This window comes from Nonomuraea sp. NPDC050383 (assembly GCF_044459125.1).
Classification (GTDB): domain Bacteria; phylum Actinomycetota; class Actinomycetes; order Streptosporangiales; family Streptosporangiaceae; genus Nonomuraea.
Window position 1 is genome coordinate 55,770 of the sequence record NZ_JBITIP010000009.1, and the last position, 55,335, is coordinate 111,104.

The window sequence follows — 55,335 nt, forward strand, 5'->3', positions numbered from 1 at the left end:
GGGGCCCGTCGTCGAGACGGCCGTCGTGGCGCCGTACCTGCTGCCCGGGGTGCCCAAGCTCGCCTCCGGGGCGGTGCGCGTGAGCGTCGTGCCGCCCGGCGGCGTCGGCGCGCCGGACGCGGACCTCGCCGACCTCATCGTGGTCGCCGGGACCTCGCCCGGCGCGGGGACCGGTGCGGTCGTGCCGAGACTGGTGGCGCGGGAGTCGGCGCGGCTGCGGCCGGTGCCGGGCCCCGACCCGTGCCGCCGCCTGTCCGAGGTGTCGTTCACGGAGTCCACGCCGGTGGAACGGCCGTTCGCGCCGGCGCTGCGGGCGGCCACCGTGGCGACGGCCGCCCAGCTCATCGGGGTCGCCCGGCGGCTGCTGGACGTCTCCGTCGCCTACGCGGGGGCGCGGCGGCAGTTCGGCGCGCCCATCGGGTCGTTCCAGGCGGTCAAGCACCGGCTCGCCGACGTGGCGGTCGGGATCGCGTTCGCCGCGCCGCTCGTCCACCGGGCCGCCCTGTCGGTGGACGCTCGGTCCGGAGGAGATGTGGACGCTCAGCCCGGAGGAGACGTGGAGCGGGACGTGAGCGCCGCCAAGGCCGCCGCCGGTGAGGCCGCCGACCTCGCCGCCCGCGCCGCCCTCCAGACGCACGGCGCCATCGGGTACACCGAGGAGCTGGACCTGCGGTTCTGGCTGGCCCGCGCCTGGTCGCTGTCGGCCGCGTACGGCGGCGCGGCCGAGCATCGGGCCAGGGTCCGCGAGAGCCTGACCGGCGGCGTCACCCGGCGGTACCCGTGAAGTACGGCGTGCCTCTGGGCCTCGTCCACCCGGCCGCGTGGAAGGACGTCGCGGTGGCGGCCGACCGGCTCGGGTTCGAGTCGGTGTGGCTGCCCGAGCACCTGGTGTTCACCACCGACCTGTCGTCGGCCGCGTACCCGGGCACCACGGAGCCGGGCATCAAGCCGTCCACGCCGCTGTTCGACGCCCCGGCGTACCTGTGCTGGCTGGCCGCGCTCACCACCCGCGTCCGGCTCGGCACGGCCGTGCACCTGCTCGCGCTGCGGCACCCGTTCGTGTCGGCCCGCGCCTTCGCCACGCTCGACGTGGTGTCCTCGGGCCGGGCGATCTGCGGGGTCGGGGCAGGGTGGTACCAGGGCGAATGGGACGCGGCCGGGGTGCCGTTCGCGGACCGGGGCGCCCGGCTGGACGAGGCCGTCGAGGTGACGCGACGGCTCTGGAGCGAGCCCGTGGTGGCGCACTCCGGGAGGTTCTACAGCTTTCCCGAGGTGGCGTTCGAGCCGAAGCCCGTACAGCACCGGCTGCCGATCCTGTGCGGCGGCGAGTCGCCCGCCGCGCTGCGCCGGGCCGCGCGGCTGTGCGACGGGTGGATCAGCATGCCGCACACGCTGGAGTCGATCCGGCCGCAGCTCGACCGCCTCGCCGCGCTCGGCGGGACGAGATCGGTCACGGTCCACGCGTACGAGCTGGGATCGCCGGACGAGGTGCCGTCCTGGGCCGCGCTGGGGGTGGACCGGCTCATCGTCCGCCCGTGGACCCGGAGCAGGGACGCGGTGTCGAGCCTGGAGTCGTTCGCGTCCCGGTACGGGGTGGCGCCCGGCGCCCGGGAGACGAGGGTGGGGTGAGCGCCGGGTCCTGATCCTGGTCCGGCTCGTTGTCACGCCGGCCGGGTCAGGCGCGGTGGCGGCCCCTCCGGGTTCCGGTGCGGCGGCCCTCGCGGGTGCCCGTGGAGGACCGTTCCGGGGTGGGGGAGACGGGCGGGGACATGGCCGGTGTCCTCTGCGTGGCGGGGGACGCGGCGGGTTGCGCGGGGCCGGTGGTCGCCGGGGTGGCGTGGGTGGGGGCGGCCGGGGCCGGGGCGCGGCGCGGTTCGGGGGAGCCGTCCGCGGCGGTGTGGACGGGGGAGCGGTGGCGACGGCCCCGGAGCGGCGTGTCCTGGGGGAACTGGTCGGACCAGCGGGGCTCCAGCTGGCGGACGTCCCAGCGCCCGCCGGCCCGCTGGGCGTCGGCTCCGTGCCCGCCGGCACGATGGGTGTCGGCTGCGTGCCCGTCGCCTCGGTGGGACGTGGGCTGGGCCCAGTAGGGGTCGATCCGGCGGGCGTCCATGTGGTGCGGCTGCTCGGGGCGGTGCTGGGTGGTACCACGGTGCCGGCGACCGCGCGGGGCCGCGTCGGGCGAGAACGCGACGGGCTCCTCGACCGGGTGCCCGCTCCGGCGCCGGCGCCCCCGGTAGCCGCCGGAGGAGCCGTCCTGCCGCGAGAACCGTCCCTGATCGGCGTGCGGGGCGTCCCCGTGCGCGGCGTGCGGGGCGTTCCCGTGCGGGGCGTTCCCGGCGTGCGCGGTGGTGGAGGACCGGCGGCCGAAGGCGTCCCAGGGCTCCTGCTCGCGGGGCGGCAGGCCCTGGGCGTCCCGCAGCAGGCTCCGGGCGTCCCGTACCAGGTGCGCGACCTCCTGCGGCAGCGCCTCGGCGGCAGGCCACGGCTCCGTGGGCGCGTACCGCGACGCCGGGCCCTCCGCCCGGCGCGACCCCTCCGCCTGGTGCGGCGTGTACGCCACCGGCCGGGAATCGTGGCGCCGGACCGGTTCGGACGTGTGGGTGGACGAGCGCGCGCCGGCGGCCGCCATCGCTCGCGGGCCGAACGCGTCGAACGCGCTCGTCGCCTCCGGGATCGTGAAGGTGCCGAACGGCAGCGCCAGCCGGGCCGCGACCGTCTCCAGCGGGACCCCCTGCCGTACGGCGGCCGGGTCCAGCGGTGCGAACCGGTCCAGGCGCGCCGGGTCCATGGGGGTCAGGCGGCCGTCCGCGTCCGACGTGAGGGGGGTGGGGCGGCGGTGGCGGCGCTCCGTCGTGGCGTCGGCGGGGACGATACGGCGGGCGCCGAGCGCCTCCAGCGGGGCGCTCTGGTGGATGGCCGTGGGCTCCAGCGGGGTGGTGGCCCCCCGATCCGGGTGCCGGTCCGGGAACAGCTCGGCGAGGATGTCCGGGTGGAGCGGGAGGGGGCCCGTGGCGGCGGGGTCCGTCGGGAAGAAGTCCGCGGCCGAGGGAGAGCCGGTGCTGGGCGTGGCCGGCGCCGAGGGAGGGGCCGAGGAGGTGAGCGCGGCCGAGCGCGGTGCGGCGACCGGCTCCACCGTGTCCAGGAGGGCGTCGGCGGCCGTCGCCGTGGACCTGCGGCCGGAGCGGTGCCCGCCCGTGGCGCCGGAGCGGGCCCCGCCCGTGGCGCCGCTCGCCAGGGCCGGCCGGGCGTGGGCCGGGGTTCCGGCGACCAGGGTGGCGCCGGCCGTCGCCGTGGCGCCGGCGGCGAGGGCCGCTCCGGCCGTGGCGCGGGCCGTGGCTGTGGCGAGGGTCGAGGCGGCCGTCGCCGTGGAGCGCGTCATCAGAGGCGCGCCGGCAGCGGCGGGGGCGGTGGCCGGGCGGCGGGTACGGCGGTGGCGGCGGCGGGCCGGGGAGGCCGGGACCGGGGCCGGGGTGGCGAGGGCGGGCCGGGCGCGCAGGTGCCGTGTCTTGGCCACCGCCAGCAGCGCGAGGGCGGCGACCAGCGCGGAGCCCACCAGCGCCGGCGACTCCAGCGCCGGGGACGGGTGCGGGGCGGCGGCGTCCACGGGCGGCGGCGACAGCGGCTCGCTGGTGACCGCCTTGGTGCCGGCCGTGACGGGCTTGGCGTGCTTGCCCTTCTTGGCGGCCTTGTCGGCGTTCGCGGTGGACCCGGTGGTCGGGGCGACGGCCTGGGGCTTGGCCTGTGCCTGGGCGGTGGGCGCCGGGGTGGGGGCCGCGGCCTGCTGGGCCCCGTTGGTGGGCTTCGCGGTGGGCTTGGCGCGGGCGGCCAGCGGGGGAGCCACGATGTTGACCTCGGAGTACGGGATCAACGCCCCGAGCGTGCTGTCCGGCGCCTGGAGCTGCGTGGGGTCGCTGCCGGGGGGGACGATGGGCTCGACCGAGTCCCGCCGGAACGCCTCCTCGCGGGCCTTCTTGTCCAGGCGCTCCTTGATCCGCCACGGGTAGCCGTAGCCGACCACCTTGCTCGTGTCACGTTCCTTGCGCTTGGCGACGCCGCCGTCGATGTTGCCCTCGATCGTGTAGATCGTGTCGCCCTCGACGCGGGTGACGATGCCCACATGGTCGATCTTGTCGATGCTCCGGGAGCCGCTCCAGTCGTAGAAGACGAAGGCTCCCGGCTGGGGCTTGTGCCCCCATGCGTCGTGCTTGCGGAACCACTTGGCGTGACTGACGGTCCAGGCGAACTGGCCCATCCAGTCCTCGTAGCCGAGCTTGTGCGCGGCCCACGAGAGCATCATGTCGCACCACGGCGCGGAGGTGTAGTCGGCGTCGAACTCGACGTTCTTGCCGTACCAGTCGCCGAACTTGGTGTAGGCACCGCCCCTCTCCGAGTAGCCCAGCTGGCCCTCGAGGAGGTCGATGAACTTCCGCATCTCTGGCGTCATCTAGTGCAGAGAAACCTTTCGGGCAAGGCCGGGTTAATCACCGCAGCCTGGGGTACTCGGGGTATCCCGGGACGCATGTGACTGTCCGGAGGCCTGTAGTCATCCGTGATGTCGGAGGCTACCGTGACAAAAAGGCAGGTCAAGCACGCGTCAAGCGCGCGTCGCGCGCTCGGCGGTGGGAAGGTGCTGGTCAAGAGCTTGCCAGGTTTGTCCAAAGAACGTGTCGTTTATAGGTAAAAGATCTAGCTCTAGCGCCAAAGATCCCGATTTGATAGAACGTGTTCTAAGATGCGGTCCATGACGATCGACGTCGCCGCCCAGGACGCCCGGCTCGAAGCCCTCTGCGCCCTCGCCCGCGGGACCAGGGACTTCATGGACGCCGTGACCCTCACCGAGGTGGGCGAGGACGAGATCGCCGCCGTCGCCGCCGAGCTGACCGCCCTGACCGCACGCCTGCGCGCCGCCTCGCGGGAGACCCCGCAGCCGCTGGAGATCGGCGCGGACGGCACCGTACGGCACCTCGGCAACGCCGTCACCGGCGCCGCCAACCCGCACGCGCTGCCCCTGGTGGTGGAGCGCGACCCCGAGGGAGGCGTACGGGCCGACATCGCCTTCCGGGCGCTGCACGAGGGGCCGCCCTCGGCCGTCCACGGCGGCATCAGCGCGATGATCCTCGACCATCTGCTCGGTCAGGCGGTCGCCGCCGCCGGGATGGGCGGCCTCACCGGCACGCTGACCGTCCGCTACCGGGCGACCGTCCCGTACGGCCGGCCGCTGGTGGCCACGGCCGAGCACAGCCGGAGCGAGGGGCGCAAGTCGTGGGCCGACGGGCGCATCGCACTGCCCGACGGCACCGTCCTGGTGGAGGCGACCGGCCTGTTCATCACCCCGAGCGCCTGGATCGGCCGCCGGCTCCCCTGAAGCCGGCCAGGCGCCCGGTCAGTGCCCGGCGCCGGCCGTCAGTACCCCGCGCCGGTCGTCAGGCCGCCGTCCACGGTGAACTCGCCGCCCGTGCAGTAGCTGGCCCGGTCCGAGGCCAGGAACGCCACCACGTGGGACACCTCCACCGGCTTGGCGAACCGCTTGATCACCATGGACCTGACGAACGCGTCGGCGTCGACCTCGCCCATCATGTCGGGGTTCATGGCCATGGAGGTGTTGATGGCCCCGGGGTGGACGGAGTTGACGCGGATCTTGAAGCGGGCCAGCTCCCGCGCCGCCGACTTGGTCACGCCGCGCACCGCGAACTTCGAGGCCGCGTACGCCGACAGCCCCTCGGCGCCGACGAAGCCCTCGATCGAGGAGATGTTCACGATCGAGCCGCGCCCGGCGGCCTTCATCGGCTCGATGACCGACTTGACGCCGAGCCAGGTGCCCTTGAGGTTCACGCTGATCACTCGGTCGAACTCGTCCGGCTCCATGTCCGCGATACGCCGAAATTTCAGTATCCCGGCGTTGTTGACCAGGATGTTGAGCCTGCCGTGCAGCGAGACGGCGGTCTCCACGGCCCGGCCCCACTCCTCCGGGCTCGTCACGTCGTGATGCACGAACGTCGACCCCGTCTCCTCCGCCAGCGCCTTGCCCTCCTCCTCCAGCACGTCGCCGAAGACCACCTCGGCGCCCTCCTCCCGGAACAGCCGCACGTGCGCCTGGCCCATGCCGCGCGCCCCGCCGGTGATCAGCGCCACCTTGCCGTCAAGCAGTCCCACCACGACCTCCCGCCGCGACCGCCACCGCGGCCGCCTCCATGGACCGGTACACCGGGACGCCGGCCCGCGCGGCGATCCCCCTCACCTCGTCCTCCACGCCCGCGGGCGCGCACTCGCCGTTCCGCGTGACCAGGGTGAACCTGGTACCGGACAGCTCGTCCTGCGCCCGGCCGAGCGCGCGGGCGTACTCCAGCAGCGGCTCGGCCGCGGTGCCGTACGTGAAGAAGCTCTGCACGTTGACGTGCGCGACGACGTCCCGGTACGGCCGGCGGCGCAGGATCGCGGCGACGGCCGAGGGCACCAGGTCCGGCCGGGCGCGCGGCCCGACGGGCACCTCCAGCGGGTTGGCCAGGGAGCTGCCCGCTCCCAGGCCGAGCCCGCGCAGGTCGGCGAGGGCCTCGCCGGGCAGCGGGTCCAGCCGAGTCCCGGCCCGGTCGAACGCGTCGGCCGCGAGGACGCTCGCCCCGCCGCTCGGCCCGATCACCAGCACCCCGTCGCCGGACACGGACCGCGTGCCGTGCGCCTGGAAGAACGACAGCACGCCGATCAGGTCGTCCTGGCTGCCCACCAGCGTGGCGCCGGTCTGCTCGGCCAGCGCCCGCCAGATCCGCCCGTCGCCGACGAGCCCGCCGGTGTGGGAGGCCGCGGCCCGCCGCCCCTGGGCGCTGCGCCCGCCGACCAGCAGCGCGACGGGCAGCGTGGTCGCGGCCAGCGCCTCGTACAGGGCCCGTCCCTCGCGCGGATCCTCCAGATACAGGCCCACGGCCCGCGTCTCGGGGTCGTGCGACAGCCAGCGCAGCAGCTCGGCGGGCGTGACGTCGGCCGCGTTGCCGACCGTGGCGACGCGGCTGAACGCCAGCCCGCGCCGCTCCCCGACCTTGATCACCTCTCCGGCGAGGCCGCCGCTCTGCGAGATCAGCGCGACGCTCCCGGGCGGTCCGAGCCCGCCGCCGGTGAACGTCTGCCGCCCGCGCGGGCAGTACACGCCCATGCAGTTGGGCCCGAGCAGCCGGGTGCCGGCCGCGCGCGCCGCCGCCACCAGCTCGGCCTCCAGCTCGGGCCGTCCCGCCTCGCCGAACCCGCCGCTCATGACCTGCGTGTACGGCACGCCGGACGCCTGCCGTACGACGTCGGCGCATCTGTCGGCGGGCACCGCGACGAGCGCGTAGTCCACGCGGGCCTCCGCCAGCGACGGCACGGCGGGCACCCCGGCCACCTCGGCGGCCTCGGGATGGACGGCGACCACGGGCATCCCCGCGGCCCGGTAGAAGTCGAGGAACATGTTGCCGAAGTTCGGGCGGGTGGTGGAGGCGCCGACCACGGCCACGGCGCGCGGCTCGAACAGCGGCCGGAAGTCCGTCCCCCCGGCGTTCCGCGCGCGTTCGGCCGAGGGGGCGGCCGAGGGGGCGGCCGAGCGGGCGGCGGGCAGGTAGCGGGCGTCCACGGCCACCACGCCCGACGGCGACGCGATCACCGGGTTGGCCTCGAACTCGCCCAGCTCCAGCCGCTCCCACAGCCCTCCCGGGCCGCCCAGCGTCATGAGCAGCTTGACCACCGCGCCGACGTCCACCCCCGGCCGGCCCCGGTGCCCGTGCAGCAGCGCCGAGCCCCGCAGCGACGCCAGCATGCGGCGGGCGTCGTCCTCGGAGACCGGGCACAGGCCCAGGGCGGTGTCCCGCAGCGCCTCGGCCCATATCCCGCCCAGCCCGGCCAGCAGCACCGGCCCGAACCCGGGATCGCGCACCAGCCCGGCGATCAGCTCCACCCCAGCCCCGGCCTGCTCCTCCACGAGGAACCCGGCCGGGGTGATCCCGCGCGCCGACAGCGCCTCGCGCATCCGCCGGGCCGCGTCCTCCACCTCGCGGAGCCGCAGGCCGAGCCGCACCGCGCCGGCGTCCGACTTGTGGACGAGCCCCGGCCCGAACGCCTTGAGCACCACGGGTTCGGCCAGCCCCGCCACCGCATCGACATCAGGGGCGGCCGTGATCACGACGCCGCGCGGCACCGGCACCCCGGCCTCCCGCAGCAGCGCCTTGGCCTCGTGCTCGGGCACCGGCTGGGGCACGTCCTCGACGGCGGCCATCGCGTCAGCGCTCCAGCAGGCGGTGGAGCTCGCGCCGCAGCAGCTTGCCGGGCCCGCCCGACGCGTCCTGGAAGTGCGGCAGCTCGTCCACCACCAGGATGCGGTCCGGCCGCTGGTGCGCCGGCAACGTGTCGGCCAGGGCCGCCGCCAGCTTGGCGGAGTCCAGCGTGTGGCCGGCGCGGGGCACCACGGCCAGCAGGATCTCCTGCTCCACGGCCTCCCGGCCCTCGACGTGCGCGGGGACGCCCGCCGCGCCCGCCTCGGCGACGCCGTCCAGCGCCGCGGCCGCCTCCTCGACGGCCACCGGCTGGCTCCAGAGTCCGCCCTTGAGTATCGCGTCCTCGCGCCGCCCGAGGACCCGCAGCACCCCGTCGTCGGAGACGGCGCCGAGGTCACCGCCCACGTACCAGCCGTCGCGCAGCACCTCCGCCGTCCGGCCGGGCAGGCCGTCGTAACCGGCCATCACGTGCGGGCCCGCGAGGTTGATCTCGCCGATCCCGCCGACCACGCGTTCGCCGGTGGGCCCGGTCACGCGGACCGCGTTGCCGGTGCGGGCCCGTCCGGACGACCCGAGGGGGGTGGAGCCGTCGTCGACGCGGCCCATGCAGGTGTACGGCGCCTCGGTCTGGCCGTAGTAGGAGTAGACGGCGGCGCCGGGCAGGCGGCTCTTGACGCGGTCGAGCATGGTGGCGGTCAGGGGCTCGCCGCCCAGCATGATGACCTCGACGGACGACAGGTCCACGCCCTCGTGCTCGGCCGAGCCGAGCAGCGCCGCGTAGAACGACGGTATCTGGGACACGTGGGTGACCCGCTCGCGCGGCACGACCCGCAGGAAGTTCGCCGGCCCCCAGTCCTGCTCCAGCACCAGCCGCATGCCCGCGTACAGCGCCGGGCCGGCGATGGCCGGGAACCCGATGCCCCAGATGATCGCGCCCGTGCCGAACACCGCATCGGGACCGCGCGGCACGTCCAGCCAGATCTGGGCCGTGGCCAGCGACGAGGCGTGCGTGTGGACGACCGCCTTCGGCAGGCCGGTCGTGCCCGAGGTGTAGTAGAGGGCGAGCGGGTCGTCGTATGCGCCCCCGATCGGCGGCTCCTCCTCGGACGCCTCCGCGGCCAGCGCGTCGAGATCCACCGTGTCCGGGTCCACCGTGTCCGGGTCCACCCCGCCGTCGCCGGGCCCGCCGACCTTCATCCAGGTGGTCACGCCCGGGAGCGCGGGCCTGATCTCGGCCACGGCCCGCTCCACCGTCGAGTCGTACACGAAGGCCGTGCAGCCCGACTGCTCGACGACCGCGCGCAGCGTGTCGGCGGGCCAGTACGGGTTCAGGGCGGCGGTGACCACGCCCGTCTTGGCCTGCGCCAGGTAGGTCTCGGCGACGTGCAGGGTCTCGTTCAGCAGCGCCCCGACCCGCTGACCGGGGGTGATCCCGGCGGCGAGGAGCGCGTGGGCGCGGCGGTTGACGAGCCGGTTGAGCTGGTCGTAGGTGAAACGGCGCTCGCCGCAGTAGGTGAGCGCCTCCCGGTCCGGGGTTCGCAGGGCCCCGGCGGTCAGGATCGCGTGGCCGTAGTTGCCGTAGGGGGATCGCGCCATGGGAGCCTCCGGATCAGCGGTCGAGCTGGAAAAGGAGTGCCGGCAATCGGTCAGAGGGGTCGCCGCGTACCCGGACGCGGCGAGGGACGGTCAGAGAGGGGCGTAGAGCACGAAGACGTTGCCCGACGGGTCGCGCAGCACGGCACGCGTCTCGTGCGGCCCCTCCTCGGGCGCGCGCACCACCTCACCGCCACGGGCGGACAGCTCCCGTACGGCCAGCGCCACGTCGTCCACCCGGTACGAGGGCGCGGCCGTGTCGGCGACCTGCTCGGCGGGCCCGGCCAGCGCCACGGTCACGCCGCCGCCGTCCAGCGCCGCGAACCGGTCGCCGTCGCGGAACTTCACCGGCAACCCGTAGAAGGCGATCGCCTGGTCGAGGTCGGCGACGGGGATGAGCACGTTGCCGAGCTTCCCGAGCACGCTCACAGGGGTCTCCAATGCGGTAGGTCGTCCAGGAACGTCACCCGCACCGGCATCCCGATGCGGACCTCATCCGGCGCGCAGCCGACGACCTGCCCGAACACGCGGGCCCCTTCCGGCAGGTCCACCCAGGCCAGCACGTACGGCTCCCGTCCCCGGTAGCCGGGCGCGAACGACCGGTGCACGACCGTGTACGTGTGCACCACGCCGTCGCCGGAGACCGGCTCGAAGACGAGCCCGTCACCGCCGCACCACGGGCAGTCCGCCTCGGGGAGGTGGACACGCCGTCCGCAGTCCGTACAGCGCTGGACGACCAGCTCGCCGCGCCTGCAGGCGGCCCAGTAGGCGGAGGTGTCACCGGTCATCGCTTGCCAAGCTAGCGCACGCTTGGTTGCCCGACAAGGGCGCGGCGGCAGCCCCGGTGCCCGGCCGCCGGCGCGCCCGGATCGGCGACCGCCGGATCAGTGGTTTCCGGCGGTCCCGAGGGCATCGGACGGCGGCACCCCGTCGCCAGGGGGCACCCGCGGGTCCGGAGGAGAGACCGCGGGGTCTCCTCGGGACTCGGAGAGGGGGACGGGGTCGCCGGGCCGGGGGCCGGGCGGGGCGACGGCCCGGCCGGGCGTCGGCGCGGGGCTCGCCGTGGGGGAGGGGGTGGGCGTGGGCGGCGGGCAGGGACCGCCGTCCACCTCGACCTCGCTGATCTGCGGCCCGTTGTCCGCCGCGGGCTCCGTCAGCACCATGAGGCCGAAGTGCGCCCGCGTGCCGCAGGGCACGTCGCCGAGGTCGCGCAGCACCCCGCTCGTGTACACGGTCTCGCCGGTCAGGGTGCGCGTCTCCCGGGCGACCGTACGGGCCGGTCCGTCGCCGTCGCGCCGCGTGTACGCGATGCGCAGCCGTACCGGGCCGGTCCCCTCGGCGGACACCCGTACCGAGCCCGCCGAGCCGCTCCATCCGACGATGCCGGCGGAGCGGACGACCGGCGCGGTGGCCGGGGAGATCGGCGAGGGCACGCCCGGCGTGGGCCTCGCGGACGTGACGGGCCCAGGAGAGGCGGGGGCGGTGGTGGCGGGGCCCACGGGAGCCGGTGTGACCGGACGTGACGCGACCGGACGTGACGGGGCGGGACGTGAGGACGGTGGGCGCGAGGAGGCGGGCGCGGACGGGCGGTCCGTGCCGGCGGCCCTCCGGCGGGCCGGGTCTGTGACGTCGCCGGACGTGGACCGTTCGGGCGCCTCGGGCTGCGGCATCAGCACCGTGCCCGGGTCGCGCGCCAACCGGCCGCCCGACGCCGCGACCGCGATGGCCATGACCGTCACGGCCGCCCCCGCGATCCACAGGTGGGGCGGCAGCTTCGGCACCCTCAGCAGCCGGTCGCGCAGCGGCCGGTCCCGCCGGGAGGCGCGGCCGGTCGTCGCCGAGCCGGACGGGGCCAGCGGGAAGCGCAGCGCGAGCAGCGTGGCCAGCTCCGCCAGCTGACGACGGCCCCGTTTCTCCCAGTCGGGCCCGTAGCCCGCGACCGCGTCCTCCTCCAGCTCCGCCGCGAACCGCCGCGCCGAGGCGTACCGCTCCGCCGGGTCCTTGGCCAGGCCGCGCCGCAGCAGGTCACGCAGCGTGTCGGGCACCACCTCCAGCGGCACGGGCTCCGCCAGGTGCAGGTCGCGCAGCTCCGGCACGCCGCCGGCCCGGAACGGAGGCCGTCCCTTCACGGTCTCGAACAGCAGGCACGCCGCCGCGTACAGGTCGGCGGGCGGCCCGGCGGCGCCCCGCGTCCACAGCTCCGGCGCCATGTACGGCGGGCTCCCGGCGGGCACCCCAGGCTCCTCGGCGTGGACCACGACGCCGAAGTCGCCCAGCTTGGCCGTGCCGTCGGCCTGGACGAGGACGTTCTCGGGCTTGACGTCCCGGTGCGCCACCCCGCGCTCGTGGGCCGCGGCGAGCGCCAGCAGGGTGGCCTTCAGCACGGCGAGCGCCGCCTCCGGGCTCGCGTGGCCGTGCTCCGACAGCAGGGCGCGCAGCGAGACGCCGTCGACCAGCTCCATCACCACGGCCGCCCGGGCCGGTGTCTCGACGTACTCGTGCAGCTTGACCACGTGCGGGTCGTCGATCTCGACGAGGGCCGGGGCGTCCACCCGGAAGCGCTCCATGAACTCGGCGTCCCGGCGCAGGGTGGCGTTCAGGTACTTGATCGCCACGTAGGCGCCCGTGGTCTCGTAGGTGGCGAGGAACACGCGGCCGGTGTGACCGCCGCCGAGCTGGCGCACTTCCCGGTACCCAGGGACCAAGTCCAACCCCCATCACGCGAGCCGTCTCCGGTTCGACGGTCTCACCCGGGGCGCGGGTTGTCACGACTGGCGATATTTCGCCCATGGTTGTGCTGGCGTCACTCGGGGTGGCGGGTGGGGCTCGTGTACGCTGCTCCCAAGCAAGCGCTCGGCTAAATGGAGGCCAGGGTGGACCGCGAGGCTGTGCTGGTGATGGAGATGCAGAGGGGCGTCATCGGCGATCTCACGAAATTTCCGGATCTGGTGACGGCGTGCCGGCTCCGTGACGTCGTCCCCAACGCGGCGGCGGTCCTGGACGCGGCCCGGGCGGCCGGGCTCCCCGTCGTCCACTGCACCGCCGCCTTCCGGGCCGACCGGGCGGGCTCCCACACCGGCAACTGCCCGTTCATCGTCTCCCTGCTCGACGACCCCGCCCACATGCTGGAGGGCACACCGGCCGTCGAGGTGCTGCCGGAGCTGCGCGAGCCCGGCGACCTGGAGAGCCGCCGGTACCACGGCTTCTCGCCGTTCACCGGCACGTCCCTGGACATGACGCTGCGGTCGCTGGGCGTCTCGTCGGTGGTCGCCGTCGGCGTGTCGCTGAACCTGGGCATCCCGGGCCTGGCCCTGGAGGCGGTGAACCTCGGCTACCGGGTCACGGTGGTCACGGACGCGGTCGCCGGGATACCGGAGGAGTACGCGAGGGCCGTGCTGAAGCACACGGTCAGCCTTCTCGCGACCCGAGTGACGGCGGACCGGCTGGTGGAGCGCTGGAAGGCCGACGACGGGACGGCCGGGGAGGGGCGGCGATGACGGAGGAGGGCAAGCCGGACGGGGCCGAGGCGCAGGGGGCGGTGACGGACGGGGCCGAGGCGCAGGGGGCGGTGACGGACGGGACGGTGGCGGACGGGACGGTGGCGGGAAGCGGGCTGATGGAGGGGCTGCGGCTCGACGGGCGGACGGCGGTGGTGACCGGGGGAGCGGGGGCCATCGGCGCGGCCGTCGCCGGCGACCTGACCGCCCTGGGCGCCCGCGTCGTGGTGGCGGACGTGGACCTGGAGGGCGCGGGCAGGGTCGCCGCCGGGCTGGCCCGGGCCGTCCCCCTGGGCGTGGACCTCGCCGTGCCGGAGTCGGTGGAGCGGTTCTGCGTCGCGGTCGGCGACCTGGGCCTGGACGTGGACATCCTCGTCCACAACGCGGGCGTGTCCATCGTGGAGCCGTTCACCGAGAGCGACCCGGCGGCCTGGGAGCTCATGTGGCGGGTGAACCTGCGCGGCCCGATGCTGATGACCAAGCTGCTCCTGCCGGGGATGCTGGCGCGGGGCTGGGGGCGGCTGGTGTTCGTCTCCTCCGACGGGGCGCGGGCCGGCTCGGGCGGCGAGGGCGCGTACGCGGCGACGAAGGCGGGGCTGTTCGGGCTGGCCAAGACCCTCGCCCGGGAGGCGGCACGGGCGAACGTCACCTCCAACGTGGTCTGCCCGGGCCCCACCGACACGCCGATGCTGCGCCGCGTGGCGGCCGCCGAGCCGGGCCTGGTCGAGAAGATCTCCAGGGCCGTCCCGCTGCGCCGCCTCGGGACGCCCGCCGACGTGGCGGGCCTCGTCGCGTACCTGTGCACGGACCGCGCCGCCTACATCACCGGGCAGACCCTGTCGGTGAGCGGCGGCGTGACCATGCACTGAGGACGCACAGGGGGGACGGCACAGGGGGCGGCACAGTGAGGACGGCGGCGTGGTCACAGGGACCGGTAGACGGCCTCCGTGAGCCGGTACGCGCGCAGGCTGCCGGAGACGGCGTCGGCCATCCGGTTCATGACGTAGGCGGCGGCCAGGCCGTGCTCGGGGTCGCCGAACCCGACGAAACCGCCGAGGCCGGTGTGGCCGAACGCGGTCGCCGACGGGACGAAGAACGTCGACGCCGGGCGCATGTAGCCGAGGCCGAAGGAGCTGTCCAGGTGCAGGACCCGGTCCGGACCGCCGACCCGGGGGCGGAGGGCGTCCCGGAGCGTCTCGGGGCGCAGGAGGTCGCCGGCGAGCAGGGAGCGGTAGAAGCCGGCCAGGGCACGGGCCGTGGTGACGAGCCCGGCGGCGGGCCAGCCGGCGCGCATGATGACGGGATGGTTGGCGCCGCCCTTGAGCCGCTGCATGGACGGGTTGCCGAGCGCCCGGTTCATGAGGCTCTGCGGATCGCCCACGGCCCTGGCCATCCGGCCGAAGGCCCCACCGTCGCCGGACGCCCCGGCCAGATCGCTGAGGGCGCTCGCGGAGGGCGCGTCTCCCGTCGCCGGGCTGCCGGGCGCCGGGCTGAGGGGGGCGCGGCGGCCGTCGCCGCCGGCCGTCAGACGGGCGGCCCGGGCCAGCACCGGGTCGGGGGCGCCCATCCACAGGTCCAGCCCGAGCGGGCCGGCGATCTCCGCCGCGACCAGCTCGCCCACCGACTTGCCGGTCACCCGCCGCACCACCTCGCCCACCAGGAACCCGTACGACAGCGCGTGGTAGCCGTGCGCCGACCCCGGCTCCCACAGCGGCCGCTGCCCGGCCAGGCGGGCGGCGATGGCCGGATGGTCGCCGAACTCCTCCACGGGCACCGGGTCCTCCACCACCGGCAGCCCCGCCGCGTGCGTGAGGAGATGCTCGACGGTGACGCGCTCCTTGCCCTCCGCCGCGAACTCCGGCCACACCTCCGCCACCGGCGCGCCCACGTCCACCAGCCCCCGCTCGGCGAGCTGGAGCAGGACGGTGGCGGTGACCGCCTTGGTGCAGGAGTACGCGTACACCGGGGTGTCCTCCTGCCAGGCGCGCCCGGTGTGACGGTCGGCGACGCCGCCCCACAGGTCCACCACCGGCTCGCCGTCCAGGTACACGGCGAACGCGGCACCCTCCTCCTCGCCGTCGGCGAAGTGCCGCTCGAACACCTCACGCACGCGCGAGAACCGGGGATCGCAGCGCATCGGACCTCCTCGTCACGTCATCCCGAACGGGCACGCCTCTCCGGACGCGTCCACGCCCCTCCTGAAAGGAAGCGCTTACTTGGTTGCCGAGCCTAACAACTGGGGTCGTTTCGGCCCAGCGGACCAGCGTGGGACCCTCAACCTCCTCACCCCCGGCGCCGTCCTGGACGCCCTCCGCTCGGCCACGACGGGTGAGGTGCTCAGCCTGGCCCTGCCGATCAGGGGCTCCACCTCCTCGCCCGCCCCCGGCACCGTCCCGCACCTGAGGGGGCGGCCGTTGCCGCAGCACTTCATGTCCGTGGACGGCGGCGACTACGCGGCGGGGGCGCGGCCGGTCGGCGCGGGGCTGCGGGTGGCCGACGACGCGCTGATCGTCTCCCACCACGGCACGACCACCCACATGGACGCGCTGTGCCACATGTGGTCGGGCGACGAGCTGTACAACGGCCACCCGGCCGCCCGGGTGCGCTCCTACGGGGCCACGCGCTGCGGCATCGAGCAGGTGGGCGGGGTGGTGGGGCGGGGTGTCCTGTTCGACGTGGCCCGGCACCTGGGCCTGGACCACCTGCCGGCCGGGCACCGGATCACGCCGGAGGAGCTGGAGGCGGCCGGGCCGGAGCTCCGGCCGGGGGACGTCGCGGTGATCCGTACCGGCTGGCCCGCGGTGTGGGAGCGGTCGCGGGAGGAGTACTGGTCGGGCCAGCCGGGCCTGTCGGCCGCCGCCGGGCGGTGGCTGGCGGCGCGGGACGTCGCGGTGGTGGCCTCGGACAACGCGGCGATCGGCGGCCTGGACGAACGCCAGCTCGCGGGGGAGGGCCTGGCGGACGACCTCCACCTCATCCTGCTGCACCGGCACGGCGTCCACCTGGTGGAGATGCTGTGGCTGGAGGAGCTGAGCGCCAGGTGCCGCGCGGACTTCGTCTTCGTCGCGGCCCCGCTCCGGATCGAGGGCGGCACCGGCAGCCCCCTCAACCCCCTCGCCGTCCTCTGACGCCCGCCCGCCCGCCCGTCCGTCCGGCGGTTGCCGGTCGCGGGCGGCTCAGGGTGGTGGGGGCGGTGCGGGCGCCGGGTGCGGGCGGGTCAGGTGCCGGGGTAGTTGCCGCCGCCGTGGGTCCGGTCCAGGGCGTCGTAGTCCGGGGTGAAGCCGCGCTTGGGGATCGCGTCGGCGAACACCACGTCGCGGGGCTTCTTGTACGAGGCCAGCAGGCCCTTGACGTGCGCCACCAGCTCCTCTGCCGTCACCGTGGCGTCCGGGGCCAGGACCACCACGGCCCGGACCGCCTGGTGCCAGCGCTCGTCCGGGACGCCGATGACCGCCGCGTCCGCCACCGCCGGGTGCTTCTTGAGGGCCCGTTCGACCTCGGCCGGGTAGACGTTCTCGGCGCCGGACTTGATCATGCGGAGCCGGGGGCCGATGAAGGTGATCGAGCCGTCGGGCTCGCGGCGGCCGAGGTCACCGGTGTGATGCCACCCATGAGCGAACTTCGCCGCATTTAATTCCGGGCGGGCGAAATATCCGGAAAAGAGGGACTTGCCGCGCGCACAGATCTCGCCCACCTCCCCCACCGGCACCTCGCCGCCGTCCGGCGCCAGGATCCGCACCTGGACGAGCGGCGACGGCCGCCCCGCGAACCCCGCCGCCCCGGGAGCCAGCCCCAGGAACGTGAGCATGCCGCCCACCTCCGTCTGCCCGTACCCGCCCATCCCGGACCGGCACCACGGCGAGTCGTCCACGGTGATCAGCTCGTCCCACTCCGCCGAGTGCGCGACGAACCGCAGCGACGACAGGTCGTACTTGCCCTGCGGCCGGACCGCCAGCACGGCGTCGATCATCTGGCCGAACAGGAACGCCTGCGTGACCCGCTCGGCGTCGATCAGCCGGCACACCTCCTCGGGATCGAACGCGGGCGTGAACACGTTCGTCCCCCCGATCTGCAGCGTGGCCAGGCAGAACATCATCGTGCCCACGTGGAACAGCGGCCCGCTGTTGAGGAAGGTGAACCCCGGCTCCATCTGGCGGACCACGAGCAGCGCGGCGCTGTGGGCGACCAGGGCGGCGCTGCTGAGCAGGGCGGCGTTCGGGCGGCCGTCGAAAGCGGCGGTGTAGAGGGCGAGCGCCGGCTCGGTGTCGGCCACCTGCGGGAAGTCGCGGACCAGGCCCTCGGCCACGAGCTCCTCGTACGCCTGGCCGGCCCGCACCCACACGGCCCCGGACGGGGCCGTCGCCTCCTGGACGGCCGTCGTCGCCTCCGACGGCTCCCAGACCACCACGCGCGGCGTCAGGTCCTCGACCACGAAGCGCAGCTCGTCGGCCGACTGCCGCCAGTTCGCCGGGCAGAGGACCGCCCCGATGCGGGAGCAGGCCAGCAGGAGCTCCAGCACGGCGTGGGAGTTCTGCCCGAGCCAGAGGACGCGCTCGCCGGGCGTGACGCCGCGCGCCGCCAGGGCGTCCGCCAGGCGCGTGACCCGCTCGTCCAGGGCGGGGTAGGTGAGCCGGACCTCGCCGTCCACGACCGCCGTCGTCCCGGGACGGCTGCGGGCGTGCTCGGCGAGGACGTCCGAGAGGGTCAGGCTGTGGATCATCGCGCCTCCTGGGGGTGGTCGCCCGCCGCCGGGCCGGCGCGCGGGCCGTACGGACTGGTGTGCGGGACCGGTCAGGCGAAGGCGGGCATGACCTCGGAGGCGAAGAAGCGCATGACCTTCTTCATCTCCTCCAGCGGCATGGGCCGGGTGCTGCCGAAGTCGCACAGCAGGTTGGCGAAGCCGGCGTCGCGCAGCAGCGTGATCTGCTCCACCACCCGCGCCGGGTCGCCGATCACCTCCAGCTGCTCCCACCGGAAGTCGGCCGACACGCTGCCGCCCTTGAGGTAGCGGTCCTGGTAGTACTCGAAGCCCTGCGCGGCCCTGCCCGTCCTCGGGTCGATGGGGGCGCTGCCCTCGTTGAAGATGCGCGAGCGGTCGAAGGCCGCCTCGAACCTGGCCTGGTCCTCGCGCGCCTGCTCGGCGGTCGGGGCCACGTACACGCTGCGCGCCACGACCAGCTCGGCGTCCGCCCCGCGCCCGGCGCGGGCGGCGGTGTCCCGCCACGTCTCCGCCGCCTTGACGACCTTGCGGAACGGCGCGGCCGGGTCGGCCAGGATGGGCAGCCCGCGCTCGGCGTACATGGTGACGGTCTCCGGCGACACGGCGGCCACGTGCAGCGGCGGGTGCGGGTCCTGGAGGGGACGCGGCGTGAGCGACACCTCCGAGCCGGTCCGGTAGAACTTGCCCTCGTGCCGGAACGACTCCCGCGTCCAGAGGCCCAGGATGACCTCCAGCGCCTCGTTGAACCGGTCGCGCGCCTCGGCCAGGTCCACCCCGAAGCCCTCGAACTCGAAGCTCTGGTACCCACGGCCGATGCCCAGGTCCAGGCGCCCGCCGGAGAGCACGTCCACCTGGGCGGCCTCCTCGGCCACGTGGACGGGGTTGTGCAGCGGCAGCACCACGATCCCGGTGCCCAGGCGCAGGCGGGAGGTGCGGGCGGCGGCGTGGGCGAGCACGGTGAAGAGGTTGGGCGCCACGCCGTAGTCGCGGAAGTGGTGCTCGGCCAGCCTCACCCCGTCGAATCCCAGCTCCTCGGCCAGCTCGATGAGCTCCAGATGGTAGTCGTAGACGTCCTTGAAGCTCTGCCCGTCGAACCGGTGGAAGAGGTGGAAGGTTGAGAACTTCATGCGGCGGCCTCTCGGAGGGATAAACCAAGCGCTCGCTTGGGAGCGTACCAGGTCCGTTCCCGCTTGAGACCCCGCCGTGTGCAGGTTTCCTCAGCCGAGGGCGGTGATCAGGCCCATCGCCAGCGCCGTCCGCTCCGGGATGTGCCCGACGAGCACGTGCTCGGCGCGCGCGTGCGCGCCACCGCCGACCGCGCCCATGCCGTCCAGCACCGGCCGGCCCAGTGCCGAGACGAAGTTGCCGTCGCTGGCGCCGCCCACCGAGATCTCCTCCAGCGCGAACCCGAGGCCCGCCGCCACCGACTGCGCCTCCTTGAACAGCCGCTGCGAGGCCGGGTTCTGGGTCATCGGCGGCCGGTTCCAGGCGCCGGAGACCGAGACCGTGATCCGCGGGTCGGCCGCCCGCACCGCGGCGAACGCCTCCTCGACGCGGCGCATCTCCGCCGGCTCGCTGACCCGCACGTCGACGCCCGCCGTGGCACGACCGGCCGCGACGTTGCGGCCGGTGCCGCCGCTGACCAGGCCGACGTTGACCGTGGTGCCGCGCTCGGGCGCGGCCGCCGCCGTGACCTGTGCGATGACCTCGGCCAGCGCGTGGACGGCGCTCGCGCCCGCTTCGGGGTCGAGGCCCGCGTGCGCCTCGATCCCGGTGATGCTCACGTCGAACAGCCCGACGCCCTTGCGCGCCGTCTTCAGCGCGCCGCCTCCCGACGCCTCGAACACCAGCGTCGCCAGGGCGTCCTCGCCGGCCGCCTCGATGGAGGAGCGGGAGAACGGGCTGCCGATCTCCTCGTCGCCGTTGAACAGCAGCCGCACCGACGGATGCGGCAGGCCCAGCTCGCGCAGCCCGCGCAGCGCCCAGACCGACTGCACCAGCCCCGTCTTCATGTCGAACACGCCCGGCCCCGTCGCCCTGCCGTCCGCCACGGTGAACGGCCACCCGGCGAGCGTGCCCGTCGGCCACACGGTGTCGTAGTGGCTGAGCATGAGCACGGTGCCCGGGGCGGTGCCCTCGTAGGTCAGCTCCAGCACGTCGCCGTGCTCCCCGCCGTCGTGCTGGGCGACCCGGTCCGGCGTGCCGAGCCGCTCGGCCGCCAGTGCCCGCACGCCTCCGAGGCCGGCGGTCAGCATGGCCTTGTCGTAGCTGTGGGTCTCCAGCTCGACGACCATGCGCAGGTCGTCGAGCATGGCGGGCAGAGCCTGCCGGGTCCACTCGGAGATCGACACTGGAGTCCTCTCTGCGGCTGAGCCGCCCTCCGGAGGTCAGGACGCGGCGGTGGCCGGCTCCCGCAGCGGCAGGCGCACCTCGAACCACGTCTCGCCGGGCACCGACCGCACCTTGATCTCGCCGCCGTGGCGCCCGGCGACGATCCGGTACGAGATGTCCAGCCCGAGCCCGGTGCCCTGGCCGACGTTCTTCGTGGTGAAGAACGGCTCGAAGATCCGGTCCTTGATCGCGTCCGGGACGCCGGGGCCGGTGTCGCCGATCTCCACGATCGCCTCGTCCTCGTCGTGCGCGGTGCGGATCGTCAGCGTGCCCTCCTCGCCCATGGCGTCGAGGGCGTTGTGGATGAGGTTGGTCCACACCTGGTTCAGCTCGCCGCCGTAGGCCGGGATCGGCGGCAGCGTCCGGTCGTAGTCGGTGACCACGCTGATGCCCGGCGCGATCTTCCCGCGGAAGATCGCGACCGTGCTGTCCAGCAGGTCGTGCACGTCGCAGATCTGGAACGGCGCCCGGTCCATCTGGGAGTACTGCTTGGCCGAGCGGATCAGCGAGGCGATGCGCTCGGTGGCCTCGGTCACCTCGCCCAGCATCTGCGAGATCTCCACCGCCTCCGACAGCCAGCGCAGCGCGGCCGGCGCGTGCTCGTCGCCCACCTTCCTGCGGATCTTGTCCAGGTGCTGCGGGCCGAACCCGGCCTGGACCAGCGCTGGGGCCAGGTCCCAGGCGCCCTCCAGACCCAGCTCCTCCAGCGCCTCGCCGAGCGTGTCCTCGGCGTCGGAGATCTCCAGGGGGCTGCGCGGCGGCAGCTTGCCCAGGGCCTCGGTGCAGCTCTCCTGCATTTCGATGAGCGCGCGCAGCCGCTCCGGCGGTATGCCGTTCTCGGCGAGCTGCGCCAGCTCCACCCGGGACGACCTGATCAGCGAGCGCAGCTCGCCGACCGCGCGGACGGCCGCGGCGGCCGGGTTGTTCAGCTCGTGCGTGAGCCCGGCGGTGATCGTGCCGAGGGCCGTCAGCCGCTGCCGCCGGTCGATGACCTCCCGCTGCATCCGGCCGCCCGACACCATGCCGTCGAGCAGGTGCATCGCCATCGGGAACCACTCGGTCACGATGTGCGCGAACTTCTTGGCCGGCAGCAGGAACATCCGCGTCGGCGCCGTGGCCCGCAGCGAGTTCTGGTAGTACTGCGGCGCCCGGTCACCCAGGTAGGCCGACGTCGCCCCGCCGTACACGCCGGGCTGGGAGGTGCGCGGCATCGCGACCGTGCCGGCGCTCACGGTCTCCTGGAGCATCTGGATCTCGCCCTCGATGAGCACCGCGAAGCACTCGGCGGGCTCGCCCTGCCGGATGATCAGATCGTCGGTCGCGTACGAGAGGACCTGGCCGCTCATGGCCAGCTTGGTGAGCTGCTCGTCGCTGAGCCGCTCGAACAGGAACAGCTTGCGCAGCTCGTCTATGTCGATCGTGGTGGTGGTGGTCACTGCTTCTCCAGGTAGCGGTGCACGAGCGCGACGGCCATCGCGCCCTCCCCGACGGCCGAGGCGACCCGCTTGATCGACTCGGCGCGCACGTCGCCGGCGGCCAGCACGCCGGGCACGTTGGTCTCCAGGAAGTACGGCTCGCGCCGCAGCGTCCAGTTGCGCGGGCGCCGGCCGCCCTGCACCAGGTCGGGGCCCGTCAGCACGAAGCCCTTGGCGTCGCGCTCGATGGTGTCGCCCAGCCAGGAGGTGTACGGCTCGGCGCCGATGAACACGAACAGCCACTGCGTGTCGACGGTGTGCTCCTCGCCCTTCGTGCTGAGCGTGAGCTGCTCCAGGTGCCCGTCGCCCCGGCCGGAGACGACATGGGTCTGGGTGTGGACCTCGATGTTGGGGATGGCGTCGATCTGCTCGATGAGGTAGTGGGACATGGACCTCTCCAATCCATCACCTCTCACCAACAAATGGACCTTGCTCGCGAATCCCGAGAGGTAGACGGCGGCCTGACCGGCCGAGTTGGCCGCGCCGACGATACAGACCTCCAGGTCCTTGCACGAGGGCGCCTCGGTGAGCGCGGCGCCGTAGAAGACGCCCCTGCCGACGAACTCGTCCAGGCCCGGGGCCTCCAGACGGCGGTAGGTCACGCCGGTGGCCAGGATCACCGCGTGCGCCGCGATCTCGCCGCCGTCCTTGAAGCCCACCACGCGGGCCTGGCCGCGCGGCTCCAGGTGGGTGACCTTGCGCGCGGTCAGCAGCTCCGCGCCGAACTTCAGCGCCTGCCGGCGGGCCCGGTCGGCGAGCTGCTGGCCGGAGACGCCGTCGGGGAAGCCGAGGTAGTTCTCGATCCGGGAGCTCTGGCCCGCCTGCCCGCCGGAGGCCTGTGCCTCGACCAGCACCGTGTTGAGCCCCTCGGAGGCGCCGTAGACCGCCGCGCCCAGCCCGGCCGGCCCGCCGCCGACCACGATGAGGTCGTAGAAGTCGGTGGCCGGGGTGGTCGACAGCCCCACGGCCGTGGCCAGCGTGGACTGATCGGGCGCCTGGAGCGACACGCCGTCGGCCGTGACCACCAGCGGCAGGTGGCACTGCTCGCCGACCGCCGCGACGAGCTGCGCGCCCTCCGGGTCCTCGGCCAGCAGCCACTGGTACGGGACGTGGTTGCGGGCCAGGAAGTCGCGCACCCGGTAGGACGGGGCGGACCAGCGGTCGCCCACCACCCGCAGCTCCGCCACCTCCACCCGGTCGGTGCGGTGCCAGGCGTCGAGCTGGCCGTCGATCACCGGGTAGAACTTCTCCTCCGGCGGGTCCCACGGCTTGAGCAGGTAGTGGTCGAGGTCCACCACGTTGATCGCCTGGATGGCCGCGTCGGTGTCGGCGTAGGCGGTCAGCAGCACCCGGCGCGCGTACGGGTACATGTCCATGGCCGCTTCGAGGAACTGCACCCCGTTCATCTGCGGCATGCGGTAGTCGGCGAGGATCGCCGCCACCTCGTCGCCGCGCAGGCGCATCTCCTTGACGGCCTCGATGCCCTGGTCCGCCGCCTCGGCGCGGACGATCCGGTAGCTCTGGCCGTAGCGGCGGCGCAGGTCACGGGCGACCGCCCGCGACACGCCCGGATCGTCGTCCACCGTCACGATGACCGGCTTGTCCATGGCCCTGCCTTCCCCACGAAAGTTCTCAAAAGAAGCATGTCATGCGAAACCGGCCCACCGGCAAGTCGGCGCCGGTGGACCTCCGAGGGCCGCAGTCAGGCGATGACCCGGCTCTCGCCGCCGTCCACCAGCAGCGAGACGCCGTTGACGAACGAGGCCCGCTCGCTGGCGAGGAACGCCACCACGTCGCCCACCTCCTCCGGCCGGCCGATGCGGCCCACCGGCACCTGCGCGGCCCGCCCCGCCAGGGCCTCGTCGCCGCCCGCCAGCTCGCGCAGCCGGTCGGTGGCGATCGGGCCCGGCATCACGTTGGTGACCAGCACGCCGTCGCCGCCGACCTCGCGGGCCAGCGTGCGGACGATGCCGGCGACGGCCGAGCGGGTGGCGTTGGACAGGGCCAGGCCGTCGAGCGCCTCGCGCGCCGACCGGCTGGTGACCGTGACGATCCGCCCCCAGCCGCGCGAGCGCATGTCGGGCAGCACCGCGTGGATCAGGCGGACCGTGCCCAGCAGGTTCCGCTGGATCGCCACCTCCCACTCGTCCAGGCCCTTCTCGGTGAACCGGCCGGCGGGCGGCCCGCCCGCGTTGGCCACCAGGATGTCCACCGGCCCCAGCACGTCACGCGTCTCGGCCGCCACGCGGGCGGCGGCGGCCGGGTCCTCCACGTCGGCGAGCACGGCGTGCACCACGCCGCCGAACTCCTGGAGCGCCACCACGGCGTCGGCCAGCCGCTCGGGGTCGCGGGCCGCCACGCAGACGTCGCATCCCTCCCGCGCCAGGCTCCTGGCGGCGGCCAGGCCGATGCCCGCGCTGCCGCCCGTGACGAGTGCGACCTTGCCCTCGATACCGAGATCCATGAGGCCGACTATAGGAGCTCGGGCGGCCGGGACCGCGGCAGGTCATGCCGGTCGCACGTGCCCGGACGGGCCGGCGAGCCCCGATGTGACGGTTTCGGGCGAGCAGGACGGGTGGAAAAGGTGGGGCAGAAGTGATGGGCTTGGGTGATGGCGAGAAATCTGATCCTGTCAGGAGGCCCGTTCCACGACTTCGACGCCACCTCGGCCGCCATCGCCGAGACGCTCGCGGAGGTCGGGATCGAGTCGGAGATCACCGAGGACATCGCCGGCGCGCTCAGTGAGCCCTCCGAGACGCAGCTCATCACCGTCAACGCGCTGCGCTGGCGGATGGACCAGGACCGCTTCGCCGACCTGCGCGACCAGTGGCGCTTCGAGCTGCCCGCGCAGGCCCGCACGACGCTGCTGGACCACCTGGAGCGCGGCGGCGGTCTGCTCGGCATGCACGCCGCGTCCATCTGCTTCGACGACTGGCAGGGTTGGCCGCGCGTGCTGGGCGGCTGCTGGACCTGGCCCAAGTCGCACCACCCGCCGCTCGGCTGGACCGGGGTGCGGGTGAGCGGTGAGCATCCGATCGTGGAGGGGCTGCGCGACTTCGACGTGGTGGACGAGGTCTACAGCGACCTGGAGGTGCTGCCCGACGTGCGGCCGCTGGCCTCCGCCGACGGGCAGCCCCTCGTGTGGGCGCGGCCGGTACGGCGGGGCCGCGTGGTCTACGACGCGCTCGGCCACGACACCCGCTCCTACGACAACGAGATCCACCGCACGCTGCTGCGGCGGGCCGCGCTGTGGCTGCTGAAACGGCCGGTCACGGTCAGCGAGTAGGGCGCAGGAAGTCCCCGATCTCGCGGGCCAGCTCGCCGGGGATCTCCTCCGCCATGTGGTGGCCGCTGTCCACGGGGTGCCCGCGCACGTCGTCGGCCCACGACCGCCAGACCGCGAGCGGGTCACCGTACAGGTCCTCCATGTCGTCCTTGGAGCCCCACAGGAACAGCATCGGGCAGCGCACCCGCCGCCCGGCCGCCCGCGCCGCGTCGTCGGCGTCACGGTCGACGCCCAGGCCCGCCCGGTAGTCCTCGCACATCGCGTGCACCACCTCCGGGTCGTGCAGCGCCCTGCGCAGGTCCTCGTACGCCTCGGGGCCCATGTGCTCGGCCGTGTACCGGTACCAGGCGTCCGGGTCGGCGTTGATGACCCGTTCGGCGGGCTTGTCGGTCTGGCCGAGGAAGAACCAGTGCCACCAGCTCGCGGCGAACCCGGCGTCGCAGCGGGCCAGCGCCTCGCCGATCGGCACCGCGTCCAGGACGATGAGCCGGCTGACGGCGTCGGGATGGTCCACGGCCAGCCGGTGGGCGACGTACGCGCCCCGGTCGTGGCCCGCGACGGCGAACCGCTCGTGGCCCAGCTCCCGCATGAGGGCGATCATGTCGCGGGCCATCGCCCGCTTGGAGTACGGCTCGTGGTCGGCGGTGGTGGGGGGCTTGGAGGAGCGGCCGTAACCCCGCAGGTCGGGGCAGACCACGGTGTGGTGGGGGGCGAGCTCGGCCGCCACCCGGTGCCAGGTGGCGTGGGTGCGGGGGTGGCCGTGGAGCAGCAGCACCGGGCTGCCGGCGCCGCCGTGCCGGACGAACAGCTCGGCCTCGCCCACGTCGATCCTGCCTGTCGTGAAGTCATCGAACATGGGGGCGCTCCTACCCCTGCGCCGGGCCTCGATCCGTCTCGCCGGCCTCCTCGGAGGCATCGTGATCCGGGCCGGTGCCGAAACGGCGGGCGGACTCCGACTCGTGGGCCATGCGGCGCAGCGTGTCGAGCGCCCTGCCGTACAGGACCGTGCCCAGCACCAGCGCCTCCACGGCGCTCTCCCGGGGGCCGTCGAACGGGATCGTGTCCATGTCGTCCCCGGCGATGCGCCCCGCCGCGTCGGCGAAGCGCTTCAGGTCGGTGGACATGCCGAGCCGGCGCAGCGTGACGAGCGTCTGGGCCAGCTCGGCGCGGGTGGGGGCGTACGGCGTGAGCGTCCAGCCCTGCTCGGCGACGAGCCGGTCGCTCTCGGCCAGGGCGGCCTCCCACAACTCGCCGGGCTCGGGCTCGACGGCCGGGCCGAGCGCGTAGTGGGCGGTGCCGAGCACCTGGTGCACGGGCAGCGTCTCGTCCTCCACGGCCTCGACCACCTGCTTGATGGCGGCCACGGGCAGCCTGCCGATCTCCAGCAGGGCCCGGATCAGCCGCAGCCGGCGCAGGTGGGAGTCGTCGTACTCGGCGCGGGTGGCGGCGAGCTGCTCGCCCTGGTGCAGCAGGCCCTCACGCAGGTAGTACTTGATCGTCGCGATGGCCACGCCGGAACGGGCGCTCAGCTCCGAGATGCGCATCCTTGGACAATAGCGCTATCCAGTTCGGGCGAGGGTCCGTGCCGCGTGCGCCAGGTCGTCCGCGTCGGCCTGGCATGGGCCTGGCATCGGCCCGCATGGCAGGCCGAGATTGCCGAGCAAGCGCTTGTCTAAAGAACGGTGGCGCGTTAGCGTGTCGGCGAGCACCGCAGACGTCGCCCGCCGGGCCGGATCGCGCCCCGTCCCGGCGGGCGACCGCACCACCCGCGACCCGCATCCGCCGTGTCTGGGAGGACGTCCATGCAGCCGTTCGCCGGACGCGCGGCGGTGGCGGGAGTGGGGATGACCGCGCTGACGCGCGAGTCCGGCCGCACCGTGCTGGACCAGGCGGTCGAGGCGTGCCGCGCCGCCTGCGCCGACGCCGGCGTCGCGCCCGCCGAGGTGGACGCCGTCCTCAGCTACCACATGAACGACTCGGCGCCGGTCGTCCAGGTCGCCCGCGCGCTCCGGATCGAGCGCCTGGGCTGGCACAACGACATCGCCGGCGGCGGCACGCAGGCCGCCTCGATCCTCGGGGACGCCGCGATGCTCGTCCACGCCGGGCTGGCCCGCAACGTCCTCGTCTACCGGGCGCTCAACGGCCGCTCCGGCAGGCGCATGAACACCGTCTCCACCGGTCCGCAGGAGCGCTTCACGTACGGCATGGCCGGGCCGATCCCGCTGTTCGCCCTGGCCGCCACCCGCTACCTGCACGACACCGGTCTCACCGAGGAGCACCTGCACGCGGTCGTCGCCCAGTCGCGCGACAACGCCGCGGCCAACCCCCGGGCGCTGCGCCGGGAGCCGCTGGACCTCGGCGGCTACCTGGCCAAGCCGTACGTCTGCACGCCGCTGCGCGCCGCCGACTGCTGCCAGGAGACCGACGGCGCGTGCGCGCTGCTGGTCAGCGGGGTGCTCGGCGGGCCGCGCGTGCGGGCCGTGGTGCGCGGGGGAGGACCGGGCTGCTCGGCGATGGACCGCGCGCCCGACGTCACGGCGATCTTCTCGGCGTACGTGGCGCCCATGCTGTGGGAGGCGTCGGGCATGCGGCCCTCGGACGTGGACGCGGCGCTGCCCTACGACGCCTACTCGTGGCTGGTGCCCCGGCAACTGGAGGACTTCGGCCTGGTCGAGCGGGCCGACCTCGGCGCGTACCTGCTGGAGCGCCGGCACGCGTGGGTGAACCCGCACGGCGGGCTGCTGTCGGAGGGGTACGTGCACGGCCTCAACAACGTGGCGCAGGCCGTGCGGGAGCTGCGCGCCGGCCGCCAGGCGGCGCTGGTGACGGGCTTCGGCGGCGGCTACGGCAGCGCCGCGATCCTGACTTCATGAAAAATCCTGAAATGCTCGGGGATCTCCCGACATGAAGGGGATGTTCCATCATCCCCTGACACAGGAGGCCGACCATGGGGACCGCCCGTGGATGACGACCGGAAAACCCGGTTCGAGGCCGTATATGAGCAGACATATGAGCAGATCCTCGGATACGCCGTGCGCCGCTGCGACTCGCCGGAGGACGCCGCCGACGTGGTGTCCGAGACGTTCGCCGTCGCATGGCGCCGCGTCGACGCGCTGCCGCCCGGTGACGAGGCCCGGCTGTGGCTGTACGGCGTGGCCCGCAACGTGCTGGCCAACCACCGCCGCGGCGCGGCCCGGTGGCGCCTCGTCGCGCTCGACGACGACGTGGCCGACCTCTACGGCCACTCGCCGGAGGCGCGGGCCGAGCTGAGTGTGATCACCCGGGCCTTCGCGGAGCTGTCCGAGGACGACCGGGAGCTGCTGTCCCTGGTCGCCTGGGAGGGGCTCGGCAGCAAGGAGATCGCCCAGGTCCTCGACTGCTCCCGCAACGCCGTCCGCATCCGCCTGCACCGGGCGCGCAAGCGCTTCTCCAAGGCGCTCGCCGTCGCCGGTGTCAACGCCCACCGTTTCGCCGTGGAGGCTGTATGAACGAGCTCAGCGACCTGGCCCGGGTCCGCGACGAGGAGCTGGCCGGCCGGGCGTCCGGCGCGGGGGCGCGGGCGCTGCTGGCCTCCGTCACGGCCACCGATCCGGCCGACCTCCCTGACCCGGCCACCGTGCCCGGCGCCGGGAGGAGGCGGCTGCGCACCAGGCGCATGGTCATGGGCATGGCGGCGACCGCCGCACTCGCCGCCGCGATCGTGATCGGCCCCAGCTTCGTGGACATCGGCTCCGGCCCCGCCACCTCCTACGCCAACTCCGCCATCGAGATCGAGCAGCGCGGCGGCTGGTGGATCGCCAAGGTCCGCGACCCGTTCGCCGACCACGCCCTGTACGGGGAGGCGTTCCGGGCGGTGGGCGTGGACCTCGACATGGAGCTCGTGCCCGTCACACCCGACCGCGTCGGCGAGATCGTCCAGTTCGGCGGCCAGGACACGAACGACAAGGCCATCGGCGGCGGCGCCGAGCCCGAGGGGTGCACGATCGGCCAGGAGGGCTGCTTCATGGTCGTCAGCGTGGAGGAGGGCTTCACCGGCCACGGCACGCTCAAGTTCGGCCGCCCGGCCAGGCCCGGCGAGGTGTACCAGTCGCACGGCACGGCCACGAGGAAGGGCGGGATGCTGGCCGGATTCCGCGTGGACGAGCGCCCGGTGCGCGAGGTGCTCGCGGAGGTGCGCAGGCGCGGGCTCAAGGCGGTGTTCCAGATCATCGAGCCGAACCCCGGCGGCGACGGCTACGGCATGAACCCGGCCAGGCAGTCGGAGAAGGTCGGCGGCGACTGGATCGTCTGGGAGGCCGAGGCGCACCAGGAGGGCGTCGTGCGCCTGCTCGTGTCGGAGAAGCGGGTGGCGAAGAACCCGGTCTACGGCGGTCCCAAGCCCCGGCAGGACACGAGCGAGTGACTCAGGCGACGGCGGAGGGCGCGGCGGTGAAGAGCGGGTGCAGCTCGCGGGCCCGCTCCGGCGGCAGCAGGTCGCGGGCCGCGAGCCAGGCCGCCGCGCCCGCCGCGTCGCGCGCCGTCGCCACGTCCCGGTCCGCCAGCAGGGCGCTCACCGCCTGCCGGACGGGCCCGTCGCTGATGAGCACGCTCCCGGCCAGCACGACCGGCCCGGACACGTGGACGCGCCCCACCGTGGCCGCGAGGTGACCGGCCGCCTCGCGGACGATCTCGACGGCCATCGGGTCGCCCGCCGCGGCGGCCCGGCTCACCAGCGCCGACAGCGACGCCAGCCGCATGTGGTCGGCCTGCGCGAGCCGGACGATCCGGTCGGCGTCGGCGCGCGGCGTGGCGCCCCGCTCCGCCCCCAGGAAGTCCTCCAGGACGAGCTCCACCAGCGGCCCCTCGCGCGTGCCCCGGTCGAGGGCCGCGACCACCGCCTTGGCCGCGGCGCGGCCGATCCAGAAGCCGGAGCCCGCGTCGCCCAGCAGCCAGCCGAGCCCGTCGGCGATGGCCGCCAGCTCGTGGCCGGTGACGCGGGCGGCCACCGCGCCGGTGCCCGACAGCAGCAGCGAGCCCGACGGCTCGGGCGTGCCCGCCACGTACGCGATCACCACGTCGCCCGTCACCCGGGGCCCGGTGGCGACGCCGTGGCCGGCCCACACCTTGGCCAGCTCGGGGCCCAGCTCCGCGACCTGTCCGGCCACGCCCGCCTGGGAGGCCACCACCCGTGAGGGGTCCAGGCCGTCGAGCGCCCGCCCGAGGGCGTCGCCGATCGCCGCGACCGCCTTGCCGAGGCCGTGGGCGCTGGGGTTGCCGGCGCCGGCCCGGGCGTAGCCGGCGCGGGACCCGTCCAGGGCGTGCACCGCCACCCGGGTGGAGGTGGCGCCGGCGTCCACCCCGATCACGAACGAGTTCGTCACGGTCCGATTCTGGGTCTTGACGCGACCGGTAAGCAAGAATAATTTTCGCCAGAAGACCGAGTATTCGGAAGGAATATTCGTGACTTCAGGAGCCCTCGGGCGCGTCGAAACAGAACTGCCCGGTTTGCCGGAGGCGTTGCGCCGGGTCGGCGAGGTGATCCTCGGTGACCCCGCCGAGGCGGCCCGGTCGACGATCATCGCGCTCGCCGAGCGGGCGGGCAGCTCGCCCGCCACCGTCACGCGGTTCTGCCGCGCGTTCGGCTTCTCCGGCTACGCCGAGCTGAGGGTGGCGCTCGCCACCGAGACCGGCCGGGCCGCGCAGGCGGGCTGGGGCGCGGGCGTGGGCCACGAGATCGGCCCGGACGACCCGCTCGACTCGGCCATCGAGGTCATGGCCGCCGCCGACGCCCGCCTCATCCAGGACACCGCCGCCCAGCTCGACTCCGAGACGGTCGCCCGGGTGGCCGACGCCGTCGTCGCCGCCTCACGCGTGCTGCTCGTCGGCGTCTCCACCAGCGGCAACGTCGCCACCATGCTCGAAGGCCGGCTGCGCCGCATCGGCATCCCGTGCTGGAGCGCGGGCGACGCGCACGTCGCGCTGTCGGACGCCGCGCTGCTGGGCGAGGGCGACCTCGCGCTCGGCATCAGCCACCGGGGCCGCACCCGGGAGGTGATGGAGGCGCTGGCCGAGGCCGGCAGCCACGGCGCGACGACGGTCGCCGTCACCTCCTTCGCCCGCTCGCCGCTGGCCGACCTGGCCGACCTGGTGCTCACGACAGCCAGCCGGGAGACCACGTTCCGGCTCGGCGGGCTCGCCGCCGTCCACTCGCAGCTGTTCGTGCTGGACGCCGTCTACGTGGCGGTCGCCCAGCGCACCTACGAGCGCACCAACGAGGCGTTCGAGCGGACCATCAGAGCCGTGGAGAGCCACCGGGTGGAGAGAGGCTGAATGACGTACGCGACCAAGGCCCTGGAGCTGGCGCAGCGGGTGGCCGAGACGCAGGCGGAGCCCGTGGGCCGGGCGGCGGGGCTGCTCGTCGCCGCGCTGCGGGCCGGCGGCGTGGTGAACGCCTTCGGCTCGGGGCACTCCGAGGCGATCGCCATGGAGATCGCCGGCCGGGCCGGCGGTCTGGTGCCCAGCAACCGGCTCTCACCGCGCGACCTCGTCCTGTACGGCGGGGACCCGCCCGGCGTGCTGACCCCCGAGCTGGAGCGCGACCCCGCGATCGCCCGGCGGATCTACGACCTCGCCCCGGTGGCGCCGCAGGACGTGTTCGTGCTGATCTCCAGCTCGGGCGTCAACGGCACGGTGGTGGAGCTGGCCACGATCGTCAAGGACGGCGGCCACCCCCTGATCGCCATCACCTCGGTCGAGCACAGCACCCGGATGACCTCGCGCCACCCGTCCGGCCGCCGGCTGCTCGACCTGGCCGACGTCGTGCTCGACAACGGCTCCCCGTACGGGGACGCCGTCCTGGAGCTGCCGGGCGGCGGCACGTACGGAGCGGTCTCCACGATCACCTCGGCGCTGCTCGCGCAGATGGTCGTCACCGAGGCGGTGGAGCGGATGGCGGCGCTCGGAGAGGCTCCGCCCATCTACCTGTCGGTCAACGTGACCGGCGGCGACGAGCACAACAAGGCCCTGGAGAGCCGCTACGCGGGGCGCATCCGACGCGGAGCCTGAAAGTCAGGAGTACAGCAATCATGTCCAACACCCCCCAGAACATCACCCGGCGCCAGCTCCTCCGGAGCGCGGCGCTCGTCCCCGTGGCCGGCGCGCTCGCCGCCTGCGCCACCCCGGCGTCCAAGACGCCGGCCTCCTCGTCGGCGGCGCCGGTCGCGACCAGCGCCGCCAACCCGTTCGGCGTGGCGGCGAACAAGCCGCTGGAGGTCTGGATCTTCGACGGCGGCTTCGGCACCGCCTACGCCAAGGACATCCACCAGCCGCTGTACAAGAGCAAGTACCCGCAGGCGCAGATCAAGCTCGAGTCCACCAAGGAGATCACCAAGGTCCTGCAGCCCCGCTTCGCCGGCGGCAACCCGCCCGACGTCATCGACAACTCCGGCGCCAACGCCCTGGACTTCGGCGCGCTCGCCCAGGACGGCCAGCTCCAGGACCTCGGCCCGCTGCTCGACGCGCCGAGCTGGGACGACCCCAACGTCAAGGTCAGAGACACGATCGACCCCATCGTCGTCGAGTACGGGACCTATGACGGCAAGTTCTCGGTGGTCGGCTACGTCAACTACATCTTCGGCATCTGGTACTCCCAGAAGGTCTTCCAGGACAACGGTTGGACCGCGCCCAAGACCTGGGACGAGTTCCTCAAACTCTGCGAGACGATCAAGAAGTCCGGCAAGATGGCACCCTTCACCTACGCCGGCAAGTTCCCGCAGTACCTCTACGACCCGCTGCTGACGATGGCCGCGAAGATCGGCGGACCCGAGGTGCTGGTCAACATCGACAACCTCGAGGACGGCGCCTGGACCGCCGAGCCGATGAAGCAGTCGGCCACCGCGTGGGCCGAGATCGGCGCCAAGTACCTCATGGAGGGCACCGCGGGCCTCGACCACGTGCAGACGCAGACGGCACAGAACAAGTACCAGGTCGCCATGCTGCCCAACGGCTCCTGGCTGGAGAACGAGCAGAAGACCACCACTCCGGCCGACTTCGCCTACGGCATGTTCCCGCTGCCGGACTTCACCGGCTCGGACAAGATGCCCTACGGCACGTTGCGTTCCCAGCCCGGAGAGACGTTCATCGTGCCGGCGAAGGGGGCCAACGCGCAGGGCGGCATGGAGTACCTGCGAGCCATGCTCTCGAAGAAGGCGGCCGGCGACTTCAGCCAGCTCGTGCGGACCGTGTCGGTGGTCAAGGGCGCGGGTGAGGGACGCGAGCTGTCGCCCGGTGTCCAGAGCGCCACCAAGGCACTGACCGCCGCGGGCACCAACACCGTGTACTTCCGCTGGGACCGGTGGTACGGCCAGATGAAGGACGAGGCCATCGCCGCCACCGGTCAGCTGATGACCGGCGGCCTCACGCCCGAGAAGTACCTGGAGCGGCTGCAGAAGAAGGCCGACGAGATCAAGGGCGACTCCTCGATCAAGAAGTTCAAGCGCTGATGGTGTTCCAGCGCTACCGCCGCGGGCTGTTCGTCACCGCCTTCCTCGCGGCCCCGGTGACGCTCTACCTGGTGTACGTCATCTCCCCGTACATCCAGGCGTTCTACATCGCCATGACCGACTGGCGTGGCGTGAGCGCCACGCCGCGCTTCATCGGGTTCGAGAACTTCGTACGGCTGTTCTCCGACGGGATCTTCTGGAGGGCGGTGCGGCACAACGCGGCGCTGCTCGTGCTGCTGCCGATGCTGACGATCGTCATCGCGCTGTTCTTCGCCTTCCTGCTCAACGTGGGCGGCGGCAACGGCGGCGTGGGCGGGATCAGGGGGTCGAAGCTCTACCGGGTGATCTTCTTCTTCCCGCAGGTGCTGGCCGTCGCGGTGGTGGCGGTGCTGTTCCAGCAGGTGTTCCGGCCCGACGGCAGCGGCATGCTCAACGGGCCGCTCATGGCGCTCGGGATCAAGCCGGTCGGGTTCCTGTCGAACCCGGACGTCGCCTTCTGGTCGGTCCTCGGCGTCATGGTCTGGCAGGCCGTCGGCTTCTACGTGGTGCTCTTCTCCGCCGGCCTCGCCTCGATCCCGCGCGACATGTTCGAGGCGGCGCAGATCGACGGGGCCGGCCGGGGGAGCATGTTCTTCCGCATCACGCTGCCGCTGCTGTGGGACACCGTGCAGGTGGCGTGGGTGTACCTCGGCATCCTGGCGCTCGACGTGTTCGCGATCGTGTGGGTCATGACCGACCAGCACGGCGGCCCCGACTTCTCGACGACCGTCATGGCGGCCGAGATCTACCGCAACGCGTTCTCGTACTTCCGCTTCGGCTACGCCTCCGCGCTCGGCGTCGTGATGTTCCTCTTCACCGTCGGCTTCGCGATCATCTCGCTGCGCCTGTCGAGGCGCGAACGAATCGAGTACTGATGACAACGACGATGACCTCGGGGACGGTCGCCACCTCGCGCCGGGAGGAGCGGCGCGAGCGCAGGCGGCGCCTCGGACCTCTCAGCGTGCTGTCGCACGTGGCGCTGCTGGTGTGGACCGTCCTCGTCGTGGTGCCGATCCTGTGGACGTTCCTCGCCTCGGTGAAGAGCGAGGACGAGATCTTCGGCGACGCCTGGTCGCTGCCCGAGACCCTGCGCTGGGACAACTTCGGCCGCGCCTGGGAGCAGGCGCACATCGGGCAGTACACGCTCAACAGCGTCATCGTGGTGTCGTTCAGCACGTTCGGCACCATGCTGCTCGGTTCCATGGCCGCGTACGTGCTGGCCCGCTACCCGTTCCGCGGCAACCGGGCCTTCTACCTGCTGTTCGTCTCCGGCCTGGCCTGCCCGGTGTACCTGGCGCTGAGCCCGCTGTTCTTCGTGGTGCAGAACATGGGCAACGTGCCGGTGCTCGGGCCGTTCATCGGGCTCAACACCCACGCCGGGCTGGTGCTCGTCTACATCGCGTACTCGATGCCGTTCACCGTGTTCTTCCTGGCGGCCTTCTTCCGGACGCTGCCGACGGCGGTCGGGGAGGCGGCCATGGTGGACGGCGCCTCGCACACCCGCGTGTTCTTCCAGATCATGCTGCCCATGGCCAGGCCCGGCATCGTCAGCGTCACCATCTTCAACGTCCTCGGCCAGTGGAACCAGTACCAGCTCCCGCTGGTGCTGCTCCAGGAGCGCGACAAGTGGGTGCTCACCCAGGGCATCGCCGACATCTCCACCGCCGCGGGCTACGACCAGGACTGGTCGGCGCTGTTCGCCGCCCTGACCCTGGCCATCCTGCCCATGCTGGTCGTCTACACGATCTTCCAGCGGCAGATCCAGGCCGGGCTGACCGCCGGGGCGCTGAAGTGACCGTGTGACAGGACTCGCGGGGACCCTCGCCTGCCGGGCGCGGCGGGCCTAGGCTGCGGGTGTGATCGCCGACATCCGCGCGCTGCTGGCCCGCCATCTGCCCGGCCACGAGGTCCGCTCCGTCGTCCGGCTCTGCCAGGGCCTGGACAACGTCGTGTACGAGGTCGACGGCGAGCTGATCGTCCGGGGGGCCAAGGTCGCCGACGGCGACGCCACCCGGCGCGAGGCCGCGCTGCTCGCCGCCGTGCGCGCCATCTCCCCGCTGCCCGTGCCCGAGGTCGTCTTCACCGACCCGGAGGCCGCCGTCATCGCCTACCGCAAGCTGCCCGGCCGGCCGCTCAACCTGAGCCCGGTGCCCGACCCGGGCCGGCTGGCCGAGCCCCTGGGAGCCTTCCTCAGCGCCCTGCACGCCGCCCCGGCCGACGGGCTGGCCGAGCTCGCCCCGCCCGACCACTACCCCGCGCCGACGCTGCTCCAGGACGCCGGCCAGGACTACCGCGACGTGGAGTCGCACGTGCCGGAGGAGCATCGCCCGCTGGTGGAGGCGTTCCTGCGCGCCCCGGTGCCCGCCGAGACGGACACCGTGCGCTTCTGCCACAACGACCTCGGCGCCGAGCACCTGCTCGCCGACCCGGAGACGGGCCTGCTGACGGGCGTCATCGACTGGACCGACGCGGCGCTGACCGACCCGGCCCACGACTTCGCCCGGATCTACCGCGACCTCGGCCCCGAGGTGTTCGAGGCGACCGCGGCCCACTACGACGGCGGCCTCGGCGAGGACGACCGGGCCAGGGTCCGCTTCTACGCCCGGTGCGCCCTCATCGAGGACCTGGCCTACGGCGTGAGCACGGGCCCCCGGCACTACGCGGACGCCGCCCTCGCCCACCTGGTCCGCACCTTCAGCTGAGGCTGAGCTCCGCGCGCAGGCGGCGCGTGGCGTCCACCACGTTCGCCAGCGCCGCCTCGACCTGCTCGTACGTGCGCGTCTTCAGCCCGCAGTCCGGGTTCACCCAGAGCCGCCCGGCCGGCAGCGCCTTCAGCGCCTCGCGCAGCAGCCGCTCGACCTCCTCGGCGCCCGGCACCCGCGGCGAGTGGATGTCGTACACCCCGGGCCCGAGCCCGCGCCCGAACCCGCCGACCGCGCCGAGGATGCGCCCGCCCGACCGGGCCGACTCGACCGTGGTGACGTCCGCGTCCAGGCCGTCGATCGCGGTGAGGATCTGGTCGGCGTCCGAGTAGCACAGGTGCGTGTGGATCTGCGTGGCCTCGCCCGCGCCCGAGGTGGCCCGGCGGTACGCGGCGACGGCCCACTCCAGGTAGTCCGCCCGGGAGGCGCGCCGCAGCGGCAGCAGCTCCCGCAGCGCCGGCTCGTCCACCTGGATGACCGGCACCCCGGCCGCCTCCAGGTCCCGCACCTCCTCCCGGATCGCCTCCGCCACCTGGAACACCACGTCGCGCAGCGGCAGGTCGTCCCGGACGAACGACCACGCCACGATCGTCACGGGACCCGTGAGCATGCCCTTGACCGGCCGGTCCGTCAGCGACTGCGCGTGGCGGGCCCAGCGGACCGTGATGGGCGCGGGCCGGCCGACGTCGCCGTGCAGGATCGGTGGCCTCGCGCAGCGGGAGCCGTACGACTGCACCCAGCCCTCGCGGGTGACCGCGAAGCCGTCCAGGTGCTCGGCGAAGTACTGCACCATGTCGTTGCGCTCCGGCTCCCCGTGGACGAGGACGTCGAGGCCGAGCCGCTCCTGGGTCCGGACGGCCCGCTCGATCTCCGCCTCGATCCGCCGCTCGTACTCCTCCTGCGGCAGCGTCCCCGCCGCGACGGCGGCGCGGGCGGCACGCAGCTCGCCGGTCTGCGGGAACGACCCGATCGTCGTGATCGGCAGCACCGGCAGCCCCAGCCGCTCGGCCTGCGCGGCGGCCCGCACGGCGTACGGCGCCCGCTCGCCGGCCGGGACGGGCGCGGCCAGCGGCACCGACGGCGCGGCCGGGGCCGGGCCGTCCCAGGCCGAGCGCGCCAGCTCGACCACCTCGGCGACCTTCTGCTCGGCGAACGCCAGCCGCGCCCGCAGCGCCGGGTCCAGGCCGGTCTCGGCCTCCACGTCGTACGGCACGTGCAGCAGCGAGCAGGACGTGCCGACCACCACGTGGGCGGCGTGCTCGCGGACCGTCCGCAGCGCGTGCGCCGCCCGCTCCGGCGAGGTGCGCCACACGTCGCGCCCGGACACCACGCCCGCCACCACGGTCTTGCCGGCCAGCGCCGCGACGCCGGCCAGGCCGTCGCGCACCAGCTGCCCGCGCACCAGGTCCAGGCCGAGCGCCTCCACCGGGGTGGCCGCCAGCACCGGCAGCGCCTCGCCCAGGTCGCCGAAGGGGGCGGCGACGAGCAGTCCGGGCCGCCCCTCGACGGCTCCCAGCCGCTCGTACGCCTCCCGTACCGCGGCCAGCTCGGCGGCCCCGAGGTCGGTCACCAGCGCGGGCTCGTCGAGCTGGACCCACGCCACCCCCTCGGCGGCCAGCCGTGTCAGCAGCTCCTCGTAGCAGGCCAGCACGTCGCCGAGCCGGTCCAGCGCCGCCGTGCCCCGCTCCGACAGCAGCAGGAACGTCACCGGGCCCACCACCACGGGCCGGGTCTCCAGGCCCAGCGCCCGCGCCTCCCGTACCTCGCCGAGCGGCTTGGCGGCGTCCAGCGCGAAGACGGTGTCCGGGCCCACCTCCGGCACGATGTAGTGGTAGTTGGTGTCGAACCACTTCGTCATCCGCAGCGGCGCCAGCCCGTCCGTGCCGCGGGCCATGGCGAAGTAGGGGTCCTCCGCGTCCAGGTACCTCGTCGGCACCGCCCCCAGCAGCACCGCCGTGTCGAGCACGTGGTCGTAGAGGGAGAACGTGTTGGACGGCAGCGCCTCCAGCCCCAGCTCGGCGAGGCGGCGCCAGGTCCGCTCGCGCAGCTCGGCGCCGGCGCGGTCCAGCTCCTCACGGGTCGAGCGGCCGTCCCAGTACGCCTCCAGCGCGCGCTTCAGCTCCCGGCGCGGGCCGATGCGGGGATAACCCAGCACGGTGGATCGGGGAAAGGCGGGCGGCACGGACATGTCTGCTCCCTGCGTCGTCGTGGCGTGATCAATGCCGGGAATCGTGCCCGCTGCCCCCCGGTGGGTGCACCATGGATTCGTGACGCTTATGCTCCGCGAGATCCAGTGCTTCGCTCGCGTGGCGGACCGGCTCAGCTTCTCGGGGGCCGCCGCCGACCTCGGCATGTCGCAGCCGGCCATGAGCCAGGCGATCACCCGGCTGGAGCGCGCGGCGGGCGTCCGCCTCTTCGAGCGCAGCGCCCGGGCCGTGCGGCTCACGGCGGAGGGCAGGGCGCTGCTGCCGTACGCGGAGCAGGTGCTGGAGTCGGCGTCGGCGTTCTCGGCGGAGGCGGCCCGACTGGCCAGGCCGTCCATTCACCTCGCTTATCCACCGCTCATCGGCTCGCTGGCCGCCCGCGTCGCCCGGAGGCTGGCCGCGCGCACCCCGCCCATCGGCGTGGAGCTGCGCGTCGCCGGTCGCGCCGAGGCGTCCGCGGCCCTGGCCGGGGGAGAGGTGTCGGCCGCGGTGCTCGCCATCCCGGCGCCCGCGCAGTTCGTCACCGGGGCCCGCTTCCACGTCTCCGTGGACCATCTGGCGGTCCCCGCCGGGCATCCCCTCGCCGCGCGTCCCCGGGTCACGTCCCAGGACCTGGCCGGCCGCACGGTGCTGGCGCCGGGCGGGCGGCCGTGGCCGGGGCTGCAGGGCCGGCCGCGGGCGGTGCCCGGCGACGACTTCGCCGCGGCGCTCGACCTGGTCGCGGCCGGCGCGGGCCTGCTGCCCGCGCCGCAGCTCCTGGTGCGGGCGGTGCGCCGCGACGACGTGACGTTCGTCCCGCTGGTGGCGGGTGACCTGCGGATCACCTACGGGCTGGCCTGGTCGCGGGAGCGGGTCACGCCCGAGCTGATGGCGCTCGTGCAGGCCGTGCAGGACGCCCTGTGGACGCGCTGACGTCCCCCGGTCCGGAGGGCGTCAGGCGACCGGCAGGTTCTTCAGCGCCTCGCGACGGCTGAGGCCGCTGATGCCCTTGGCGCGTACGTAGCGGACGACCTCGTCCGGGTTGGTCTTGGCGTACTCGCGCAGCGCCCACCCGATCGCCTTGCGGGCGAAGAAGTCGTTGTCGGACAGGCTCGGCTCGATGCAGGCGTAGAGCAGGGCGGTGTCGGTGCGGTGCTTGAACCGGTTCTGGCACAGGATGGCCGTGCGCCGCTTCCACAGGTCGTCGGCGTGCGCCCACTCCAGCACCAGGGGCCGCATCGCGCCGGGGAACGCGGCCAGCAGCCCGCCCATCCGGTGCGTGGCCAGCTCGTCGACCAGGTCCCACCAGGCGCCGCTGACGATCATCTCCTCGTACATCGGCACCGTGTAGAGCGTCTGGAACTCGCGGTAGTGGGCGTGGCCGGTCAGCTCGATCGCCGCGTAGCGCTCCTCGCGGTACTCGGCCTCGCGCCACAGCGCGAGCACGGCGTGCCGCCACTCCGGCGCGGTGGCCATGCGGTGCCCGGCGAAGACGCGCTTGAGCGCGGCCCGCCGCGGCGCCGCCTGGACGCCGAGGAACGGCATCGCGGACTTCATGTACGCCTGCATGAGCGGGGCCTTGGCGGGCTCGGCCGCCTCCCGCAGGGCCGCGCGCACCGCGGCGCGGACCGTCTCGGGAGCGCTCATCCCTGCTGGCTGCTGCGCTCGCCGGTGGCCAGGCCGTCGAAGAGCACCATGATGTAGTGCTCGGCCAGCCCCGTCGTGTTGAGCCGCCCGCCGGGGCGGAACCAGCGCACCGCCACCCAGATCGTGTCGCGGATCATCCGGTAGGTCAGCTTGGGATCCACGTCGGCGCGGAACTGCCCGGCCGCCTGGCCGGCCTTGATCTGCGCCACCCACATCTGCTCGACCTCGTCCTCGGCCTTGACGAGGTAGTTGAACCGCTCGAACTGGCGCAGGTAGTTCCAGTCGTTCTGCATGACGGTGATCGCGGCGCGGTGCGGCTCCAGCGTGCCGAAGCCGATGCGCACCATCTCCGACAGCACCGTGCGCGGGTCGGAGCCCGATTCGAGGGCGGCGCGGTAGCGGGCGATGAGGTCGTCGAGGAAGGTGGACAGCACCTCGTCGACGATCGTCTCCTTGGAGTCGAAGTGGTGGTAGAGACTTCCGGAGAGAATGCCCGCCTCTGTGGCGATCTCTCGTACGGTCGTGGCCTGGAAACCCTTGCGTGCGAAGATCTCCGCCGCGAGCTTGACCAGGTGGTCGCGGCGCTCGGAGGCCGACCCCGAGGATGTCGCGCGCTGGCGCTTGGCGGGAGCGGCCGTGGTGGAGCTGGAGCTCTTACGCGTTGTCACGCTCTCCATTATGGGCCCTGGGACAATCGCTTGTTCACGGAAGTGTCCCTGCTCATCCGGCGTTCCCGACGCGACCAAGCGCTTGCTACCATGCAGGGGTGAACGAGGCCTACATCGTCGGCGCGGTCAGGACCCCGGTCGGGCGCAGGAACGGCGGCCTGGCCCGCGCCCACCCCGCCGACCTCGGCGCCCACGTGCTGAAGGAGCTGATGGCGCGCACCGGCGCCGACCCGGCCGCGGTGGAGGACGTGGTCTTCGGCTGCGTGGACACCATCGGGCCGCAGGCCGGCGACGTCGCCCGTACCTGCTGGCTGGCCGCCGGGCTGCCCGAGGAGGTGCCGGGCGTCACGGTCGACCGCCAGTGCGGATCCTCGCAGCAGGCCCTGCACTTCGCCGCGCAGGCCGTCCTGTCCGGCACCGCCGACCTCGTGGTGGCGGGCGGCGTGCAGAACATGAGCATGGTCCCCATCTCCTCCGCGATGCTCGCGGGCGTGCCGCTCGGCCACGCCACGCCCTTCTCCGGCTCCAAGGGCTGGAGCGAGCGGTACGGCGCGCGGGAGGTGTCGCAGTTCGCCGGGGCCGAGCAGATCGCCGCCGCGTGGGACGTCTCGCGGGAGGAGATGGAGGCGTACGCCTACGCCTCGCACCGGCGGGCGATCGCCGCCGCCGACGAGGGCCGCTTCGCCCGGGAGATCGCCCCGTACGAGGGCGTCGCCGCCGACGAGGGGCCGCGCCGCGACACCAGCCCGGAGCGGATGGCCGCGCTGAAGGCCCTCGTGGACGGCGGCCGGCTGACCGCCGCGCTCGCCTCGCAGATCTCCGACGGCGCCGCCGCCCTGCTCGTCGCCTCGGAGCGGGCCGTGCGGGAGCACGGGCTGACGCCGCGCGCCCGCGTCCACCACCTGTCGGTGCGCGCCGCCGACCCCGTCATGATGCTGTCCGCGCCGATCCCCGCCACCGCGTACGCGCTGCGCAGGGCCGGGATGGCGATCGGGGACATGGACGTCGTGGAGATCAACGAGGCGTTCGCCTCGGTCGTGCTGGCCTGGGTCAAGGAGACCGGCGCCGACCCGGCCCGCGTCAACCCCAACGGCGGCGCCATCGCGCTCGGCCATCCGCTCGGCGCGACCGGCGCCGTGCTGGCCGTCAAGCTGCTGCACGAGCTGGAGCGCACCGGCGGGAGGTACGGCCTGCAGACCATGTGCGAGGGAGGGGGCCAGGCCAACGTCACCATCCTGGAGCGACTCTGACGGCTCTCCCACGGCCGAAAATGCCACTAGCAAATAGGAAACTTTCCTATTAGATTGCGGGTCATGCCCATCAGCGCTGACCTGCTACGCCTGGCCGACGCCGTCGTCATGCCGGGATTCGAGGGGACGGCCCCTCCCGACTGGCTCCGGCGCAGGCTCGCCCAGGGACTGGGCGGCGTGGTGCTGTTCTCCCGCAACATCGCCGGCCCGGACCAGGTCGCCGCTCTGACCGCCGCCCTGCGCGCCGAGAACCCCTTGGCGCTCGTCGGCACCGACGAGGAGTCGGGCGAGGTGACCAGGCTGGAGGTGGGCACCGGCAGCAGCTGCCCCGGCGGCTACGCGCTCGGCGTCGTGGACGACGTGGCGCTGACCGAGGCCCTCGCCCGCGGCCTGGGCGCCCAGCTCACCGCGGCCGGCGTCACCATCGACTTCGCCCCGTCCGCCGACGTCAACTCCAACCCCGACAACCCGGTCATCGGGCTGCGGTCGTTCGGCGCCGACCCCGCGCTCGTCGCCCGGCACGCCCGCGCGTTCGTCCGCGGGCTCCAGTCCACCGGGGTGGCCGCGTGCGCCAAGCACTTCCCCGGCCACGGCGACACCTCCGTCGACTCCCACCACGGCGTGCCGGTCGTGGCGGTCAGCGGGATCGAGGACGCGCTGCGCCCCTTCCGCGAGGTCATCGCCGAGGGGGTCAAGGCCGTCATGACCGGGCACCTGCTCGTCCCGTCGTTCGACGGCGGGCTGCCCGCCACGCTCAGCCCCAAGATCCTCACCGGGCTGCTCCGTGAGGAGCTGGGCTTCGACGGGATGATCGTCACCGACGGCATCGAGATGACCGCCGTCTCGGGGGCGTACGGCATCGGCGGCGCGGCGGCCCGCGCCGTCGCGGCCGGCGCCGACGCGATCTGCGTCGGCGGCGAGCACGCGGACGAGGCCACCGCCACCGGGGTGCGCGACGCCATCGCCACCGCCGTCACCGAAGGCGTGCTGCCCGAGGAGCGCCTGGCCGACGCCGCTCGCAGGGTCCGCGAGCTGGGCGCCTGGGCCGCCTCCTCGGGCAGCGCCACCACCCCGCCGTCCCCCTCGCTCGACGGGCACGCCGGACTGGCCGCCGCCCGCCGGGCCGTCCGGGTCACCCGCAGGTCCGCGGAGCCCGTGCTGCCGCTCACCGCCGCGCCCCTGGTGGTCGAGCTCGCCCCCGAGATGAACCTGGCCATCGACAAGGCCACCCCCTGGGGCGTGGGGGAGCCGCTGGCCCGCCTGCTGCCCGGCACCGACGTGGCCCGGCTCGCCGCGGCGCAGGCCACCGGCCCGGCCCTGGAGGACCTGCTGCGCGGGGCGGCCGGGCGGCCGCTGGTCGTGGTCGTCCGCGACGCGCACCGCCACGCCTGGCAGGCCCAGGCGCTGCGCCACCTGCTCAGCGGCCGTCCCGACGCCGTGGTGGTCGAGATGGGCCTGCCCCAGCGCTCCGACCTCGGCGCCGTCCACATCGCCACGTACGGCTCGGCGATGGTCTGCGGCCGGGCCGCGGCCGAGGTGATCACCGGTAGGCTCTGACGCCATGGACGTCGAAGGCGAGGACCTGTCCCACTCCGCGCTGACCGAGCGGCTCGCCCCCGGAGAGGTCCACGTCTTCCGCGGCTGCGACCTGACCGGCGCCGACCTGCGCGGCGCGGACCTCGGCGGCGCGCGCTTCGAGTCGTGCGTGCTGGAGACGGCCGACTTCCGCAAGGCCGACCTCGACGGGGCCGTCTTCATCGGGGGCGGCGGGATGGGCGTGCGCTTCGACGACGCCGACCTCGTCGACGCCTCCTTCACCGACGTCGACCTGGCCTCTGCCCGGTTCGGCGGGGCGCTGCTGAGCGACGTCACGTTCACCGGGTGCCGCATGATCGGCGCGTCGCTGACCGCCTCGCGCGGCACCGGGTTCAAGGTCGGCAAGTCCAACCTCACCATGGCCAACCTGGGCGGCTGCTCCCTGCGCGGCGAGCTCATCGAGGGCGTGCGCTTCGACGACGCCGACCTGTCGGGCTGCGACTTCACCGGGGCGACGTTCAGCGACAGCCGGCTGCGCGGCGCCAAGCTGCTGAAAACCGTCTTCGCCAAGGCCGACCTGCGCGGCGCCGACCTGGGCGAGCCCGACGACGCCAAGCTCCGGGCGCTCGCGGGCGCGATCGTCAACCCGGCGCAGGCGGCCGCCATCCTGGCCGCCCGCGGCATCACCGTGATCTGAACCTCCGGACGGTCATCGGGCGGCCCGCGCCAGGTCGACGACGACCTGCGTGCCGCGCCCCGTCTGGTACCAGATCATGCCGTCCTGCCAGTGGAGGGTCGGCGAGGGCTTGTCGCCCTTGCGCGTCGGGGTCGTGAACAGCAGGCCGGTGCGTCCCGTGGCGATGTCGTGCACGGCCGCGGCGCCCCTGCCCGCGGCGTCCCTCTGGTCGAGCATGACGAAGCGACCCGAGGAGAGCGTCCCCCTGGCCCAGCCCGGGAACGCGCGCCGGCCCGTGCCGTCGCGCCGCCACGCCTCGACACTGTTGAGGCACCACGTCACTCCGCAGTCGTCCCACGACGTCCGCCCGGGCGGAGGAGTCGCGTCGCGGGTCTCGCCCGTGACCACGTTCTTCAGATGCTCCATGGGACGGACGACGGGGTGATCCATCCCCCACTCGTTCCGCGGCCAGCCCGCCCACGGCCACTGGACCAGGTGGAAACCCTTCGTCCCCAGGACCTGGGTCCACTCGCCGCCCTTCGACCTCAGCCTCACCCGGTAGACCCCGCCGTCCGCCGCCGACCACACGGCCATGCCGTCCGCGACGGCCAGGTCCTGCGCGCCGAAGATCTCGTTGTCGCTGGAGATCGGTGCCGTGACCGAGGCGAGACGGCGCGGGACACCTCCGCCGACCGGGACGGCCCAGATCTCCATGCTGCGGTCGCGGATCGCCGACCAGGCCAGGTAGCCGTCGCCGAAGACCACCGGATTGTTGTCCATGTACATGCCTCTCGCGATCGGGACGATTCGGGTGAAGCGCCGGTCGTCCACGTGGTACGCATAGATGCTGTCGGGCACGTTCCTGGTGAGCCCCCGCCCCACCACGACCCGGTCGCTGACGAACACGTCCGGCTTGAACGCCCGCCCGCCCGGCGCCGTGGTCGGGATCTCGTGAACCGCGCCGGGCCACACCTGCCCGATCGGCGGCGCGAAACCGCCGGGGGAGGGCGTGGGCCGCACGGCCGGGACGGGCGGGGCGACCGCGCGCGTGGCCACGACGGTGGCCGCCACCACGACGACGATCGCGGCCGCCACCGCCGCCGGCGCCCACCACCTGGCGCCGGACCATCGCGCGGCGGGTCCGGGCAGGACACGCGGCGTCCCGTCGTCCCGCACGGTATCGGCCTTGGCGGCCAGCGCGTCCCTGAGCCGATCCTCGATGCCGGTCATGCCTTCACCTCCAGCTCTCCCAGTTCGCGCTTCAGCCGGTCCAGGGCTCTGGAGGCGGTGGACCGCACGGTGCTCTGCCGGACGCGCGTCGCCCGCGCGATGTCGGCGTCGGACAGATCGAGGTAGTAACGCAGGACGAGGATCTCGCGCTGCCGCCTGGGCAGCCGGCCCAGCGCGGCCAGCATCTCCTGGCGCGCCTCCCCGAGCAGTGCCGCGGTCTCGGCTGAGCCCACCGGCTCGTCCCGCCGTCCCGGCACTGCCCTGGCGGCGACGCCGCGCCTGCGCAGCACCGAGCGGGAGGCGTTCAGCACGCAGACGCGCACGTACGCGAGGCTCAGCGTCTCGGGACGCTTGCCGTGCAGCCTGGAGAAGACGTCCTGGACGACGTCCTCGGCGCTCTCCCGGTCGCCGACGAGCAGCAGGGCCAGGCGCACCAGAGCGAGCCAGTGCTCGCGGTACAGGGCCGCCAGCACCGGCCCGGCTCCTGGCGGGGCGGGCGCCCGAGCAGCTGTCTCACTGTTCATGACCTAAGAACGCGCGTCGCCCCCGATCCGCTGCGTCGCCGCGACTCCCGGAGATCCGCCTCAGGGGGCGGGCATGCGCTTCAGGACCGCTTCCGCCTCCGCCATGATCCGCCCGATCAGCTCCTCGCACGAGGGCAGGTCGCCGAGCACGCCCACCACCTGGCCCGAGGCCATCACCCCGAGGTCGCCGCGCCCCTCCACCATGGCCGCCCGCAGCAGCACCGGCGTGTTCGCCGCCTGGAGCACCTGCGCCCAGGTCAGGTCACGGCCGTGCCGCATGCGCCGCCCCTCCCGGATCATCGCGGCCCACGGCAGGCCGGACAGCCTCCTGAACCGCGCCGCGTTGACCACCGCGCGCAGCAGCCGCGAGCGCTCCAGCGACTCCACGAACGGCGTGCGCAGCACCCGGTGCGGCACGCCGTCCACCTTGGTGGTGACGAGCGTGTCGGCCGCCTCCAGGTAGAGCCGCTTGACCTGGTCCGGCACCGGGGAGTCGCCGGTCAGCAGGAACCGCGTCCCCATGGCGATCCCGCACGCCCCGTACGCCAGCGCCGCCACCAGCCCGCGCCCGTCGAAGAAGCCCCCGGCGGCCACCACCGGGATGTCCACGGCGTCCACCACCTGGGGCAGCAGCAGCGTGGTGGCCAGCGGCCCGGTGTGCCCGCCGCCCTCGCCCCCCTGCACGATCACCGCGTCGGCGCCCCAGGCGGCCACCTTCTCCGCGTGCCGCCGCGCCCCCACCGAGGGCATCGTGACCACGCCCGCGTCCTTCAGCCGGGCGATCAGCTCCCTGCGCGGCGCGAGCGCGAACGAGGCCACCCGCACCCCCTCGCGGATCATCACCTCGACCCGCTCGGCGGCGTCGTCGGCGTCGGAGCGGATGTTCACGCCGAACGGGGCGTCGGTGCGCTCCTTGACGGCCCGGACCGCCGCGGTCATCTCGGCCACCGACATCGTGGCCGCCGCGATGATCCCCAGGCCGCCCGCGCGGGAGGTGGCCGCGGCCAGCCGGGCGCCCGCCACGTACCCCATGCCGGTCTGCACGATCGGATGGCGGCAGCCGACGAGGTCGGTCAGCGCGGTCCTCACCTGGCGGCACCCGTACGCGGCCCCGGAACCTCGCGATGGCGCAGCCCGCGCGGGTCCAGCACCTCGTCCAGCAGCCCCAGCTCCTCGCCGGTCGGCTCCCTGGTCTCGGGCACGACGGCGGGCACGTCCAGCTCGAACCCCGTGGCCGCCACCACCTCCCGCACACTCACCCCGGGATGCGTGGAGACCAGCCGCATCGTGCCGCCCGGCCCGCCGAGGTCCAGCACGGCCAGGTCCGTCACCACCCGGCGCAGCTCGTACGCGCCCCTGTCGGTGCCGACGCCGCTGACCACGTCCACCTCCGGCACGAACACCCGGGGGGAGTGGCGCGGGATCCAGTAGCTCGTCGGGTCGCAGCGCGTGTTGCCCGGAGCGCCGCGCACGCCGAGCAGCTGCGCCTTCGGCATGCTCCAGTCGCCGATGCAGGAGATGTTCGAGTTGCCGTGCCGGTCGATCTGGCTCGCGCCCAGCATCACGTGCCGCCGGCCGTTCAGCACCAGCCACAGGTGGTCGCGGAACGGCAGCCACCCCTCGACCACCTCCGGCGCCTCGCCCAGCGCGGGCACGTCGCCGGTGAGCAGGCAGACGCCGTCGTGCGTCAGCAGGTCCGGCTCGAACGTCAGCCGCGCCAGGCGCGCCCCCAGCACCGTGACGGCCCCGCCGATGCCGGCCGCGAGGATCTCGCCGTCGCCCCTGAACGCCTCGGCGCACGCCACCACGCACACATCAGCCCTGCTCGCCACGGGCGTACTCCTCCCAGGGGGTCTCCACGTAGCGCCGCTGCGCCTCCTCGTCGCGCCCGTAGTCGGGCTCGCACGCGGTGAAGCCCGCCCCGCCCGGCGCCTCCACCACCCCGGTCACCATCGACCTGCTGACCAGCAGCGACTGCACCGGTCCCTCCTTCAGCAGGTCCGCGGTGTCCACCAGCCGCTCGCACGACACGTAGGCGCTCGTCGCCGCCTTGACGTACAGGTCGTCGAAGTACGGGTCCGGGCCGAGGTACTGGGCGTTGCCGCGCCGGTCGGCCCGGTTCAGGTGGACCAGCGCGGCGTCCAGGGTGAGCGCGGGCACGGCCACCAGCTCCTCCCCGTCGCCGCGCTCGTCGTCGTCGTAAGGGGATCGGATGGTCCGCAGGTGCGGGTTGACCCGCATCACGTCGGAGCCCAGCCCCGCCCGGGTCGGCAGGAACGGCAGCCGGTGCGCCGCCGCCAGCAGCCCGAACATGAACATGCCCTCGTCGTACTCGGTGAACGCGACGGCCCCGCTCTGACGGGCCCTGCGGAAGTGGGGTTCGAGCGGGACGGAGTCGAGCGTCACGAACGGGGCGACGACCCTGCGCACCTTGCCCGCGGCGCACAGCATGCCCACGTCCGGCCCGCCGTACGAGACGATCGTGAGGTCGCGCAGCGGGGAGCGGAGCAGGCCGCGGACCAGGGCCATCGGCTTGCGCCGCGACCCCCACCCGCCGATTCCGACCGTCATCCCGCTCTCCAGCCGGCCGACGACCTCCTCGACGCTCATGACCTTGCTTCTGACCGCGCCGCCGCTCATGAGCCCTCCGTGAAGCGCCGGCGGTGCTCGTCGCCCTTGCCGACGAGGTTCAGCTCGAAGGTGAAGCCCTGCTCGAACCGGTAGCTCCGCCTGACGTCCACGGGGTCGATGCCGTTCAGCGACTCCTTCGCCAGCCGGATCACGTACGGGTCCTTGGCGGCGATCCGCCCGGCCACCTCCAGCGCGGCCTCCCGCAGCGCCTCGCGCGGCACCACGTCCAGCACCGAGCCGAACGACAGCAGCTCGGCGGCCGTCACGTTGCGGCAGGTGTAGACCATGGCCCGCATGAGGTGCGGCGGGACGAGCCGGGACAGGTGCGTCGCCGCCCCGAGCGCCCCGCGGTCCACCTCGGGCAGCCCGAAGTAGGCGTCGTCGGAGGCCACGACGACGTCCGCGTTGCCGGCCAGCCCGATGCCGCCGCCCAGGCAGAACCCGTGGACCGCGGCCACCACCGGCACGGCGCAGTCGTAGACCGCGGCGAAGGCGGCGTGGCAGCCCCGGTTCGCCCCGACGAGCGCGCGATGGCCGTCGGCGGACTGCATCTCCTTGATGTCCACGCCCGCGTTGAACCCGCGCCCCTCGGCGCGCAGCACCACGACCCGGGTCGCGGGATCCTGCCCCGCCTGCTGGAGGGCGTCCGCCAGGTCGTGCCAGTGCCGGACGGCGAGGGCGTTGACCGGCGGGACCTCCATGACGACCTCGGCGATCGGGCCGGCGCGCAGCGTGATTCCCATCCCGCTCCCAGGGTGTGTACGCTTGCTTTGTCCTAGCGCTTGCTTGGTACGGTAGCACTCGTGACGGTGACTTACGACTACGCGGGCAAGGTCGTCCTCGTGACGGGAGGGACCAAGGGGATCGGCGCCGGCATCGCCCGCGCGTTCCTGGAGGCGGGCGCCACGGTCGTGACGTGCGCCCGCACCCCACCGCCCTCCCTCAGCCGGGCGGCCGACGGCGCGGCGGGCGGGGTGCGGTTCGTGCGGGCCGACGTCCGCGACCCGGACGACGTCGCCCGCCTCGTCTCCGGGCTCGACCGGCTGGACGTCGTCGTCAACAACGCCGGCGGCTCCCCGTATGCGCCGCTGGACGGCACCTCGCCCCGCCTGCACGCCCGGGTCGTCGAGCTCAACCTGACGGCGCCGCTGCTGGTGTCGCAGCAGGCGTACCCGCCGCTCAAGGCGTCGGGCGGGGCCATCATCATGATCGGCAGCGCGAGCGGCACCCGCCCCTCACCCGGCACCTCCGCGTACGGGGCCGCCAAGGCCGGCCTGCACCACCTGGCGCGCTGCCTGGCGGCGGAGTGGGCGCCGGAGGTGCGGGTCAACTCGGTGGTGGTGGGACTCGCCGCCACGGAGAGCGCGGAGGAGCACTACGCGGGCGGGCAGGAGGCCGTGGCCGCCACGGTCCCGGCGGGCCGCATGGCCACAGCGGAGGACGTGGCCCGGGTGTGCCTGTGGCTCGGCAGCCCGGGGTACGTCACGGGCGCGGAGATCCACGTCCACGGAGGCGGCGAGATCCCGGCCTGGCGCCACGCCCCCTCCGCCGGAGCCCCGTCGGAATCCTGACCCTCCCGGCCACACCCGCGCTCCGGCGCCCGCACTCGGGTGCCCGTGTCCGTCCGCCCGCGTCCCCGCGCGCCCGCGTTCCCGCCCGCCCGGGGCGACCGCCGCCGGGGTCCGTGGCCCCGTTTCTCCGCTTGCCGGTCAGCGGAGGGCGGAGCGTTGCCGGTCAGCGGAGGGCGGAGCGGGCCGCAGGGGAGAGGCGGAAGCGCTGCGGCGCTCCCGCGACCTGTCCTTCCAGCAGGGCCGCCTCCATCTCCAGTGCCTCGTGGGCCTTGCCCGCGTCCTCCTCCCGCTCGAACCGGGCGAACCACACGAAGACGTTCTCACCGGTCCGGACGGGCAGCGCCGGAAAGGTGTTGACCGCGTGCTCGGTCTCGAAGCACGCGATCGGCGGCATCCCGGCCCCGGCAAGCGCGGGCGCGACCCGCTCGGCGAAGAACGCGGGGAATCCCGCGACGCCCTCCGGCACATGGTGCACGGTGGCGACGTAGACGGACGTGGGAAGTCCGGACTCGGGAAGCGTGCCGGACCCGGTAAGGCCGGCCGACTCGGCGAGGGGGGAAGCCGTGCCCGGGAACGGGTCGTCCGCCGGGAACGTGGAGCTGTCTCCGGCAGGCAGTCCTGTCGGAACGGGATGCAGGAGCAGCACGTCGTCGGAGTCGATCATCGTGGCGTTGGCCGCCGTGCGATGGGCCTTCCAGACGGGGCCGCCGTAGAACGCGGCCAAGGCCATCCGACGAGCCTCCATATCCGGAAATTTCCGCATCCAGCAGAAGATGTCCGGCGCGTCCAGGTCTCGGAAGTGCCCCGCCAGGCCGATGCCCGCCGCCTCCTGTGACTCGACGAACTCTCGCTCGAACAGCTCGATCAGCGTGTCGCGCCGTCCGGGGTGCAGGGTGTAGCGCCGCAGTTCGTAGATCATGCGGGCGACGTTAACCCCGAGTCGCTGACACCCTCCGTCAGTGAACCCCGTCGACACTCGAGCAAAATTCTGATCACGCTATGCTATGGATCAGTAACGCTACGTTATAGGATCGGTCTCAGCCTGACCGCCCGCCCACTCACCGGCGAAGGAGCCGAACCATAGTGATCAAGAGCCTGAGCGCCGTCTGCGTCACGGGGGTGACCGCCGCACTCACCTTGCTGGCCACTCCCGCGAGCGCCGACACCTGGACGGACAACTGGAGCCGCAACACCGGCTCCTCGCAGTCCGGCAACACCTTCGGTGACATCGGCGCGGCCAACCAGGGCTGGGGCCGCTCCACCAACGTCAACAACGTCAACGGCATCGCGACGACGGCGTCCAACGGCAGCACCGTCATCACCTACGTCTTCTACTAACCGGCCTGGCCCGTCCCGGATCCGACCCCATCCCGCCCGGCCGCGTCCCCATCCGCCACGCTGCCTGCCGCTCCCTTCCCGGCAGGCCGCTCGGCGCCTGCCACTCCCTCCCTGGCAGGAGCAGTCCACCGCGCACTCCCGCCGGGGGCGCACGCTCCGACGGGTGGTGACACGTGTCGCAGGTCGCTCGTCTCGACGAGTCGCCACCCGCCTCGGTGTGATGCGCGTACCGGCGGGCCGTCACGCGTGCCGGTGCGGCCCCCTCCGGGCCCTTCACCCCGCACCGGGTCACCCCCACACCGGGTTCCTACACCGCCGAACCCTCCGACCCCCGAACCCTCAGACCCCCGAACCCCCGAACCTTGAAGGAGATCCCCCATGAAGAAGCTCTGCGCCACCGGGCTGGTCGTTGCCGCCGTCGGCACCGCCTTCGCCGCGGTCGCCGGTCCGGCCGCCGTCCCCGCGTTCGCGGACACCGCCATCTCCGACTCCAGCTCCAACCGCGAGTCCTCCCAGTCCGGCAACATGTTCGGGAACATCGTGGCCCAGAACCGGGGCACCGGCTCCTCCACCAACGTCACCTCGGTGAACGCCAACACCGCCACCGCCGCCCGCCGCAGCGGCGCGGCCCTGAGCAACCGCGTCGACTAGGAGCTGTTCCCTGGTCAGGGCCTGGTAGCCCGCCGGGCCGGCCGCGCTCCGAGTGCCCCGTACGGGCAGCGGTGCGACCGGTCGACACCCCCTGGCACCCGGCACTCCATGACGCGACCTGCGGTGGGCACTGCGGGAAACCAGAGAGGTGGGGCGGCTCCCGGGGAACGTCAGGCGGTAAGCCGTGGCGAGGCGGACACCCGTCCGTGACGACCCCGGGAGGTGGACCCCGCCGCCCCGGGCCTGCCGGGAGCGGGTCGTAGCATCGTCGCCGTGACTACCTGTGCCTATGTGACATTTGACGACAAAGACGGCCACGACGACGAGCGTGACATCGTGCTGGCCGCCTGGCGGGAGGAGGGCATCGACGGGCGTGCCGAGCGCTGGGACGACCCCGCGGCCGACTGGGCCGCCTACGACGCCGTCGTGGTGCGGTCCGTGTGGGACTACGTCGGCCGCCGGGACGAGTTCCTGGACTGGGCCCGCCGGGTCGAGAGCCACTCGAGGCTGCTCAATCCCGCCTCCGTGCTGGCCGGCAACACCGACAAGACCTACCTCCGCGACCTCGGGCTCCCCGTCGTGCCCACGCACTGGTCGTCGGAGGGCCTGCCCGAGTGGGACGAGTACGTCGTCAAACCCGCGATCTCGTCGGGCGCACGCGACACGATCCGGACCACCGGCCGCGCCGAGGCCGTCGCGCACGCCGCGTGGCTGGAGGCGTCCGGCCGCACGCCCATGGTCCAGCCCTACCTCGACATGGTCGAGACCGAGGGCGAGACCTCGCTGCTGTACTTCAACCGCCGCTTCAGCCACGCCGTCCGCCGCACTCCCATGCTCTCCCCGGGGAAGTCGGGCGCCGACCACGTGCGGGCACAGCTCCGCGCACCAGCCCCGGACCAGGTCGAGCTCGCCGAGAAGGTGCTTGCCATCATCCCGCAAGCCCTTCTGTACGCGCGGATCGACCTGGTCCGGCTGCCCGACGGGACGCCGGTGGTGATCGAGCTGGAGCTCACCGAGCCGTACCTGTTCCTGCGGTACGAGCCGCGGGCACCCCGCAACCTGGCCAGGGCGCTGCGCGAGCTGCTCTAGGCGGTCACACCCCGGGGAGGCGGCCGTTGCGGAAGAGGTCGACGAAGGTCTGGTGGTCGGCCCGCGCCTGGATCCCGTACCGGTGCGCGAAGTCCACCAGCATGCCGATGAAGCCGGGCCGGTCGCCGTCCACCACCGCCACGATCGACTCCTCGGTGGAGTAGTCCACCAGGTCGTGGCTGGACTCGTCGTCGGCCACGGCGTGCATGCGCGCCACCGCCCGCCCGAGATCCCGCATGATCGAGTCCAGCTCGGCCGGCTCGTTGACGTCGTCCCAGTCGAGGTCGGCCGAGTACGGCGAGACCTCGGCCACGAGCTGCCCCACGCCGCCGAGCGTGGTGTAGCCGAGCCACGGGTCCGCGTACGCCTGCAGCGCCCGCTGCGACTCGGCGGTCCGGTGCCCCTGGTGCAGGAAGTAGCCGGTCACCTTCTCGTCGGTGATGTACCTGGCCACGGCCGGCACCTGCGCCTGCTTCATGTAGAGGATGACGTCGTTCTCCAGCGCCTGCGAGCGGCCCTCCAGCAGCATGTTGTACGAGGGCAGCCCGGCCGAGCCGATGCCCACGCCCTTGCGCAGCGCCACGTCCTTGATGACGTGCTCGACGGAGGTCGTCTGCTCGGGCAGCGTGGTCAGGTAGTCTTCGAACGCGGCCAGCACGGCCGCCCGGGTCTCGGGCCCGACGGCCTCCCGCCCCTCCATGATCGCGAAGCGCCGGTCGTAGTCGTCGATGACGGTCTCGACGTCGAGCATCGCCACCCGCGTCCGCAGCCGCGCCGTCTGGAGCACCCGGTGCAGCACGCCGGTGGTGGTGCCGAGCGTCAGCGACCCGATCGCGTCGTCGCCGCCGTGCGCGATGGCGGTCAGCTCGTCCAGGTAGGCGGTGCCGAAGCCGCTCACGAGCGAGCTGATCACCTCGTCGGACAGCGCCTTGGCGTACCCGATGAGCGCCACGCTGGCGGCGAAGCGCTTGAGGTCCCAGGTGTACGGCCCGACGTACGCCTCGTCGAAGTCGTTGACGTTGAAGACGAGCACGCCGGAGGCGTTCATGTAGGTGCCGAAGTTCTCGGCGTGCAGGTCACCGTGGATCCACACCCGGCTGGTGGGCTCGTCGAGGAAGGCGTCGTCGGCGAACTCGCCGGTGAGGTCGGCGTAGAACAGGCTCGCGCTGCCCCGGTAGAAGGCGAACGGCGAGGCGGCCATCTTGCGGAACTTGCGCCGGAACGCGGCCGGTTCGCGCTTGATCGACTCGCCGAACTCGGCCACGAGAACGTCGAGCAGGAAGGAGGAGCGGGTAGCCATACACGGGACAGTAGGACGTGGCCGCCCCTTCCGCCTAGATTGTCATGAAGATGTCGTGGCCGGTCAGGCAGCCGGTTCGGGCTTCGCCCGCTGCGCCGGGGGCAGCAGTCGCGTCCCCGTGACGATCAGTGGCACGATCACCACCGCCAGCACGCCGCACAGCACCGCGGCGGGCCCCCACACCAGCTCGGCGCCCGGCACCGGCCACGCCATGGGCAGGCGCCACGCGAGCAGCAGTGCCCCCGCCGCCGCCAGCGCGAGGCGCACCGAGGGGGCCGACCCGCGGCGCAGGGCGGCGATGCCCGCCACGGCACACGCCACGGTCGCGAACGCATCGGGGTAGGACAGGGACCACAGGGCCAGGAGCGCTTCGGACGCCGAGGTCCACGGCAGCGGCGCCCACGGCAGCAGCGCCGACGGCAGGGCGACGGCCATCGGCAGCAGGAGGCGCCACGGGCGGACGGTCGCCGGCGCATCGGCGTGGAAGCCCGCCAGCAGGGCGAGCACGGGCACCGACGCCATGAGCGCGGCGGGCGGCGCGGCCCAGGTGAGCTGGACGGGCGGCCCGGCGCCGATCAGCAGGAGCGAGACCGCTCCGGCCGTGGCCGCCACGACCTTGGCGGG

General features: G+C 73.8%; 53 protein-coding genes (2 of these 53 running past the window's edge). 24 read left to right on the forward strand and 29 right to left on the reverse strand.

The features are described 5' to 3' along the window. Nucleotides 1-784: the 3' portion of an acyl-CoA dehydrogenase family protein gene (locus tag ACIBG4_RS22880; protein WP_397203506.1), read on the forward strand. 230 nt of this gene lie to the left of the window's left edge; the window shows 784 of its 1,014 coding nt (coding positions 231-1,014); its start codon lies off the left edge, out of view; the stop codon is at nucleotides 782-784. A gap of 8 nt (nucleotides 785-792) precedes the next feature. Beyond that, nucleotides 793-1,629: a TIGR03619 family F420-dependent LLM class oxidoreductase gene (locus ACIBG4_RS22885; protein WP_397203507.1), complete on the forward strand. Its 837-nt coding sequence runs from the start codon at nucleotides 793-795 to the stop codon at nucleotides 1,627-1,629. Between the two features lie 46 nt (nucleotides 1,630-1,675). Here ACIBG4_RS22885 and ACIBG4_RS22890 read toward each other — a convergent pair whose 3' ends face one another. Continuing rightward, entirely contained in the window at nucleotides 1,676-4,432 is a 2,757-nt protein-coding gene (locus ACIBG4_RS22890) for a CHAP domain-containing protein (RefSeq protein ID WP_397203508.1), read from the reverse strand. Nucleotides 4,433-4,741: 309 nt separating this feature from the next. Between ACIBG4_RS22890 and ACIBG4_RS22895 the strand changes: the two genes are divergently transcribed. Continuing rightward, nucleotides 4,742-5,365: a PaaI family thioesterase gene (locus ACIBG4_RS22895; RefSeq protein WP_397203509.1), complete on the forward strand. Its 624-nt coding sequence runs from the start codon at nucleotides 4,742-4,744 to the stop codon at nucleotides 5,363-5,365. Nucleotides 5,366-5,403: 38 nt separating this feature from the next. Here the strand turns inward: ACIBG4_RS22895 and ACIBG4_RS22900 are convergent, their stop codons facing one another. The 6 genes from ACIBG4_RS22900 to ACIBG4_RS22925 form a co-directional block, all read right to left on the reverse strand. After that, entirely contained in the window at nucleotides 5,404-6,153 is a 750-nt protein-coding gene (locus tag ACIBG4_RS22900; RefSeq protein ID WP_397203510.1) for a glucose 1-dehydrogenase, read from the reverse strand. Then, complete coding sequence (locus ACIBG4_RS22905) at nucleotides 6,140-8,236, reverse strand: acetate--CoA ligase family protein (protein ID WP_397203511.1); 2,097 nt, start codon at nucleotides 8,234-8,236, stop codon at nucleotides 6,140-6,142. The genes ACIBG4_RS22900 and ACIBG4_RS22905 overlap by 14 nt, the downstream gene beginning before the upstream one ends. 4 nt (nucleotides 8,237-8,240) lie before the next feature. Continuing rightward, complete coding sequence (locus ACIBG4_RS22910) at nucleotides 8,241-9,830, reverse strand: class I adenylate-forming enzyme family protein (RefSeq protein WP_397203512.1); 1,590 nt, start codon at nucleotides 9,828-9,830, stop codon at nucleotides 8,241-8,243. Between the two features lie 90 nt (nucleotides 9,831-9,920). Beyond that, the gene (locus tag ACIBG4_RS22915; RefSeq protein ID WP_355448341.1) at nucleotides 9,921-10,256 is read right to left on the reverse strand and encodes a VOC family protein; all 336 of its coding nucleotides are present in this window, start codon (nucleotides 10,254-10,256) and stop codon (nucleotides 9,921-9,923) included. Next, nucleotides 10,253-10,615, reverse strand: coding sequence for a Zn-ribbon domain-containing OB-fold protein (locus ACIBG4_RS22920; RefSeq protein ID WP_310716473.1), 363 nt, complete (start codon nucleotides 10,613-10,615; stop codon nucleotides 10,253-10,255). The genes ACIBG4_RS22915 and ACIBG4_RS22920 overlap by 4 nt, the downstream gene beginning before the upstream one ends. Before the next feature lie 96 nt (nucleotides 10,616-10,711). Continuing rightward, the gene (locus tag ACIBG4_RS22925; protein ID WP_397203513.1) at nucleotides 10,712-12,532 is read right to left on the reverse strand and encodes a protein kinase; all 1,821 of its coding nucleotides are present in this window, start codon (nucleotides 12,530-12,532) and stop codon (nucleotides 10,712-10,714) included. 168 nt (nucleotides 12,533-12,700) lie between these two features. Between ACIBG4_RS22925 and ACIBG4_RS22930 the strand changes: the two genes are divergently transcribed. Beyond that, the gene (locus ACIBG4_RS22930) at nucleotides 12,701-13,324 is read left to right on the forward strand and encodes a cysteine hydrolase family protein (RefSeq protein ID WP_397203514.1); all 624 of its coding nucleotides are present in this window, start codon (nucleotides 12,701-12,703) and stop codon (nucleotides 13,322-13,324) included. 119 nt (nucleotides 13,325-13,443) lie between these two features. Next, entirely contained in the window at nucleotides 13,444-14,193 is a 750-nt protein-coding gene (locus ACIBG4_RS22935) for an SDR family NAD(P)-dependent oxidoreductase (protein WP_397203715.1), read from the forward strand. A 53-nt stretch (nucleotides 14,194-14,246) separates the two neighbouring features. Here ACIBG4_RS22935 and ACIBG4_RS22940 read toward each other — a convergent pair whose 3' ends face one another. Then, entirely contained in the window at nucleotides 14,247-15,461 is a 1,215-nt protein-coding gene (locus ACIBG4_RS22940; RefSeq protein ID WP_397203515.1) for a serine hydrolase domain-containing protein, read from the reverse strand. Nucleotides 15,462-15,540: 79 nt separating this feature from the next. On the opposite strand from ACIBG4_RS22940, the gene ACIBG4_RS22945 reads away from it, so the two are divergent. Next, nucleotides 15,541-16,452, forward strand: a complete 912-nt coding sequence (locus ACIBG4_RS22945) for a cyclase family protein (RefSeq protein WP_397203516.1) — start codon at nucleotides 15,541-15,543, stop codon at nucleotides 16,450-16,452. A gap of 89 nt (nucleotides 16,453-16,541) precedes the next feature. On the opposite strand, the gene ACIBG4_RS22950 is transcribed toward ACIBG4_RS22945, so the two are convergent. The 6 genes from ACIBG4_RS22950 to ACIBG4_RS22975 all read right to left on the reverse strand — a co-directional run bounded on the left by ACIBG4_RS22950 (nucleotide 16,542) and on the right by ACIBG4_RS22975 (nucleotide 24,374). Beyond that, nucleotides 16,542-18,044, reverse strand: a complete 1,503-nt coding sequence (locus tag ACIBG4_RS22950; RefSeq protein ID WP_397203517.1) for an AMP-binding protein — start codon at nucleotides 18,042-18,044, stop codon at nucleotides 16,542-16,544. Between the two features lie 71 nt (nucleotides 18,045-18,115). Further along, the gene (locus ACIBG4_RS22955; RefSeq protein ID WP_397203518.1) at nucleotides 18,116-19,171 is read right to left on the reverse strand and encodes an LLM class flavin-dependent oxidoreductase; all 1,056 of its coding nucleotides are present in this window, start codon (nucleotides 19,169-19,171) and stop codon (nucleotides 18,116-18,118) included. 90 nt (nucleotides 19,172-19,261) lie between these two features. Further along, nucleotides 19,262-20,356, reverse strand: coding sequence for a M20 family metallopeptidase (locus ACIBG4_RS22960; RefSeq protein WP_397203716.1), 1,095 nt, complete (start codon nucleotides 20,354-20,356; stop codon nucleotides 19,262-19,264). Nucleotides 20,357-20,431: 75 nt separating this feature from the next. Next, complete coding sequence (locus ACIBG4_RS22965) at nucleotides 20,432-21,871, reverse strand: ATP-binding protein (RefSeq protein WP_310716485.1); 1,440 nt, start codon at nucleotides 21,869-21,871, stop codon at nucleotides 20,432-20,434. After that, nucleotides 21,868-23,517 (reverse strand): FAD-dependent oxidoreductase, encoded by a 1,650-nt coding sequence (locus tag ACIBG4_RS22970; RefSeq protein ID WP_397203519.1) that lies wholly within the window; start codon nucleotides 23,515-23,517, stop codon nucleotides 21,868-21,870. The genes ACIBG4_RS22965 and ACIBG4_RS22970 overlap by 4 nt, the downstream gene beginning before the upstream one ends. 95 nt (nucleotides 23,518-23,612) lie before the next feature. Then, nucleotides 23,613-24,374, reverse strand: a complete 762-nt coding sequence (locus ACIBG4_RS22975; protein WP_355448370.1) for an SDR family oxidoreductase — start codon at nucleotides 24,372-24,374, stop codon at nucleotides 23,613-23,615. 147 nt (nucleotides 24,375-24,521) lie between these two features. Between ACIBG4_RS22975 and ACIBG4_RS22980 the strand changes: the two genes are divergently transcribed. Then, nucleotides 24,522-25,196, forward strand: a complete 675-nt coding sequence (locus ACIBG4_RS22980) for a ThuA domain-containing protein (protein WP_310716488.1) — start codon at nucleotides 24,522-24,524, stop codon at nucleotides 25,194-25,196. Here the strand turns inward: ACIBG4_RS22980 and ACIBG4_RS22985 are convergent. Together ACIBG4_RS22985 and ACIBG4_RS22990 are read right to left on the reverse strand one after the other, a co-directional pair. Then, nucleotides 25,186-26,052, reverse strand: coding sequence for an alpha/beta hydrolase (locus ACIBG4_RS22985; protein WP_310716489.1), 867 nt, complete (start codon nucleotides 26,050-26,052; stop codon nucleotides 25,186-25,188). The genes ACIBG4_RS22980 and ACIBG4_RS22985 overlap by 11 nt on opposite strands. A 10-nt stretch (nucleotides 26,053-26,062) precedes the next feature. Next, on the reverse strand, nucleotides 26,063-26,740 hold the full coding sequence (locus ACIBG4_RS22990) for a MerR family transcriptional regulator (RefSeq protein ID WP_397203521.1): 678 nt from the start codon (nucleotides 26,738-26,740) through the stop codon (nucleotides 26,063-26,065). 258 nt (nucleotides 26,741-26,998) lie between these two features. Here ACIBG4_RS22990 and ACIBG4_RS22995 point away from each other — a divergent pair, with 258 nt between their 5' ends. The 3 genes from ACIBG4_RS22995 to ACIBG4_RS23005 all read left to right on the forward strand — a co-directional run bounded on the left by ACIBG4_RS22995 (nucleotide 26,999) and on the right by ACIBG4_RS23005 (nucleotide 29,598). Beyond that, on the forward strand, nucleotides 26,999-28,069 hold the full coding sequence (locus tag ACIBG4_RS22995; protein ID WP_397203522.1) for a thiolase C-terminal domain-containing protein: 1,071 nt from the start codon (nucleotides 26,999-27,001) through the stop codon (nucleotides 28,067-28,069). 87 nt (nucleotides 28,070-28,156) lie between these two features. After that, on the forward strand, nucleotides 28,157-28,684 hold the full coding sequence (locus ACIBG4_RS23000; protein WP_397203523.1) for an RNA polymerase sigma factor: 528 nt from the start codon (nucleotides 28,157-28,159) through the stop codon (nucleotides 28,682-28,684). Continuing rightward, nucleotides 28,681-29,598, forward strand: coding sequence for a hypothetical protein (locus ACIBG4_RS23005; RefSeq protein ID WP_397203524.1), 918 nt, complete (start codon nucleotides 28,681-28,683; stop codon nucleotides 29,596-29,598). Before ACIBG4_RS23000 ends, ACIBG4_RS23005 begins: the two co-directional genes overlap by 4 nt. A 1-nt stretch (nucleotide 29,599) precedes the next feature. On the opposite strand, the gene ACIBG4_RS23010 is transcribed toward ACIBG4_RS23005, so the two are convergent. Beyond that, complete coding sequence (locus tag ACIBG4_RS23010) at nucleotides 29,600-30,556, reverse strand: N-acetylglucosamine kinase (RefSeq protein ID WP_397203525.1); 957 nt, start codon at nucleotides 30,554-30,556, stop codon at nucleotides 29,600-29,602. A 79-nt stretch (nucleotides 30,557-30,635) separates the two neighbouring features. Here ACIBG4_RS23010 and ACIBG4_RS23015 point away from each other — a divergent pair, with 79 nt between their 5' ends. The 6 genes from ACIBG4_RS23015 (at nucleotide 30,636) to ACIBG4_RS23040 (ending at nucleotide 36,417) form a co-directional block, all read left to right on the forward strand. Further along, nucleotides 30,636-31,505: a MurR/RpiR family transcriptional regulator gene (locus ACIBG4_RS23015; protein ID WP_310716500.1), complete on the forward strand. Its 870-nt coding sequence runs from the start codon at nucleotides 30,636-30,638 to the stop codon at nucleotides 31,503-31,505. After that, on the forward strand, nucleotides 31,506-32,240 hold the full coding sequence (locus ACIBG4_RS23020) for a sugar isomerase domain-containing protein (RefSeq protein WP_397203526.1): 735 nt from the start codon (nucleotides 31,506-31,508) through the stop codon (nucleotides 32,238-32,240). 20 nt (nucleotides 32,241-32,260) lie between these two features. Continuing rightward, on the forward strand, nucleotides 32,261-33,676 hold the full coding sequence (gene ngcE, locus ACIBG4_RS23025) for an N-acetylglucosamine/diacetylchitobiose ABC transporter substrate-binding protein (protein ID WP_397203527.1): 1,416 nt from the start codon (nucleotides 32,261-32,263) through the stop codon (nucleotides 33,674-33,676). Further along, on the forward strand, nucleotides 33,676-34,590 hold the full coding sequence (locus ACIBG4_RS23030; RefSeq protein WP_397203528.1) for a carbohydrate ABC transporter permease: 915 nt from the start codon (nucleotides 33,676-33,678) through the stop codon (nucleotides 34,588-34,590). The genes ngcE and ACIBG4_RS23030 overlap by 1 nt, the downstream gene beginning before the upstream one ends. Next, entirely contained in the window at nucleotides 34,590-35,510 is a 921-nt protein-coding gene (locus ACIBG4_RS23035) for a carbohydrate ABC transporter permease (RefSeq protein ID WP_397203529.1), read from the forward strand. Before ACIBG4_RS23030 ends, ACIBG4_RS23035 begins: the two co-directional genes overlap by 1 nt. Nucleotides 35,511-35,571: 61 nt before the next feature. After that, a complete protein-coding gene (locus tag ACIBG4_RS23040; protein ID WP_397203530.1) occupies nucleotides 35,572-36,417 on the forward strand; it encodes a phosphotransferase family protein in 846 nt (281 codons plus the stop codon). Here the strand turns inward: ACIBG4_RS23040 and metE are convergent. After that, the gene (gene metE, locus ACIBG4_RS23045; RefSeq protein WP_397203531.1) at nucleotides 36,410-38,605 is read right to left on the reverse strand and encodes a 5-methyltetrahydropteroyltriglutamate--homocysteine S-methyltransferase; all 2,196 of its coding nucleotides are present in this window, start codon (nucleotides 38,603-38,605) and stop codon (nucleotides 36,410-36,412) included. The two genes, ACIBG4_RS23040 and metE, sit on opposite strands and share 8 nt — an antisense overlap. A gap of 88 nt (nucleotides 38,606-38,693) precedes the next feature. Here metE and ACIBG4_RS23050 point away from each other — a divergent pair, with 88 nt between their 5' ends. Further along, the gene (locus ACIBG4_RS23050; protein WP_397203717.1) at nucleotides 38,694-39,533 is read left to right on the forward strand and encodes a LysR family transcriptional regulator; all 840 of its coding nucleotides are present in this window, start codon (nucleotides 38,694-38,696) and stop codon (nucleotides 39,531-39,533) included. A 21-nt stretch (nucleotides 39,534-39,554) separates the two neighbouring features. Here ACIBG4_RS23050 and ACIBG4_RS23055 read toward each other — a convergent pair whose 3' ends face one another. Continuing rightward, nucleotides 39,555-40,247, reverse strand: a complete 693-nt coding sequence (locus ACIBG4_RS23055; RefSeq protein WP_310716513.1) for a DNA alkylation repair protein — start codon at nucleotides 40,245-40,247, stop codon at nucleotides 39,555-39,557. After that, a complete protein-coding gene (locus tag ACIBG4_RS23060) occupies nucleotides 40,244-40,924 on the reverse strand; it encodes a TetR/AcrR family transcriptional regulator (protein WP_397203532.1) in 681 nt (226 codons plus the stop codon). The genes ACIBG4_RS23055 and ACIBG4_RS23060 overlap by 4 nt, the downstream gene beginning before the upstream one ends. 89 nt (nucleotides 40,925-41,013) lie before the next feature. Here ACIBG4_RS23060 and ACIBG4_RS23065 point away from each other — a divergent pair, with 89 nt between their 5' ends. The 3 genes from ACIBG4_RS23065 to ACIBG4_RS23075 all read left to right on the forward strand — a co-directional run bounded on the left by ACIBG4_RS23065 (nucleotide 41,014) and on the right by ACIBG4_RS23075 (nucleotide 44,398). After that, nucleotides 41,014-42,165, forward strand: coding sequence for an acetyl-CoA C-acetyltransferase (locus ACIBG4_RS23065; RefSeq protein WP_397203533.1), 1,152 nt, complete (start codon nucleotides 41,014-41,016; stop codon nucleotides 42,163-42,165). A 63-nt stretch (nucleotides 42,166-42,228) separates the two neighbouring features. Next, entirely contained in the window at nucleotides 42,229-43,722 is a 1,494-nt protein-coding gene (locus tag ACIBG4_RS23070) for a glycoside hydrolase family 3 protein (RefSeq protein ID WP_397203534.1), read from the forward strand. Nucleotides 43,723-43,726: 4 nt separating this feature from the next. Next, entirely contained in the window at nucleotides 43,727-44,398 is a 672-nt protein-coding gene (locus ACIBG4_RS23075; protein WP_397203535.1) for a pentapeptide repeat-containing protein, read from the forward strand. Nucleotides 44,399-44,410: 12 nt separating this feature from the next. On the opposite strand, the gene ACIBG4_RS23080 is transcribed toward ACIBG4_RS23075, so the two are convergent. From ACIBG4_RS23080 to ACIBG4_RS23105, 6 genes are all read right to left on the reverse strand, one after another. Continuing rightward, on the reverse strand, nucleotides 44,411-45,607 hold the full coding sequence (locus ACIBG4_RS23080) for a hypothetical protein (protein ID WP_397203536.1): 1,197 nt from the start codon (nucleotides 45,605-45,607) through the stop codon (nucleotides 44,411-44,413). Next, nucleotides 45,604-46,080, reverse strand: a complete 477-nt coding sequence (locus ACIBG4_RS23085; RefSeq protein ID WP_397203537.1) for an RNA polymerase sigma factor — start codon at nucleotides 46,078-46,080, stop codon at nucleotides 45,604-45,606. The genes ACIBG4_RS23080 and ACIBG4_RS23085 overlap by 4 nt, the downstream gene beginning before the upstream one ends. A gap of 111 nt (nucleotides 46,081-46,191) precedes the next feature. Continuing rightward, complete coding sequence (locus tag ACIBG4_RS23090) at nucleotides 46,192-47,220, reverse strand: NAD(P)H-dependent flavin oxidoreductase (RefSeq protein ID WP_397203538.1); 1,029 nt, start codon at nucleotides 47,218-47,220, stop codon at nucleotides 46,192-46,194. Next, nucleotides 47,217-47,963, reverse strand: a complete 747-nt coding sequence (locus tag ACIBG4_RS23095) for a CoA-transferase subunit beta (RefSeq protein ID WP_397203539.1) — start codon at nucleotides 47,961-47,963, stop codon at nucleotides 47,217-47,219. The genes ACIBG4_RS23090 and ACIBG4_RS23095 overlap by 4 nt, the downstream gene beginning before the upstream one ends. After that, nucleotides 47,947-48,741, reverse strand: coding sequence for a CoA transferase subunit A (locus ACIBG4_RS23100; protein ID WP_397203718.1), 795 nt, complete (start codon nucleotides 48,739-48,741; stop codon nucleotides 47,947-47,949). The genes ACIBG4_RS23095 and ACIBG4_RS23100 overlap by 17 nt, the downstream gene beginning before the upstream one ends. Before the next feature lie 26 nt (nucleotides 48,742-48,767). After that, the gene (locus ACIBG4_RS23105) at nucleotides 48,768-49,505 is read right to left on the reverse strand and encodes an enoyl-CoA hydratase family protein (protein WP_397203540.1); all 738 of its coding nucleotides are present in this window, start codon (nucleotides 49,503-49,505) and stop codon (nucleotides 48,768-48,770) included. 60 nt (nucleotides 49,506-49,565) lie between these two features. On the opposite strand from ACIBG4_RS23105, the gene ACIBG4_RS23110 reads away from it, so the two are divergent. Continuing rightward, entirely contained in the window at nucleotides 49,566-50,333 is a 768-nt protein-coding gene (locus tag ACIBG4_RS23110) for an SDR family oxidoreductase (RefSeq protein ID WP_397203541.1), read from the forward strand. 163 nt (nucleotides 50,334-50,496) lie between these two features. Here the strand turns inward: ACIBG4_RS23110 and ACIBG4_RS23115 are convergent, their stop codons facing one another. Next, on the reverse strand, nucleotides 50,497-51,252 hold the full coding sequence (locus ACIBG4_RS23115; protein WP_397203542.1) for an NIPSNAP family protein: 756 nt from the start codon (nucleotides 51,250-51,252) through the stop codon (nucleotides 50,497-50,499). 164 nt (nucleotides 51,253-51,416) lie between these two features. Here ACIBG4_RS23115 and ACIBG4_RS23120 point away from each other — a divergent pair, with 164 nt between their 5' ends. The 3 genes from ACIBG4_RS23120 (at nucleotide 51,417) to ACIBG4_RS23130 (ending at nucleotide 53,411) form a co-directional block, all read left to right on the forward strand. Then, a complete protein-coding gene (locus tag ACIBG4_RS23120; RefSeq protein WP_397203543.1) occupies nucleotides 51,417-51,671 on the forward strand; it encodes a hypothetical protein in 255 nt (84 codons plus the stop codon). A 378-nt stretch (nucleotides 51,672-52,049) separates the two neighbouring features. After that, entirely contained in the window at nucleotides 52,050-52,322 is a 273-nt protein-coding gene (locus tag ACIBG4_RS23125) for a hypothetical protein (RefSeq protein ID WP_397203544.1), read from the forward strand. Between the two features lie 273 nt (nucleotides 52,323-52,595). Continuing rightward, nucleotides 52,596-53,411, forward strand: a complete 816-nt coding sequence (locus tag ACIBG4_RS23130; RefSeq protein ID WP_397203545.1) for a RimK family alpha-L-glutamate ligase — start codon at nucleotides 52,596-52,598, stop codon at nucleotides 53,409-53,411. A gap of 4 nt (nucleotides 53,412-53,415) precedes the next feature. Here ACIBG4_RS23130 and ACIBG4_RS23135 read toward each other — a convergent pair whose 3' ends face one another. Beyond that, on the reverse strand, nucleotides 53,416-54,711 hold the full coding sequence (locus ACIBG4_RS23135; RefSeq protein WP_310716539.1) for a DUF2252 domain-containing protein: 1,296 nt from the start codon (nucleotides 54,709-54,711) through the stop codon (nucleotides 53,416-53,418). A 63-nt stretch (nucleotides 54,712-54,774) separates the two neighbouring features. Beyond that, nucleotides 54,775-55,335, reverse strand: the 3' portion of a protein-coding gene (locus tag ACIBG4_RS23140; protein ID WP_397203546.1) for a hypothetical protein. Its footprint extends 429 nt past the window's final position; 561 of the gene's 990 nt are visible here — the last part of the coding sequence; its start codon lies beyond the right edge, outside the window; its stop codon occupies nucleotides 54,775-54,777.

Excerpts from the sequence above, each read along its gene's own strand:
- ACIBG4_RS22890 (WP_397203508.1), bottom strand. The coding sequence starts at position 4,432 with ATGCGGAAGTTCATCGACCTCCTCGAGGGCCAGCTGGGCTACTCGGAG.
- ACIBG4_RS22895 (WP_397203509.1), top strand. The coding sequence starts at position 4,742 with ATGACGATCGACGTCGCCGCCCAGGACGCCCGGCTCGAAGCCCTCTGC.
- ACIBG4_RS22905 (WP_397203511.1), bottom strand. The coding sequence starts at position 8,236 with ATGGCCGCCGTCGAGGACGTGCCCCAGCCGGTGCCCGAGCACGAGGCC.
- ACIBG4_RS22910 (WP_397203512.1), bottom strand. The coding sequence starts at position 9,830 with ATGGCGCGATCCCCCTACGGCAACTACGGCCACGCGATCCTGACCGCC.
- ACIBG4_RS22920 (WP_310716473.1), bottom strand. The coding sequence starts at position 10,615 with ATGACCGGTGACACCTCCGCCTACTGGGCCGCCTGCAGGCGCGGCGAG.
- ACIBG4_RS22935 (WP_397203715.1), top strand. The coding sequence starts at position 13,444 with ATGGAGGGGCTGCGGCTCGACGGGCGGACGGCGGTGGTGACCGGGGGA.
- ACIBG4_RS22940 (WP_397203515.1), bottom strand. The coding sequence starts at position 15,461 with ATGCGCTGCGATCCCCGGTTCTCGCGCGTGCGTGAGGTGTTCGAGCGG.
- ACIBG4_RS22950 (WP_397203517.1), bottom strand. The coding sequence starts at position 18,044 with ATGATCCACAGCCTGACCCTCTCGGACGTCCTCGCCGAGCACGCCCGC.
- ACIBG4_RS22955 (WP_397203518.1), bottom strand. The coding sequence starts at position 19,171 with ATGAAGTTCTCAACCTTCCACCTCTTCCACCGGTTCGACGGGCAGAGC.
- ACIBG4_RS22960 (WP_397203716.1), bottom strand. The coding sequence starts at position 20,356 with ATGCTCGACGACCTGCGCATGGTCGTCGAGCTGGAGACCCACAGCTAC.
- ACIBG4_RS22970 (WP_397203519.1), bottom strand. The coding sequence starts at position 23,517 with ATGGACAAGCCGGTCATCGTGACGGTGGACGACGATCCGGGCGTGTCG.
- ACIBG4_RS22975 (WP_355448370.1), bottom strand. The coding sequence starts at position 24,374 with ATGGATCTCGGTATCGAGGGCAAGGTCGCACTCGTCACGGGCGGCAGC.
- ACIBG4_RS22980 (WP_310716488.1), top strand. The coding sequence starts at position 24,522 with ATGGCGAGAAATCTGATCCTGTCAGGAGGCCCGTTCCACGACTTCGAC.
- ACIBG4_RS22985 (WP_310716489.1), bottom strand. The coding sequence starts at position 26,052 with ATGTTCGATGACTTCACGACAGGCAGGATCGACGTGGGCGAGGCCGAG.
- ACIBG4_RS22990 (WP_397203521.1), bottom strand. The coding sequence starts at position 26,740 with ATGCGCATCTCGGAGCTGAGCGCCCGTTCCGGCGTGGCCATCGCGACG.
- ACIBG4_RS22995 (WP_397203522.1), top strand. The coding sequence starts at position 26,999 with ATGCAGCCGTTCGCCGGACGCGCGGCGGTGGCGGGAGTGGGGATGACC.
- ACIBG4_RS23005 (WP_397203524.1), top strand. The coding sequence starts at position 28,681 with ATGAACGAGCTCAGCGACCTGGCCCGGGTCCGCGACGAGGAGCTGGCC.
- ACIBG4_RS23020 (WP_397203526.1), top strand. The coding sequence starts at position 31,506 with ATGACGTACGCGACCAAGGCCCTGGAGCTGGCGCAGCGGGTGGCCGAG.
- ngcE (WP_397203527.1), top strand. The coding sequence starts at position 32,261 with ATGTCCAACACCCCCCAGAACATCACCCGGCGCCAGCTCCTCCGGAGC.
- ACIBG4_RS23030 (WP_397203528.1), top strand. The coding sequence starts at position 33,676 with ATGGTGTTCCAGCGCTACCGCCGCGGGCTGTTCGTCACCGCCTTCCTC.
- ACIBG4_RS23035 (WP_397203529.1), top strand. The coding sequence starts at position 34,590 with ATGACAACGACGATGACCTCGGGGACGGTCGCCACCTCGCGCCGGGAG.
- metE (WP_397203531.1), bottom strand. The coding sequence starts at position 38,605 with ATGTCCGTGCCGCCCGCCTTTCCCCGATCCACCGTGCTGGGTTATCCC.
- ACIBG4_RS23050 (WP_397203717.1), top strand. The coding sequence starts at position 38,694 with ATGCTCCGCGAGATCCAGTGCTTCGCTCGCGTGGCGGACCGGCTCAGC.
- ACIBG4_RS23055 (WP_310716513.1), bottom strand. The coding sequence starts at position 40,247 with ATGAGCGCTCCCGAGACGGTCCGCGCCGCGGTGCGCGCGGCCCTGCGG.
- ACIBG4_RS23060 (WP_397203532.1), bottom strand. The coding sequence starts at position 40,924 with ATGGAGAGCGTGACAACGCGTAAGAGCTCCAGCTCCACCACGGCCGCT.
- ACIBG4_RS23070 (WP_397203534.1), top strand. The coding sequence starts at position 42,229 with ATGCCCATCAGCGCTGACCTGCTACGCCTGGCCGACGCCGTCGTCATG.
- ACIBG4_RS23075 (WP_397203535.1), top strand. The coding sequence starts at position 43,727 with ATGGACGTCGAAGGCGAGGACCTGTCCCACTCCGCGCTGACCGAGCGG.
- ACIBG4_RS23080 (WP_397203536.1), bottom strand. The coding sequence starts at position 45,607 with ATGACCGGCATCGAGGATCGGCTCAGGGACGCGCTGGCCGCCAAGGCC.
- ACIBG4_RS23100 (WP_397203718.1), bottom strand. The coding sequence starts at position 48,741 with ATGAGCGTCGAGGAGGTCGTCGGCCGGCTGGAGAGCGGGATGACGGTC.
- ACIBG4_RS23105 (WP_397203540.1), bottom strand. The coding sequence starts at position 49,505 with ATGGGAATCACGCTGCGCGCCGGCCCGATCGCCGAGGTCGTCATGGAG.
- ACIBG4_RS23115 (WP_397203542.1), bottom strand. The coding sequence starts at position 51,252 with ATGATCTACGAACTGCGGCGCTACACCCTGCACCCCGGACGGCGCGAC.
- ACIBG4_RS23125 (WP_397203544.1), top strand. The coding sequence starts at position 52,050 with ATGAAGAAGCTCTGCGCCACCGGGCTGGTCGTTGCCGCCGTCGGCACC.
- ACIBG4_RS23135 (WP_310716539.1), bottom strand. The coding sequence starts at position 54,711 with ATGGCTACCCGCTCCTCCTTCCTGCTCGACGTTCTCGTGGCCGAGTTC.